This window comes from Phenylobacterium sp., from assembly GCF_036963605.1.
Taxonomy (GTDB): Bacteria; Pseudomonadota; Alphaproteobacteria; order Caulobacterales; family Caulobacteraceae; genus Phenylobacterium.
Map to the genome: position 1 here is coordinate 1 of NZ_JBALUY010000015.1, position 47,023 is coordinate 47,023.

A 47,023-nucleotide genomic window follows, 5' to 3' on the forward strand; every position below is an offset into this window, starting at 1 on the left:
GCTGGACATCGAGCCGGAGGACGCCCTGCGCGCCACCAACGCCAAGTTCGCCCGCCGCTTCCAGTTCATCGAAGCCGCCTTGGCCGAGCGCGGCCGGACGGCCGAGGAGTCCGATCTGGCCGAGATGGACGCCCTGTGGGACGCCGCCAAGGTGGCCGAGCGAGCCTAGGCTTCGTCGTCGCCGAGCGAAACGGCGCCGAGGTCTATCCGGGGAAACAACTGCTCGAACTGCCCCAGGGCCTTGGGGGTCAGCCGAACCGCCATTCGCACGGCGCCATCATCTTCGGTGTGGCGATCGATCACCCGGCCATTCTGATAGAGCCAGGCGATGGCGGCGCCTTCGCCGGCCGGCAGATGAGCCTCGACCGCGGGGGACTCGTCGACCAGGCCGGCCACCGCCAGCAGCAGGGGCTCAACCCCCTCCCCCGTCACCGCCGAGACCAGCAGGGCCGGCGGGTGGGCGCGCCGCGCATCGCCCTCGATTATCGGCCGGTCTTCGGCGTCGGTCAGGTCGATCTTGTTCCAGACCTCCAGCACCCGGCGCTCGTCCATATCGACGCCGAGACGTTCGAGCACCTCACGGACGTCGGCCGCCTCGGCCGCGCTCTCGGGGCTGGCGATGTCCCGGACATGCAGGATGACATCGGCTTCCTTGACCTCCTCCAGGGTGGCCCGGAAGGCCTCCACCAGTTCGTGGGGCAGGTCGGAGATGAAGCCCACGGTGTCCGATAGGATCGCCGGCCGGCCATCGGGCAGGTTCAGCATCCGAAGGGTCGGGTCGAGGGTGGCGAACAGCATGTCCTCGGCCATGACCTCGGAATTGGTCAGGCGATTGAACAGGGTCGACTTGCCAGCATTGGTGTAGCCGACCAGGGCCACCACCGGATAGGGCCGGCGCTTGCGGGCCGAGCGCTGCAGGGTGCGGGTGCGGCGAACCTCCACCAGTTCCTTCTTCAGCCGGCCGATCTTCTCGGCCAGCAGGCGGCGGTCGGTCTCGATCTGGGTTTCGCCGGGACCGCCCATGACGCCGAAGCCGCCGCGCTGGCGCTCCAGGTGGGTCCAGGTTCGGACCAGGCGCGAGCGCTCATAGGAGAGCCGGGCCAGTTCCACCTGCAGTCGCCCTTCCCGCGTGCGGGCACGCCGGGCGAAAATCTCAAGGATCAGGCCGGTGCGGTCGATGACCTTCACCTTCCATGCCTTTTCCAGGTTGCGCTGCTGCACCGGGGTCAGGGCGTCGTCGACGACCGCCACGTCGATCTCTAGCTCTTCGCAGAGCTCACCGATCTCAGCCACCTTGCCCTTGCCGAAGAGGGTGGCGGGCATGCGCTTGCGCACAGGCGCCACCATCCCGCGGCGGATCTCGAGGTCGAGGGCAAGCGCCAGGCCCGCAGCCTCGTCGAGGCGCGCCTGGGAGGACCGGGCGCCGCCGCGGCCTTCACGTTCGGGATGGATGATGAGCGCGCCCTGGACGGGCGTCTCATGGTCGATGGATGGGGAACTCAATCGGTCTCGTCTTCCGCCGGCTCATACAGCTGGACGGGCTGGGCCGGCATAATGGTGGAGATGGCGTGTTTGTAGACCAGCTGAGACTGGCCGTCGCGGCGCAGGAGCACGCAGAAATTGTCGAACCAGCTGACCACGCCCTGCAGCTTGACGCCGTTGACGAGGAAGATGGTCAGGGGGGTCTTGGCCTTGCGGACGCTGTTGAGGAAGGTGTCCTGCAGGTTCTGCTTTTTTTCGCTCATGGCTTTTCGCCCTTTTCTCCGATTGAGGGGCCACGCGCCCCCACACACATAAGGCAAGCTAGTCCAACCCAGAGCCGCCGTGCAATCACGGTCGGCCCCTTCAGAGGGCGGTCTGCTTCGCCCGTTCGATATAGAGGCTCCGCAGGCGCTTCGCCACCGGCCCCGGCTCCCCATCGCCGATCGGCTGGCCGTCGATCTTCACCACAGGCAGGACGAGAGAGCCGGCGCCGGTGATGAAGGCCTCCTTGGCGTCGGCCATCTCCTGGGGCGTGAACGGGCGCTCTTCGACCTTCAGCTGCGCCTGGGCGATCACGTCGAGCAGGGTGTGGCGGGTGACGCCGCGCAGGATGTTGGCGCCGGTGTCGCGGGTGCGCAGCACGCCGGCCTGATCGAGAATCCAGGCGTTGGCCGAGGCGCCCTCGGTGATGAGCCCCGCCTCGTCGACGAACAGGGCTTCGGCCGCCCCCTGCTCCCTGGCCGCCTGGCGGGCCAGGACATTGGGCAACAGGCCGACGGTCTTGATGTCGCAACGGCCCCAGCGGTTCTCCGGGGTGGTGATCACCGAGACCCCCAGCGCCGCCTTGGCCTCGCTCGCCGCCCGGTCCAGGGACTTGGCGGTGATCACCACGGCCGGGCGCAGAGAATGGTCGGGAAAGGCGTGGTCGCGGGGCGCGACGCCGCGGCTGATCTGCAGATAGATCAAGCCTTCGCGCACCTTGTTCCGGCGCAGGACCTCGCGCAGCACGATCGTCAGGGCCGCGCGCGACATGGGCTCAGGAATCCGCAGTTCGCCCAGGCTGCGCTTCAGCCGCGCGAAGTGGCCCTCGGCGTCGGCGAGCTTGCCGTCGAACACCGACCAGACCTCATAGACGGCGTCGGCCAGCTGATAGCCCCGGTCCTCGATATGGACCGCGGCTTCGGAATGGGGGCCATAGCGACCGTTCACATAGGCGATACGCCCCATGACTATTCGACGCCCTCCTCGAGCGCGCGGGCCCCGGAAAGACCCAGGGACTTGAGTTTGCGGTGAAGGGCCGAGCGCTCCATGCCGATGAAGGCCGCCGTGCGCGAGATATTGCCGGAGAACCGCATCATCTGGGCGCTGAGATACTCCCGCTCGAAGGTCTCGCGGGCCTCGCGCAGCGGCAGGGCGATGATCTTGTCGGCCCCCATCAGGCCTCCGCCATCGCCGGGCGGGGCGTCCGAGGGCACCATCTCGGCGGTGATCGGCTCGGCCGGATCGCCGGAGCTGAGGATCAGCATCCGCTCCACCACATTGCGCAGCTGCCGCAGATTGCCGGGCCACGGGCGGACCTGCAGGGACGCGATGGCGTCCTCGGCCAGGATGCGCCGAGGCATGCCGCTGGCTTCGCAGATCCGCTCGATGAAGTTCTCCACCAGTTCGGGGATGTCCTCGCGACGCTCCGAGACGCCCGGCACGGCCACGGGCACCACGTTCAGGCGATGGAACAGGTCTTCGCGGAAGCGGCCTTCGGCGATCTCTTCACGCAGGTTCCTCGAGGTGGACGAGATCACCCGCACATCGACCTGCACGTCGGCGTCGCCGTTCACCCGCCGGAACCGCTGTTCGACCAGCACCCGCAGGATGCGGCTCTGGGTTTCCCGGGGCATGTCGGCAACCTCGTCGAGATAGAGGGTGCCGGCATGGGCGCGCTCGAACACGCCGATCTTGCCGGGATGCCCCCCCTCGCCCTCAACGCCGAACAGCTCCACGTCCATGCGCTCAGGCGTCATGCCCGCCGCACTGATGGCCACGAACTCGCCCTTGGCCCGCGGACTGCCGGAATGGATCAGCCGCGCCACGGTCTCCTTGCCCGAACCCGGAGGACCGGCGATCAGCACGCGGCTGTTGGCGGCGGCCAGCTTGGCGATCATCTGGCGCAGGTGCTGGGCTGGCATGGACTTGCCGATCAGCCCTTCGGGCATGATGGCCTGGGTCCGAAGACGGCGGTTTTCCCGGCGCAGATTGGCCGCCTCAAGGGCGCGTTCCACCACCAGCAGCAGCCGGTCGGACTTGAACGGCTTCTCCAGGAAGTCGTAGGCGCCGCGCTTGATGGCGCTGACGGCGGTCTCGATATTGCCGTGGCCCGAGATCATCACCACGGGCAGGTCGGGATCGAGGGACTTGATCAGGTCGAGCAGCTCCAGCCCGTCCATGCCGCCGCCCTGCATCCAGATGTCCAGGATCAACAGTGAGGGCCGCCTCGCCCGCACCGCCGCCAGGGCGGACTCGGAGTCCGAGGCGGTGCGCACCTCATAGCCCTCGTCAGCCAGGATTCCTGCGACCAGATCGCGGATGTCGGCCTCGTCGTCCACCACCAGAACGTCAGCCGCCATGGGACTCTCCTTCGAGCATCATTTCGGAGGCCGGGCGCGCGCCAGACGCGCGCCCTCCGGCCGGGAGTTGCAGAATGGCCCTCGCGCCGCGTCCCCGCGTCGCATCGGCCAGGACCAGCTCGCCGCCGTGGTCCTCCAGGATGCGCTTGACGATGGCCAGGCCCAGGCCCGTGCCCTTTTCGCGCGTCGTCACATAGGGCTCGGTCAACCGATCGCGGTCCTTTTCGGGCAGGCCCACGCCATTGTCCTCGACCTCGATGGTGACGAGATCGTCGGCCAGGCCCATGCGCACCCGGATGCGTCCGGCCGGCTTGGGCGTCGACTCCAGACGAGCGTGCACAGCCTCGGCGGCGTTCTTCAGGATGTTGGTCAGGGCCTGGGCCAGCATGCGGCCGTCGGCCATGGCCGAGGCTTCCGGCAGCGGCTCCTTGAGCTCGATCTCGATGTCCGGATTGGCCACGCGCTGCGAGAACACCTGGGCGCGCACCAGCTCGGCCAGATCCTGCGGCGAGAACCGCGGGGCGGGCATGCGGGCAAAGGCGGAGAACTCATCGACCATCCGACCGATGTCGCCCACCTGGCGCACAATGGTGTCGGTGCAGCGGTCGAAGGTCTCCAGGTCATCGATCGGCACGTTCTTGCGGAACTTGCGCCGGATCCGTTCGGCCGACAGCTGGATCGGCGTCAGCGGGTTCTTGATCTCATGGGCGATGCGGCGGGCGACGTCCTTCCAGGCGGCGTTGCGCTGGGCGGCCACCAGGCGGGTGATGTCGTCGAAGGTCAGGACGAGCCCGCTGTCGCCCCGGCTGGCCCGGACCCGCAGGCGGTGATTTTCGCGATCACGCTGGATGTCCACCTCGACCTCGGCTTCGCCGGACACGGCAGCCTGGGCCGCCACCGGGCCGAGTTCGGGCGCCAGATCGGCCAGGGTCTGCCCCTCGCCAATCTCTTCCGGCAGCTCCAGCAGATGGGCGGCCTGGCGGTTCACCGCCGAGATGCGACCGCCCTCGTCCAGGCCGATCACCCCGGCGCTGACCTCAGACAGCACGGTCTCGATGAACTCACGCCGACGCTCCGCCTCATCGCCCGCCCGCTTCAACGCTTCCTGTTGCGCCTGAAGATCATGGGTCATACTGTTGAAAGCACGAGATAACACCGCGATCTCTTCCGGATCGTTATCCGCATCGACCCGGGCGTCGAGATCGCCGCCGGCCACCCGGCCCGCGGCCTGGACCAGCCGCGCTACGGGGCCGGAGATGGCGTTGGCCGCCGACATGCCCAGCCACACCGCCCCCACCAGGACCAGGAGCGCGGTCTCCACATAGGAGAGCGCGAAGACGGCCTGAATCCGCGCCCGGCTCTGGGCCGCCTCGCGGTAGGAGATCAGAGAACCTTCGGCCTCGATCAGGTGGTTGATGATCCCCGACTCCACGGGACGGGTGACGTAGAGATAGGCGTCCGGATAGGAGTTCAGCCGGTAGAGGGCGCGCATCAGGTCGGCGGAATCGAAGGCGGGAACCGAGATATCGCCCTCATCGGCCGCCTGGAAGCTCGACTCCGGTGGCACCATGTAGGGCGGCGCATCCGGCGCTTCCGTCCGCGCCAGCACCCGCCCCTCGCGGTCGATGAGGTAGGCGGCGGGAAATCCATGATAGGCCGACTGCAGCGCCAGGAAGTGACTGAAGGTCACCGGCGTGGCGCCCAGGGCCGGGGCCGCGCGGTTGAGGTCCACCGACATCAGCGACACGTGCTCGCCGATATAGCGCTTCTGGTCTTCCACATAGGAGCGCGCCACCGTGGCCGAGTTCTCGACCACCGTCTGGACCCGCTCGCTGAACCAGTTGTCGACCCCGCGGTTGACCAACACCCCGTAGAACAGGGCCACGACCACGGCCGGGGCGACGGCGGCCAGTGCGAACAGGGTGACGAAGCGCAGATGCAGGCGCGCGCCGGCGTCCACCGAGCGGGCGTCCAGCAAGGCCAGCAGGCGAAAGCCGACCAGGGCGGCCAGAACCAGGATCAGCACCAGGTTCAGGCTGAGGACCGTCAGGATAGTCGTGGAGGCCGGCCGCAGGGGCCCCGCCTCCGGCGGCGAGGCGGCCAGCAGAATGGCCACGGCGGTCAGGATCGCAGCCAGGATATAGCCGCCGCCCAGGGCATAGCGGGACTGCAGCGCCCGCCAGAGTCTGGCGGGCGCACTGGACGCTCCCGATGTCAGAGTCGACGACGCCATGCGAGTGAGCCTAGGCGCAACTGTGTCTAGAACTCAACACTCATGTTGCCAGATTACGCCAGGTTGTCCGCAGGTCCTCGCTCGCCGCCCATCAACGCCGACCACGGGTCAGATCGACGCCCAAATCCTGGATCTTCTTGCGCAGGGTGTTGCGGTTGAGGCCGAGGATTTCGGCGGCCCTCACCTGATTGCCCCGAGTGGCCGCCAGGGTGAGTTGGATCAGCGGGCGCTCGACCTCCTCCAGCACCCGGTCATAGAGACCGGCTGGGGGCACGCCGTCAGGCTGCTCGGCGAAATAGCCCCCCAGGTGGCGCTCTACGAGCTGGGCCAGAGTCAGGGGCCCCTCCTGCCCCGGCTGGCTGGGCTGCTGGTCCACCAGCTCCTTTTCCACGATGCGCGCTGTGATCAGTTCCTCGGCGTAGAGGGCGCAGATTCGACGGACCAGATTCTCCAGCTCCCGGACATTGCCCGGCCAGGCATGAAGCTTCAGCCGCTCCAGTGCGGCCTGGTCGATGGTCTTGGACGGCAGCCCCTCGCGATTGGCGCGCAGCAGGAACGAGCGCGCGAGATCAGGAATATCCTCGGTGCGGTCGCGCAGCGGCGGCAGCCGGATCGGCGCCACATTCAGGCGGAAATAGAGATCCTCCCGGAACAGGCCCTGCTGGATCAGGCCGCGAAGGTCGCGATTGGTGGCGGCGATGAGGCGGGCATTGGGACGGCGGCCGGTCTTGGGGTTCAGGGCCGGCTCGGAACCGTCGATCACACGCAGCAGACGCGTCTGGGCGTCCAGGGGCATGTCGCCGATCTCGTCCAGGAACAGGGTCCCGCCGTCAGCCTCCACCAGCTTGCCGCTGTCGCTCTCGGTGTCGACGCGGCCGAACAGCTCGGCCTCGACACGCTCTCGCGGGGTCGCCGCCAGGTTGATCACCACGAACTTGCCGTCCTTGCGACGGCCCATGTCGTGCAGGGCGCGGGCCACCAGCTCCTTGCCCGTCCCGGACTCGCCGAGGATCAGCACGGTCAGGTCGGCGCCGACTAGGCGGGCGATGGTGCGATAGACCTCCTGCATCGGCGTCGAGCGGCCGATCAGCGGCAGGCGCTCGTCGCGCATGGCCCGGGCCTGGGCGCGGGAGGCTTCGGCGTCGGCGGGGCGCGACAGGGCCCGGCGGGCCACCGCGGTCATGTCGTCCAGGTCGAAGGGCTTGGGCACATAGTCGAAGGCGCCGATCTCGGCGGCGTTGACGGCGGTCAAGAGCGTGTTCTGCGCGCTCATCACGATGACCGGCAGCTTGGGGCGCTCCTTGCGGATGCGCGGCAGCACGTCGAACACGTTTTCATCGGGCATCATCACATCGGTGATGACCAGGTCGCCCTCGCCTTCCGACACCCACTTCAGCAGGGTCGAGGCGTTGCCGGTGGCGCGCACCTGATAGCCCAGGCGGGTGAAGGACTGGGACAGGACAAGTCGGATGGAGGAATCGTCATCCGCAATGAGGATCTTCTTACCTGCGGCGCTCATGCCGAGACGTCCTTTTCGGTCACAATGGGAAGCAACACGCGGAAAACTGTCCGCCCAGGTTCAGACTCGAAGTCGATCAGGCCGCCATGGCCGGCCACCAGCTTGGAGACTAGCGCGAGGCCAAGACCCGCACCGTTCGGCTTGGTGGTGATGAAGGGTTGAAAGAGGCTCTCGCGCAGGTGCGAGGGCACGCCGGGCCCATTGTCCTGGATCCGCACCTCCAGGGGGGTGCCGCGCAGCTGGCGGTCCTTGGCGGAGCGAACCCGCACCCCATGACGGTAGGCGGTGGTGATCAGCACCTCCCCGCGGCCGTCGCCGCGGGCATGGGCGGCTTCCGAGGCGTTCTTCACCAGGTTCAGGAAGACCTGGATGAGCTGATCCTCGTCCCCCGGGGTCGAGGGCAGGGAGGGGTCATACTGCTCTCGCAGCAACAGGCCGTCGGCCACGCCGTTGACCGCGAGGGCGCGCACGCGGTCGAGCACCTCATGAATGTTGACCGGATTGCGGGACGGCGGCGCATCGTCGGCGAACACCTCCATACGGTCCACCAGGCGCTTCACGCGATCGGTCTCATCGACGATCAGCTGGGCCAGGGGCACGTCCTCGGCCTTGGCGCCGGCCTTCAGCAGCTGGGCGGCGCCGCGGATGCCGGCCAGGGGATTCTTGATCTCGTGGGCCAGCATGCGGCCCAGGCCCATGATCGAGCGCAGCCCCGCCACATCGCCGGCGAACTCCGAAAAGACCCCGCCCTTGACCTGCAGGGTCAGCAGGACCGAGCCGTCGCCGAGCGGCGCAGCCGCGCCGTCGGCCTCGAACGGCGGAAGGCCAAAGAGGTTCATGCCGATGCCCCGCTCGCGCACCGCTCCGCCCTCCTCGAGGGCGCGATTGAGCAGTTCGACCAGGGGCGAGCCCGGCGGCAGGGCGGCGCGGAAACGGCCGCGCGCCAGCAGGCCCAGGCCCTGTCCAAACAGGGCTTCTGCGGCCTCGTTGACGGCGATGAGCGCGCCGTCGCGATCAATGACCATGGCCGGTTCCGGGCTCAGGTCGAAGGCGGCGGATTTGAGCGCCGAAAGCTCTGCGCTGCTGGATGTCGTCTTGGTCCGGCTCGTCATGCGGCCAACCTCGCCTCTGGGCCGCGCCAGAGCGCAGCCAGTTCAGATTTCACCTCCGACGGATCCTCCAGACGACAGAGTCGCGAACGGGCGGCCCGCCTGGCCTCGGCCTGCATGGGCCAAGGCGCGTTATCGATGTAGGCGGCCAGATGCTTGCGGAAGATCCGCAGGCCCAGGCGTCCGCCATAGAAGTCCAAGGCGTCCTCGAAATGGGCGAGGACGATGCCAAGCCTCGTGGAGGCGTCAGGCCCCTCGAAGGCCTGTCCAGCCAGGGCGGCCTCGATCTCGGCGGCGATCCAAGGCCGGCCGTAGACGCCGCGTCCCACCATGACGCCGTCGGCGCCGGAGAGCGCCAGGGCCTGGCGGGCGGTCTCGCCATCGATGATGTCGCCATTGACGATGACCGGCACGTCCACGGCGGCCTTGACCCTGGCGACGGCGGCCCAGTCTGCCGCGCCCTTGTAGAACTGGCTGCGGGTGCGGCCATGGACTGTGACCGCTCGGGCGCCGACACCGACGCATCGCGCGGCGAGCTCCGGGGCGTTGAGAGTGGCGGCGTCCCAGCCCAGGCGCATCTTGACGGTGACGGGCACGTCAACCGCCTGGGCCACCGAAGCCACAATGGACTCCGCCAAATCCGGCTCGCGCATCAGGGCCGAACCGCAGGCGACGCCGGTCACTTCGCGGGCCGGGCATCCGAAATTGATGTCGATGATCTCTGCCCCGGCCTTGGCTGCCAGGCGGGCGCCCTGCGCCATGGTCGCCGGGTCTCGCCCGACCAGTTGAACCACCATCAGGGGGAGGCCTTCGCCGACGGCGGCGCGGCGGACCACGTCGGGCCGGCCACGGGCGAATTCGTCCGACGCGACCATCTCCGTGGCCACGTAAGGCGCGCCCAGGCGGCTGGCCGCACGACGAAATGGAAGATCGGACACGCCGGTCATGGGGGCGATCCAGACGCGCCCACCAACCTCTATTTCCCCGACCTTGAGCTTATTGCTCATTTTATGATCACCCTTACCGCTGCCTTTTTAGGCAATTTGTGCGGCGCCGTAAAGCCTGGACAACAGGCCTTGGCGCCCTAAACACGCCGCATGAGCTTTTCGGCCATAGTCGTCGCCGCGGGAAGCGGGACTCGCGCGGGCGCAGGGACACCCAAGGCCTGGCGTAATCTGGGCGGCCGGGCCATCGCCCGCTGGTCGGTGGAGGCCCTGCTGGCCGCCGGCGCCGACGAGATCGCCGTAGCCGTCGCCCCCGATATGATCGATACCGCCAAGGCGGCGCTATGCGATCTACCCAACATCACCCTGGTCGAGGGCGGGGCGACCCGGTCAGCCTCGGTAAGGGCCGCCATCGCGGCCCTGACGCCGCCTCGGCGGGATCAGCCCGTCCTCGTTCACGACGCGGCCCGGCCCTTCCTTACCCAGGACCATGTGTCGCAGGCGCTCCACGCCCTCGCCCAAGCCGATGGAGCGCTCCTCGCCCTGCCCCTGGCCGACACCCTCAAGCGGCAGGCCGGCCCCGTCCTTGAAACCCCGTCCCGCGAAGGGCTGTGGCGCGCCCAGACCCCCCAGGCCTTCCCCCACGACCAGCTCGCCGCCGCCTATGCCGCCTGGCCGGCCGACCAGGAGCCTACGGACGACGCTCAGGTGGTGACCGCCGCCGGCGGCTCGGTGGCGATCTGCCCAGGCGACCCGCTGCTGTTCAAGCTGACCTATCCGGAGGACTTCGCCATGGCCGAACGACTCGCCGCCGGCGCCCGCCTGGTTCGCACCGGCCAGGGGTTCGACGCCCACCGCTGGGGGCCAGGCGATGCGGTTTGGCTCTGTGGCGTGCGGATCGATCACGATCAGACCCTGGTCGGTCATTCCGACGCCGACGCCGGCCTCCACGCTCTGACCGACGCCCTGCTGGGCGCCATCGGCGCCGGCGATATCGGCGAGCATTTCCCCCCCACCGATCCCCAGTGGCGGGGCGCGTCCTCCGACCAATTCCTGGCCCACGCCGCCCAACTGGTGCGGAGCCGTGGCGGCGAGATCGTCAATGTGGACGTCACCCTGATCTGCGAACGGCCTAAGATCCGGCCGCACCGCGACGCCATGCGCGCCCGTCTGGCCGAGATCCTTGGCCTCCGTGAAGACCGGATCAGCGTGAAGGCCACCACCACTGAAGGCATGGGGTTCACCGGCCGCCAGGAAGGTCTGGCCGCCCAGGCCATGGCGACGGTAGAGACCCCACGCTAGCCGGGCGTCAGGGAAGCCAGGCCCAGATTTCCTTCATCCGCGCATACACCGCCCCGGGCAGGTTGGTGTAGGCGTCGGTCCAGGGCGCGGCCAGGGTGGGATCGATGGGGTCCCAGCGGACGTCATTCTCATAGGGCGCGAGGGCGTCTTCCGACCGGGCGACGATCACCACATCCTCGGCCGACTCCCAGAGCGGCGGGCTGCCATAGGCCGGCGCGTGCCTCTGCAGCAGGCCGACCCCGCCGGCCGCCTCGACCACCGCCATGGCCGGCGAGATCAGGTCCAGGTTCCGGTTGGAGAGGTGCATGATCAACACGCCGTCGGGCTTCAGCCGCGCCAGATACATCCGCACGGCCTCCACGGTCAGCAGGTGGGCGGGCACAGCGTCCGATGAGAAGGCGTCGAGCAGAAGCAGGTCGAACCGGCCCTCCGGCTGGTCCTGCAGGGTCAAGCGGGCGTCGCCGATCACATAGTCGATCGGCCCCTTGGCGCAGTCCGTCGTATAGCTGAAATAGGCCGGATCGGTGGCGATGGCGACCATCATCGGATCGATCTCGAAGAAGGTCATCCGGTCTTCGGCCCGCACATAGGCCGCCACCGTTCCGGTCCCCAGGCCGACGGCGCCGATGTTCAGGCTGGCCTTTTCGGCGCGCCTGGCGGCGAAGACCTGACCGATGGGCGTCTCAGGCGCATAGTAGACGATGGGACGGCAGCGATGTTCGGGCGACGTGGCTTGGGCCCCGTGCAGGGTCGTGCCATGGGCCAGCATCCGGACCTCGCCGCCCAGGGCTTCCACCGGCATGACCGACTGGCGCGCCACGCCGAAGAAGCTGCGCCATTGCTGGCGCACATCGACCCGGTCGCCGACCATCTGGGCGCAGATCAGCAGCATGACGATGACCGCCAGGAACAGCACCATGCTCCGCCGGATGAGGAAGGCGGCGACCACCACGACCCCCAGCAGGATGCGGACGACAGACTCGCTCCCCGCGTAGAGGCCGGCCAGCACCGGGGCGACGATGACCGCAACGACGGCGATGGCGAAGAGGCCCCAGCGCCAGGGCTTGTCCGTCGCCATTTCCCAGGGTCGCGCCAGGACGCCCAGGGCCAGGACCAGGGGATATTCCCAGACATTGGTGAAGATCACCGGGGCCAGGAAGGCGTTGAACGCCCCACCCAGAACGCCGCCGATGGAGAGGCAGAGATAGAATTCCGTGAGCCGCGCCGGCGGCGGGCGTCGCGCCACCAGGGCCTGATGGCAGACCAGGGCGGTGAAGAAGAAGGCCGCCAGATGGATGGCCAGCAGGAGCACCAGGTTGGTGGTGTGAAACGGCAGGACGACGGCGCAGGCCGCCAGGGCTGCGGCATGGACCACAAGAGCGACGTCCCGGGAAATGAGCGGCCGGTCCTGGAAGGCGATGACGAAGGTCAGCAGATAGAGGGCGAGCGGCACGACCCAGATGAAAGGCGCGGAGGCCACATCGGTGGTGATGTGGGTGGTGACCCCGAGCATCAGGCTGGACGGAATAGCGGCCAGGCCGATCCAGATCAGGCGGGTTCGCCAAATCGGGTCCGCAGCCGTCGCCAGCCCCTCGACCAAGCCCGCCGATGCTGGCGCTGACTGGCTCGGCATGCGCGCGACCATCAGGCCCAGGCACGCCATCAGGACGGCGAAGCCCCCATAGCCCAGGCTCCAGATGAAGGTCTGCGCCTGGACGGCCAGGGCCGGCTCCACCGCGATGGGATAGGCCAGCAGAGCGATCAGGCTGCCGAGATTGCTCGCGGCATAGAGGACGTAGGGCCCCCGCCCCTCACCCTCGCGATAGATGCGCGCATGCCAGGCCTGGGCCAGGGGCGCGGTGGCCGACAGCACCGCAAAGGGCGCGCCGACCATCAGCGCGAGCGCGCCGAGCAGCCAGAGCGCCGGATGGTCCGAGGTGGGCGGGCCCAGCACCTCATGGACCCGCAGCGGCAGGACCAGGGCGGCCAGCAGCAAGGCGCCCCCATGGATCAACACCTGGCGGCGGACAGAGGCGACCTTCTGCAACAGGTGGGCATAGGCGTAGCCGAGCAGCAGGGCGGTCTGGAAGAAGGCCATGCTGGTGTTCCACACCGCCGGTGTTCCGCCCATGAGCGGCAGGAGCAGCTTGGCGGCCATGGGCTGAACCATGAAAACCAGGGTCGCGCTGGCAAAGACAGTCACGCCGAACAAGGCCGGCGCAACAGCGGGGACGGCCCGGGGCTGAGGCGCAGACAGGCTCATCGCGCCGATTCGGCTTGTAAGATCATGGTCGCCGATGGTGTGGTCTGGGCCGCCCGGCGCCTAGCGCCTTACTGAACTTGCGTCGGAGAGCCCATGTTTTCCTTGGAAATCGAGACCTTGGCCCGCCTGCTCATCGACGAGGCGCGACAGAAGTCCCTGCGAATCGTCACCGCCGAGAGCTGCACCGGCGGGCTGGTCAGCGCCGCGATCTGCGCCATTCCCGGCGCTTCGGATGTGCTGGACCGAGGCTTCGTCACCTATTCCAACCGCGCTAAACAGGAAATGCTGGGGGTGCCGGGCGACCTCATCGCCGACCTGGGCGCGGTGTCCGAGCCCGTGGCGCGGATGATGGCTGAAGGCGCCCTGGAGAATTCCAACGCCCACCTGGCCGTCGCCATCACCGGCATCGCCGGGCCGGACGGCGGCACGCGGATGAAGCCGGTGGGGACGGTCCATATCGCCACGGCCCGGACCAACCACGGCCTCACCCACCGGGCCGAGTTGTTCGAGTTCGAAACCCGGTTCGAAATCCAGCAGGCCGCCGCCCAGGCCGCCCTGGAGATGCTGCGCGAACGCCTGATCTGAGCTCAGGCTGGCGGAGCGGCCGAGGCGGCCGGCGGGCCATACAGCACCTCGGCGCGAGCTTCGAAGCAGCCGATCAGCCGGTCCACCGCCTGGTGGAAGTTGGCGCTCAGCAGGGTCGCCAGCAGGCGGGACTTGAACTCGAAGTCGATGTCGAACTCGATCTTCGTCCCCGCGGCGTCGTCGTGGAACCGCCAGCGGTTTTCCAGCCGCTTGAACGGACCGGAGATCAGGCCGACCTGGATGGTGCGGCTATTGGCGTCGCGGCGCACCCGGGTGGAGAACCTCTCCTTCAGAAACGAAAACCCCACGGCGGCCTCGGCGTCGAGCATGTCGACGCCCGCCCCGGCCGGACGCTGGTTCCAGGTCCGCATGCCAGTGATCCAGGGCACGAACTCCGGATAACGCTCGACATCACCCACCAGGGCGAACAGCTGGTCGGGCCCATAGGGCAGGACTTTGGTGACGCGGTGACGCAAGGAACGGTCTAGGCCCGAACCGACGCCTGGGCGGCCAGACGGGCTTCCTGAGCGTGGCGGGCGGCCTGCAGCTTGGCGAAGTCTTCGCCCGCATGGTGCGATGAGCGGGTGAGCGGACTGGCCGAGACCATCAGGAAGCCCTTGGCCCGGGCGATCTCCTCATAGCCGGCGAACTCTTCGGGCGTCACATAACGGTCGATGGCCGCATGCTTGCGGGTCGGCTGCAGGTATTGGCCGATGGTCAGGAAATCGACGCCGGCCGAGCGCATGTCGTCCATCACCTGCATGACCTCCTCCTTGCTCTCGCCGAGGCCGACCATCAGGCCGGACTTGGTGAACTGGGCCGGATCGCGTTCCTTGACGCGCTCCAGCAGCCGCAGGGAGTTGTAGTAGCGGGCGCCGGGGCGGATCGAGAGATAGAGCCGCGGCACGGTTTCCAGGTTGTGGTTGAAGACGTCGGGACGGGCGTCGATGATCGTCTCCACCGCGCTCAAGGGCTTGCGCAGGAAGTCCGGCGTCAGGATCTCCACCGTCGCGCCCGGGGCCGCGGCGCGGATCGCGCGCACCACCTCGGCGAAGTGCCAGGCGCCGCCATCGGCCAGGTCGTCGCGGTCCACCGAGGTGATGACCACGTGCTTCAGACCCATCTTGGCGACGGCGTCGCCGACGCGTTCGGGCTCGGTGGGATCCAGCGCGCCGGGCTTGCCGGTGGTGACATTGCAGAAGGCGCAGGCCCGGGTGCAGATCTCGCCCATGATCATCATGGTGGCGTGGCTCTGCGACCAGCACTCGCCGATATTAGGGCAGGCCGCCTCTTCGCAGACGGTGACCAGGCCGTGGGCCTTCACCACCTCGCGGGTGGCGGCGTAGCCGGCCGAACCCGGCGCGCGCACCCGCAGCCATTCCGGCTTGCGCAACAGCGGCGTGTCGGGGCGCGCCTGCTTTTCGGGGTGGCGGGGGCGCGGGCGGGCCAGATGGTCGATGACGACGGTCATAGGGCTTAGATCGTCCCTCGCAGGCTTCGGATCAAGCCGTGAATGCGCGCACTTGCGTCGCAGGGGGCGCATGGGCTGAAACTGCGCGATGCGCCACGCCCTCTTCCTCATCGCCGCCCTGGTTCTGGCGGCCTGCGATCCGGGCCAAGGCCGTGAAGCCTTCACCGACAGCCGGCCCCCGCCCAGCCTCTCCCCGCGGTTCCTGGCGCCGGAAGGCTGGGCCTGGGGGGTCGTCCAGGCCGAGGGCCAACCCCAGCTGCGCTATGGGGTCTCCTCGCCAGTGGGGATCGGAACCCGCGCCCATGTGCTGATCGTCCCGGCCTATGGCGAGTCGGCAGAGGTCTGGTTCGAGACCGCCCGGCAGCTGAACGCCCAGGGCTACGCCACGTGGGTGCTGGAACGGGCGGGCCAGGGTGGATCTGGCCGCTATCTGAGTCCCCACGACCTCGGCCACACACAGGGCTTCGAGGCCGGCGCAGAAGCCGTGCGGAGCCTCATCGCCGGCGTCATTCGCCCCGCGGACGATACGCCGGTGGTCCTGCTAGCCGCGGGCGACGCCGCTCTCACCGTCTCCATGGCCGTGCAAGCCGGGGCGCCGGCCAACGCGGTAATCCTCAGTGCGCCGGACTTCCGGTCCCAACCTGCGCCACGGCGATGGGAGTCATTGGCCAGCCGCATGGGCCTATCGCGCCTGCCGGCGCCGGGCTGGAAGGCGTGGAGCCGCGAAACCCCGGACGACCACGCCACCGGCGTCGCCTCAGATCTCTGGCGAGGCAAGGTGCGCCAAGCCTGGCAGACGGCCAACCCTGACCTGCGGCTAACCGGCGCCAGCCTCGGCTGGGCCGCCGCCCAATCCCGGGCGCTGGCCGAGGTTCTGGCCGGGCCAAGCCTGCTCCCCCCGCTGCTGATCATCAGCCCTGGCAGGGGCGCTGACGCCGCCCGGGCCTTCTGTGACTCCCAGCCCAATTGCCAATATGGGGTGATGACGGATCCGGGCGCCGCGCTCCACCTGGGTGAGGATTCGCACAGAACAGCTTGGTTTAAAAAGATAAGCGACCTGATCGCCCAGACCGCGCGCCAGGCGCGGGCCGTGCCGCTCCCGCAGGAGGCGTGAAGCTCCGGGCGGGCCAAGCGCGTACAGCCACATAGCTTCCCAAGCTCGTCGGGCGCCTCTACGGTCCGCCTCAACAAGATGGGCGCCGGCATGAATTGGCGTCCACCAGTCGGAGGACCTCGCCCTTGACCCGTGACTTCGATCCGCGCGACGCCCAGGTCTCGATCTTCGACGCTCTCATCGAGGCCCGCGCCCGCTTCGGCGCGAAGACGCCGATCCTCGAGGACCAGGAGCGCAATCCCCTCACCTATACCGACCTGATCCGCGCGGCCTTCGCCCTGGGCCGCAGGATCGCCGGCTTCACCGCCAAGGGCGAGCGGGTCGGCGTGATGCTACCGTCGAGCGCCGGCGGGGTGGTCACCTTCTTCGCCCTGCACGCCATCGGCCGCACGCCGACCATGCTCAACTTCACCGCCGGCATCCGCAACCTGAAGGCCGCCTGCGAGCTGGCCGGGGTCAAGACGGTGCTGACCTCCCATCGCTTCGTCGAGCAGGGCAAGCTGCACGATCTGATCGACGCCCTCGAACCGATCACCCGGGTCGTCTATCTCGAAGATGTTCGTGAAAAGGTCGGCGCGGCCGACAAGCTGTTCGCCGCCGCCGGTGGCTTCCTGCCCAGGCAACTCAGCGCTTCGAGCAAGCCGTCCGATCCCGGTGTGATCCTGTTCACCTCCGGCAGTTTCGGCGCGCCGCGGGGCGTGGTGCTGACCCAGGCCAACCTTGTGGCCAATGCTCGCCAGATCGCCGCCCATATCGACCTCGATCCGACCTGGGTGATGTTCAATCCCCTGCCGATCTTCCACTGTTTCGGCCTGACCGGCGGGGTGCTGCTGCCGATCCTGAGCGGTATGAAGGCGTTCCAGTACCCCTCGCCCCTGCACACCAAGCAGATCCCGCCGCTGATCCGCGACTCTGGCGCCGCGATCCTTCTGGCGACGGACACCTTTGTGAACCAGTACGCCCGGGCCGCTGAACCCGGCGAGCTGTCGGGTCTGAAGTTCGTGGTCTGCGGGGCCGAGAAGGTGCGCGACGAGACCCACAACCTGATCGCCGAGCGCTTTGGACCTATCCCGCTGCTTGAGGGCTATGGCGCCACGGAGGCCTCGCCGGTCATTGCGGTGAACAAGCCCACGGACAACCGCCGCGGCACGGTCGGCGGCCTCCTGCCCGGCGTCGAGACGCGGCTGGAGCCGGTGAAGGGGATCCCGGGCGGCGGTCAGCTGTTCGTGCGTGGTCCCAACATCATGGCCGGCTATCTGGCGGCTGACGGGACGATCGAGCCGCCGGTGGACGGCTGGCACGACACCGGCGACGTGGTGAGCATCACCGACGACAACTGGATCAAGATCCTCGGTAGGGTGAAGCGGTTCGCCAAGGTGGGGGGCGAGATGGTCTCCCTGACCGCCGCAGAGGACCTCGCCGTCACCGTCTGGCCCGAATGCCGGCATGCGGTGATCGCCATGCCCGATGCGCGCAAGGGCGAGCGTCTGATCCTGCTGACGGACAAGCGCGACGCGAAGCCCGAGCCGCTGATCGCTCACGCCAAGGCCATTGGGGCTTCTGAACTGACCGTGCCGCGCAAGATCATCCGCATCCAGGAAATCCCCGTCCTGGGCACCGGCAAGACCGACTATGTCGCCATCCAGCGCATGGCCGAGGCGGAGCTGCGCCGCACGGGCTGAGCCGAACCGGCTAAGCTAACTCTAAGCCTTGAGCGCGTTTTGACCCGATAACCGGTTCCCACTTATCGGAACGCGCTCAGATGTGCAGGACCTTGCCATAGGCGTCGAGGGCCGATTCATGCATCGCCTCGCTCAGCGTCGGGTGAGCAAAGACGGTGGCCTGCATTTCGGCCTCCGTGGCTTCCAGCGTCATGGCCAGGGCGAAGCCCTGGATCATCTCGGTGACCTCCGAGCCGATCATGTGGGCGCCCACCAAGGCGCCGGTCTGATCGTCGAACAGGGTCTTCACAAAGCCTTCGGTCTCGCCGGCCGCGATGGCCTTGCCGTTCACCTTGAACGGGAAGCGGCCGACCTTCACCTTGCGGCCTTCGGCCTTGGCGGCGGCCTCGGTCAGGCCGACGGAGGCGATCTGCGGGTTTGAATAGGTGCAGCCGGGGATGGGCGCATTGAGGTTGTTGTCTGGCTCACCGGCGATGTGCTCGACGCAGTGAACCCCCTCATGGCTCGCCTTGTGGGCCAGCCACGGCGGGCCGGCCACGTCGCCGATGGCGTAGAGCCCAGGCACGCCGGTGGCGCCGTGCTTGTCGGTGACCACATGGGTCTTTTCGATCTTCACGCCCAGGGCCTCGAGCCCCAGGTCCTCGACATTGCCGACGATACCCACGGCCACGATGGCGCGTTCGGCCTCCAGGGTCTCGGCCTTGCCGCCGGTCTCGATCTCGACGGCGACACCGGTCTTGGACTTGGAGAGCTTCTTGACGGTGGCGCCGATGCGGAATTTGAGCCCCCGCCGCTCAAAGGCCTTGCGGGCGGCGGTGGAGACCTCTTCGTCCTCCACCGGCAGGATGCGCGCCAAGGCCTCGACCACCATCACCTCGGCGCCCAGAGCGCGGTAGAAGCTGGCGAACTCGATGCCGATGGCGCCCGACCCGATGACGATCAGCGACTTGGGCGCGGCCTTCGGGACCATGGCCTCGCGGTAGGACCAGACCCGGTCGCCGTCCGGCTCCAGGCCGATCTGCGGCAGGGTGCGGGCCCGCGCGCCGGTGGCGAGGATCACGTGCCTGGCCTGCACGGTGCGCTCGCCGCCCGTCTTCTGGGCGATAACGACCTTGGGCGCGGGCGAGCCCTTTTCGAGGCGCGCGGTTCCCTCGATGACCTCGATCTTGTGCTTGCGCATCAGGAAACCGACGCCGGAATTCAGCTGTCCGGCCACCTTGCGCGAGCGCTCGATGACCTTGGCGAAGTCGAAGCGGGGCTTGTCGGCGGCCAGGCCATAGTCGGCCAGATGGTGCAGCTGTTCGTAGACCTCGCCGGACTTCAGCAGAGCCTTAGTGGGGATACACCCCCAGTTCAGGCAGACCCCGCCCAGGGCCTCACGCTCGACGATGGCGGTCTTCAGACCCAGCTGGCTGGCGCGGATGGCGGCCACATAGCCGCCCGGGCCTGCGCCCACGATGATGACGTCGAAATCCATGTGCCTTGGCCCCTTAGACCATCATCGCCAGGGGCTCTTCGATCAGAGCCTTGAACGCTTCCAGCCAGCGGGCGCCGGTCGCCCCGTCCACCACCCGGTGGTCGCAGGTCATGGTCACAGACATCACCGTGGCGATGGCCAGCTGGTCGCCGCGGACCACCGGCTGTTTCGTCCCCGCCCCCACCGACAGGATCGCCCCTTGCGGCTCGTTGATGATCGAGCCGAAGGACTTGATGCCGAACATGCCGAGATTGGAGACGCTGAAGGTGCCGCCCTGGAACTCCTCGGGCTTCAGCTTCCGCGTCCGGGCCCGCTCGGCCAGATCCTTGGTCTCCTGGGCGATCTGCGCCAGGCCCTTGGTCTCGCACTTGCGGATGATCGGGGTGATCAGCCCGCCCTCGACGGCGACCGCCATGGCGATGTCGGCATGGTGATGCAGGGCGATGCCCTCGGGGGAATAGGAGGCGTTGGCCTCGGGCACCCGCTTCAGGGCCACGGCGCAGGCCTTGAGGATGATGTCGTTGACGCTGACCTTCACCCCGTCCTTTTCCAGCATCTTGTTGATGCGGCCGCGGGCCTCAAGCAGGCGGTCGATCTCCAGGTCGATGGTCAGGGGGAAGTGCGGCACGTCGCGGAAGGAGTCGGTCATCCGCCGCGCCACGGTCTTGCGCATGCCGTCCAGCGGGATCAGGTCGTAGCTGCCCTCTGGGATGCCCATCTGCTGCAGGGACTGGACCGGACGGGTTTCGCCCCGACGCTCGCTCGGCGCGGCAGCGGCTGCCGCAGCGGGCTTCGCGCCCGGCTTGGCGTCCTTGACGTCGCGCTCGATGATCCGGCCGTGGGGGCCCGAGCCCGTGATGGTCGCCAGATCCAGGCCCTTCTGCTCGGCGATCCGACGGGCCAGGGGCGAGGCGAAGGTGCGCTCCCCGTCCCGGGTCTTGGCCGGCGACGCCTTGGGTGGCGCGGGCTCGGCGGCCTTGGCGGCGGGCTCGGACTTGGCTTCTGCCTTGGCCGGCGCGGCTTCAGGGGCTGCCTTTTCCGCAGGTTTGGGCTCGGGCGCCTTGGTCTCGGTTCCGCCGGACAGGCGGGCGATGGGCGCATTGACCTTCACGCCCTCGGTGCCGGCTTCGACGAGGATTTCCTCGACGACGCCCTCATCGACGGCCTCGACCTCCATGGTCGCCTTGTCGGTCTCGATCTCGGCGATCACGTCGCCGGCCGAAACCGTATCGCCCTTCTTGACCAGCCACTTGGCGAGGGTGCCCTCCTCCATGGTGGGCGACAGCGCCGGCATCAGGATGTCGGTCATGCGGATTCCTTGGAGAGGTGCGCGAGGCCCGCGGCATGGGCCTCCCAGTTCTGGCCATCGAAGGGTTCGATGTCGAAGTCCAGGTCGTCGGCCGGGTCGAGGCAGCGGACATTCACCGACCAGCCATCGGGGTTTGACCTGGGACGATAGAAGCTCTTCACGCCGCAGACCTTGCAGAAGGTGTGCTGGGCGACCCCGGTGTTGAACAGATAGGTGGTGATCTGGTCCTCACCCTGGATCAGGCGAAAGCGGCTGGCCGGCACGATGGCGTGGATGAACCCCGTCATCGCGCAGATCGAGCAGTTGCAGGCCTGGGCGGTCACCCGGCCGGGCAAGGCGGCTTCGAACCGCACCGCCCGGCAATGGCAGCCGCCACTGCGCCAGATCAGGTCCGCCGGCCCGCTCATGACCTATAGCTGACCGCCTTGGCCGCCTTGACGATCTTGTCCACCGACGGCAGCGACAGGGCTTCCAGATTGGCCGCATAGGGCAGAGGCACGTCCTCCTGGCAGACCCGCGCGGGCGGGGCGTCCAGATAGTCGAAGGCGTGCTCGATCACCCGGGCGATGATCTCGGCGCCGACCCCCATAGGGCCCCAGCCCTCCTCGACCGTCACCAGCCGGTGGGTTTTGCGGACGCTTTCGACCACCGTCTCATGGTCCAGGGGACGCAGGGTGCGGAGGTCGACGACCTCGGCCTCGATCCCTTCCCCCGCCAGTTCCTCGGCCGCCTTCAGCGCCAGGCCGACCATCCGCGAATAGGCGGTGATGGTGACGTCGGCGCCGGTCCTGCGGACCTTGGCCTTGCCGATCGGCAGGACATAGTCGTCCACCTCAGGGACGTCGAACTCCTGGCCGTAGAGCATCTCATGCTCAAGGAAGACGACGGGGTTGGGGTCGCGGATCGCGGCCTTCAGCAACCCCTTGGCGTCGGCGGCGTCATAGGGGGCGATCACCTTCAGCCCCGGAATATGGGCGTACCAGGCGGCATAGTCCTGGCTGTGCTGGGCGGCGACCCGGGAGGCCGCGCCATTGGGGCCGCGGAAGACCATGGGCGTCGTGATCTGACCGCCCGACATATAGTGGGTCTTGGCCGCGGAGTTCACGATGTGGTCGATCGCCTGCATGGCGAAGTTCCAGGTCATGAACTCCACAATGGGCTTCAGGCCGGCCATGGCCGCGCCGACGCCGAGGCCGGCGAAGCCATATTCGGTGATCGGGGTGTCGATCACCCGACGCTCGCCGAACTCCTCCAGCAGGCCGCGACTGACCTTGTAGGCGCCCTGATACTGGGCGACCTCCTCCCCCATCAGGAAGACAGCCTCGTCCCGGCGCATCTCCTCGGCCATGGCGTCGCGCAGGGCGTCGCGGACCGTGGTCTTTACGAGCTTGGCGTCGGCGGGGATTTCCGGATCGGCGGGCGGATCGGCCGGGCGTATGGCGGCAGGCCCGTCGCCGGTCGGCTGTTCGGCCTTGGCGTCTGCGGGCGGCTTCTTTTCCGGATCGCCGGACGCCTCAGCCTCTTCGGCCTCGGACGCCTTGGGCTCCGCCTCAGCCTTGGCCGGGGCCTCGCCACCCGCCAGGCGTGCGATGGGCGCATTGACCTTCACGCCCTCGGCCCCGGCCTCCACCAGCAGTTCCTCGACCACGCCCTCATCGACAGCCTCGACCTCCATGGTCGCCTTGTCGGTCTCGATCTCGGCGATCACGTCGCCGGCCGAGACGGTGTCGCCGACCTTCACGTGCCATTTGGCGAGCGTGCCCTCCTCCATGGTCGGAGACAGGGCCGGCATCAGGATGTCGGTCACTGGGCGGCCTCCACATAGACCTCGGTATAGAGCTCGGCCGGTTCGGGCTCGGGCGAGGTGCGGGCGAACTCGGCGGCCTCGGCGACGATCTTCTTCACGTCGGCGTCGATGGCCTTGAGGGCGGCCTCGTCGGCCAGGCCCTCCTTCTCCAGCATCTCCCGCAGATGCTCGATGGGGTCGCGGGTCTTGCGGACCTCGTCCACCTCTTCCCGGGTGCGATACTTGGCCGGATCGCTCATGGAATGGCCACGATAGCGATAGGTCTTCATCTCCAGGATGAAGGGGCCTTCGCCGCTGCGGGCGTGGGCGGCGGCGCGCTTGGCCGCGTCGCGCACGGCCAGAACGTCCATGCCGTCAACCTCTTCGCCGGGAATCCGGAAGGAGGCCCCGCGCTTGTGCATGTGGGTCTCAGAGGACGACCGCTCCAGGGACGTGCCCATGGCGTACTGGTTGTTCTCGATCACATAGACGACCGGCAGCTTCCACAGGGCGGCCATGTTGAAGCTCTCATAGACCTGGCCCTGGTTGGCGGCGCCGTCGCCGAAATAGGTGAAGGTGACCTTGCCATTGTCCCGATAGCGGTTGGCCAGCGCCAGCCCGGTGCCCAGCGGGGCTGAGGCGCCGACAATCCCGTGGCCGCCATAGAACTCCGCCTCGCGGGAGAACATGTGCATCGAGCCGCCCTTGCCCTTGGAAGAACCGCCGGCCCGGCCGGTCAGCTCGGCCATGACCTCGTTGGGGTCCATGCCGCAGGCCAGCATGTGTCCATGGTCGCGGTAGGCGGTGATGACCTGGTCGCCCTCTTCCTGGATCGACTGGACCCCGACGGCGATGGCCTCCTGGCCGATATAGAGGTGGCAGAACCCGCCGATCAGGCCCATGCCATAGAGCTGGCCGGCCCGCTCCTCGAAGCGGCGGATCAGCAGCATGTTGCGGTAGAAGCCCAGCAGGGCGTCCTTGCCGAGATCGTTTGCGGTGTCGGCCGGCTGGTCGCCGGCCTTGGCGGCCGATTTGGCGCGCGCCATATGTTTCTCCCGGGTCGATTCTGCGTCAGCCACTCTAACCCAGGGCCGGCCGGCAGGTCAGCCGCCCGTGGGGTTATCGCCCTGAATGCGGATCACATAATCCCTGGGATCGCTATAACCTAGGAGGGAGCGGGCCCGTTCTTCGAGAAGATCTGCCGAAAGCGAGCTGTCGCGCAGGAGTTTGGCGCGCACCTCGAGATCCTGCCTCTGGGCCGTCAGGCGCGCCAACTCCGCCGACTTGGCCGCCAGGGTCTGGTCCCGCTGGGCGGAGGTCAGCAGGCCCTGCTCGCCGGTCAGGGCGTGGTACGCGAAATAGACGATCAGGAGCGCCAAGGCGGCGGTCGAGATGTAGGAGCGAAGACCTGTGAGCACGGCGATTCTGCAATTGAGACGGCTCAGACTCGTCAATTGTGCTTAATTTTGCGTTGCAGCTCAGCTGTTTGCCGATGAAGATGGCCAGCATGGATCACAAGCACCCGCCCAATTGATCTAGGCGCTCCACCGGTCGTCTGAGACATGTCGCGGCCTGGCTCCTGCCGCCGCTGGCCCGCGCGCCCTATTCTCTCCTCACAGCGCTGCTGCTGGTCGGTTTCGCCGACGAGTGGTTCACCTTCCTCCCCGCCGGCGTCCTTGAGGCGCTGCGCGAGGATGTCGGCCTAAGCTACGGCCAGGGCGGACTGGTCCTGGCGGCTCTCAGCCTGGGCGGAACCGTAGGCATCGCCTTCCAGGCCGCCGCCGACTATGTCAGCCGCCGCTGGCTCGCTGCCTTCGGCGCCCTGGCCTACGGCGGCGCCATGATCGCCTTCGGCCTCAGCGATTCCTTCATCATGCTGTTCGTCGCGGCCTTCGTCTGGGGGGCGGCCAGCGACGCCTTCATCCATGGATGCGAGGTGGCGTTGGTGGATCTCGCGGGCGACGACCTGCCGCGGGTGATGGGCCGGGTGAACGCCTGGTCGGCCGCGGGCGATCTCCTGGCGCCGGTGACGCTGGCCGTGGCCGCGGGCGCAGGGTTCGGCTGGCGGGGCGTCTTCCTGGCCGGCGGCGGACTGATGCTGGCCTATGGCCTGTGGCTGGGATCGCAGCGGTTTCCCCCGCCGCACAAGCGACCGGATGAGGCCGAGCCGGCGCTCGACCTGCTGGCGGTGATCACCGACGGCCGGGTGCTGCTGATGGCGGTGATCATGGGGCTGTTCGCCCTGCTGGACGAGCCGCTGCTCGCCTTCATGATCGCCTATCTCGACCAGGTCGCCGGTTACGGACCGGGTCTGGCGGTCATCCTCTCAGCCGGAGCCCTGGTTGGCGGATTGCTTGGCTACAGCCTGGCCGGCCGCTTGATCCCCGCCACTGCGCCTGGGCGGGTGTTGGGTCCTACGGCTTTGGCCACGGCGCTGAGCCTGCCCGTCATGGCCTATGGACCTCAGGCCTGGCTGATCGTGAGCGGAGGCCTGGTCTTCGGGTTCAGCGGGGCTGTCTTCTACACCGCCCTGCAGAGCCTCGTGCTCACCCTGCGGCCCGGTCAGGCGGGATCGACCGGCGCGGTGGTCTCGGCCATCGGTCTGGCTGGCGTCGGCTTCCCGGCCCTGGTCGGGCTGGCGGCGGACGCCTGGGGCCTGGCGGCGGGGCTGGGTCTCTACGCCGCCATCCCCGCCGCCATGCTGGCCCTGACGCTGCGCCTGGGCCGGAACCGCAGTTAGATCTGCTTGATCGCCTTGCGGCTCATATAGAGGGCCTGGTCGCCCAGCTCCTGTTCGATCCGCAGCAGCTGGTTGTACTTGGCGGTCCGGTCAGAGCGGGCCAGTGAGCCGGTCTTGATCTGCCCGCAATTGGTGGCCACAGCCAGGTCGGCGATGGTGGAGTCCTCGGTCTCGCCCGAGCGGTGGCTCATCACCGCGGTGTAGCCGGCGCGGTGGGCCATATCGACCGCGTCGAGCGTCTCCGACAGGGTGCCGATCTGGTTGACCTTCACCAGGATGGAATTGGCCAGGCCCCGGCCGATGCCGTCCGACAGGCGCGCCGGATTGGTGACGAACAGATCGTCGCCCACCAGTTGGACCTTGGCGCCCAGCTTGTCGGTCAGCAGCTTCCAGCCGTCGAAGTCATCCTCGGCGCAGCCGTCCTCGATCGACACGATGGGGAACTTGGCCACCAGGGCGGCCAGATAGTCGACCATCCCGGCCGGATCGAAGCTCTGGCCCTCCCCGTCCAGGACGTACTTGCCGTCCTTGAAGAACTCGGTGGAGGCCACGTCGAGAGCCAGGTGGAAATGGTCGCCGCAGCGATAGCCCGCCGCCTCGCCGGCCTTAACGATAAAGGCCAGAGCCTCTTCGGCGCTGCCGATATTGGGGGCGAAACCGCCCTCGTCGCCGACATTGGTGTTGTGACCGGCGTCCTTCAGGGCCTTCTTCAGGCCGTGGAAGATCTCGGCGCCCATGCGCAGGCCCTCGGCGAAGGAGTCGGCGCCGGTGGGCAGGATCATGAATTCCTGGATGTCGATGGGATTGTCGGCGTGGGCGCCGCCATTGATGATGTTCATCATCGGCACCGGCAGGACCCGGGCCGAGACCCCGCCCACATACTTGTAGAGCGCCAGATTGGCGCTGCCGGCAGCCGCCTTGGCCGCCGCCAGGCTGACGCCCAGAATGGCGTTGGCGCCCAGGCGCGACTTGTTGGCCGTGCCGTCCAGCTCGATCAGCAGGTCGTCCAGCCGGCGCTGGTCCTCGGCGTCAAAGCCCGACAGGGCGTCATAGATCTCGCCATTGACCGCCTCGACGGCCTGCAGGACGCCCTTGCCCAGATAGCGGCCCTTCTCGCCGTCTCGCTTCTCCACCGCCTCATGGGCGCCGGTGGAGGCGCCCGAGGGCACGGCGGCCCGGCCCATGGAGCCGTCTTCCAGCACCACATCGACCTCGATCGTGGGATTGCCGCGGCTGTCGAGGATTTCGCGGGCGGTAATGTCGACGATCTCGGTCATGGCGGTCCTCGTTATGGCAGGCGCAGGCGGGGAGTCTGAAAAGCCCGGGAGGCTTAGCCACCTTCGGCGCGGCGGGCAATCGGCCACGCAAAAGGCCCCGCCCGGTCCGGGCGAGGCCTTGATGTCTTGCGACGGATGACGGGCTCTAAAAGCCTTAGTCTTCCTTCGGCGTCATGACCTGGCGGCCCTTGTACATGCCGGTCTTCAGGTCGACATGGTGCGGGCGCTTCAGTTCGCCGGTTTCCTTGTCTTCGACGAAGGAGTTCTTGCCCAGCGCATCATGGGAGCGCCGCATGTTGCGCCGCGAGGGCGATACTTTTCGCTTAGGAACGGCCATAGGGAGTCTCGCAGGCGTATAAAATTGAGACGGCGGCCGCGGGGGCCGCCGACGTGAGCGCGGGTGTATGACGCAATCCGCCCGAGGTTTCAAGCGCCGTCGACCGTAAGAACGACCTGTAGCGCTCCAACTCGGCCATCAGACCAACCGGCTCCGTTCCTTGGCCGCGCCGATGAAGCTGGCGAACAGGGGGTGGGGCTCGAAGGGGCGGCTTTTCAGTTCGGGGTGGAACTGGACGCCGACGAACCAGGGGTGGTCGTTACGCTCGCAGATTTCCGGCAGGACCCCGTCCGGCGACAGGCCGGTCATGCGCAGACCGGTGCTCTCGATGGCCTCGCGATAGCCGATATTGACCTCATAGCGGTGGCGATGGCGCTCGCTGATCGCCGCGCCGCCATAGATGTCGAACACCTTGGAGCCCGGCGTCAGGAGCGCGTCATAGGCCCCCAGGCGCATGGTGCCGCCCAGGTCGTCGCCCTCGACCCGAGTCTCGCGGGCGTTGCCGCGCACCCATTCGGTCATCAGGCCGACGACGGGTTCGGAGGTGGGGCCAAACTCGGTGGAGGAGGCGTCCTTCAGGCCGGCCAGGTTCCGCGCGGCCTCGATCATCGCCATCTGCATGCCGAAGCAGATGCCGAAATAGGGAATCTCGTGTTCGCGGGCGAATCGCACCGCCTGGATCATGCCTTCGGAGCCGCGCTGGCCGAAGGCGCCGGGGACCAGCACCCCGTGGACCCCTGTCAGGCGCTCGGAGATCAGGTCTTCCTCGCCACCCTCGAAGGCCTCGCCCTCGACCCAGTCGAACCTGACGCGGACATTGTTGGCCACACCACCGTGGACCAGGGCCTCGACCAGCGATTTATAGGCGTCGGTCAGGCCGGTATACTTGCCGACGATGGCGATGTTCACCTCGCCGTCCGGGTGGGTCAGGGTGTGTCCGATGGTCTCCCACCGCGAGAGGTCGGGCGCAGGGGCGTCGGTGATGCCGAAGACGTCCAGCACCTCGGTGTCCAGGCCCTGGCGGTGATAGTCCAGCGGCACCGTGTAGATGCTGCTGGAGTCCTGGGCCTCGATCACCGCGCTCTCGCGGACATTGCAGAACAGCGCGATCTTGCGCCGCTCCCCGGCCGGGATCTCGGTCTCGCAGCGGCAGAGCAGGATGTCGGGCTGGATGCCAATGGACCGCAGCTCTTTCACCGAGTGCTGGGTCGGCTTGGTCTTCATCTCGCCGGCCGTCTTGATATAGGGCAGCAGCGTCAGGTGGACGTAGCAGACATTGCCCCGGGGCAACTGCTGGCCGAGCTGGCGGATGGCCTCGAAGAAGGGCAGGCCCTCGATGTCGCCGACGGTGCCGCCGATCTCCACCAGCACGAAATCGACGCCGTCGCCGGGATCGGACAGGACGAAGCGTTTGATCTCGTCGGTGACGTGGGGAATCACCTGCACCGTCGCGCCCAGATAGTCGCCGCGGCGCTCCCGCTCCAGGATGGTCTTGTAGATCTGACCGGTGGTGACGTTGTCGCCGCGGGTGGCGTTGACCCCGGTGAACCGCTCGTAGTGACCCAGGTCCAGGTCGGTCTCGGCGCCGTCCTCGGTGACGAAGACTTCGCCGTGCTGATAGGGGCTCATCGTGCCCGGATCGACGTTCAGATAGGGGTCGAGCTTGCGCAGGCGAACCTTATAGCCGCGGGCCTGCAGGAGCGCGCCAAGAGCGGCGGAGGCGAGACCTTTTCCCAAGGAGGAGACCACGCCGCCGGTGATGAAAATGTACCGGGTCATGGGCGATCAACCTACCATCGATTCGGGGCGCAGCACCGCATCTGCGGGTGCGCCAAAACGTCTTGGGTGGCCGCTAGGGCGGCCGGTGACTGGAAGCTCACGGCCCAGACGCCGCGACGGGACGCCAGGGGCCAGTCGGTTCGAGGGCCTTAGGGCGCCGGAGCGGCCGGAGCGCCCTCCCCTTCGCCGGTTTCGGCGTCGAGGAAGGGGTTGCGGATCTGAGCGGCGGGCGCGTCGAGCGACCCATCCGCGGCCGGTGCGGTCTCGGCCGGGACCGAAGGAATCGGCGCGACGGGCGGCTGGTTCAACTGGGTGGGGTCGAGGGACTCGATGTTCAGCCGATCCACCGCCGAGCCACCGCTGAGCCGGCCCGACACCAGGGTGATGGTCAGGCTGAGCGCGAAGAAGACGCCGCCGAGAATCCAGGTGAAGCGCGACAGGAAATCGCCAGCCCCCCGGGCGCTCATGAAGTTGCCCGATCCGCCGCCGCCCATGCCCAGCGCGCCGCCTTCGGAGCGCTGGAGAAGAACGAGGCCGATCAGGACCAGACAGACGATGATCTGAATGACGAGCAGAATGCCGAGCAGCATGGACAAGTCCAAAACGTCGGGCGCGCGCCCTCAAGGAAGGGGTTGCGCCGAAAAACCAAGCGCGCGCTCTATCATCCCCCGTCCGCCAAGGCCATAGGGCCGAGCTAGCGTTCTTGGGACGCAGGCGTCGCCATTCGTCGCCGCACGCGGGCGGGCTTGGCCCCTAGCTAGGCCTTCGGGGCGCCGGCGACAATGGCCAGGAAGTCCGCCGCCTTCAGCGAGGCGCCGCCTACCAGGGCTCCGCCGACCTCAGGCAGACCAAGGATTTCAGCCGCATTGCCGGGCTTCACCGAGCCGCCATAGAGAATGGCCGGCGCATCGCCCGCGGCCCCGAACATCTCGCGCAGGGTGGCCCGGATCGCCTGGTGGATCTCGACAATATCGTCCGAACTCGGCGTAAGCCCCGTGCCGATCGCCCAGACCGGCTCATAGGCCACGGTGAAGGCCCTGCCCGCGAGGTTGGCCGGCAGGGAGCCCCGCACCTGCCGCGTCACCACCTCCAGGGCGCGACCGGCCTCGCGCTCATCCAGGGTTTCGCCGACGCAGATGATCGGCTCCAGCCCGCCACGCAGGGCGGCGGCGACCTTGGCGGCGACATCGCCGTCGCTCTCGCCATGGGCGGCGCGCCGCTCGGAGTGTCCGAGGATCACCAGGCTCGCCCCGGCGTCGGCCAGCATCTCAGCCGACACGTCGCCGGTGAAGGCGCCCGAGGCCTCGGCATGGCAATCCTGCCCACCGATGGCGACCCGGCCGCCGGCCAGGGCGCGGCTCATGCGCTCCACCAGGGTGGCGGGGGGGCAGAGCGCCACCCGCACGCCCGAGGCCGGCGCACCGGCCGCCACAGCCTGGGCTTCAGCCAGGGCGCCCGCCGTCCCATTCATCTTCCAGTTGCCGGCGATCAGGGGGGTGGGTGCGTTCATAGGGCCTCTCCGTGGGGTCGATCTGGCGGTTAAGCCAAGCGATCGACTCTGTCACGTGCTTGCGGGGGGGAAGCCGCCTCCACTATACCCGCTCCTCCGGACTTCGCGCCCGAGGAAGGGTCCTCCATGCTTACCGCTTTCCGCGCCTTCGCCAAATCCTGGGTGGCGGCCCTCCTGATCGGCCTGCTGATCATCAGCTTCGCTGTGTTCGGCATGTCCGACATCCTGCAGGGCCAGTTCTCCACCACCGTGGTGAAGGCGGGCGGCCGCACCATCGACGACACGGAATTTCGCCGGCGATATGACGAGTGGCGTCAGCAGACCGAGCAGCAGGTCGGCCAGCCGATCACTCCGCAGATGGCTGACGAAAACGGCATCATCCCGCGCCTGCTCGAACAGATCGCCACCCGCGAGGCCCTGGCGGCCCTGCTGCACAAGATGGGCATACGCCCTGGCGACAGTCTGGTAGCCGACCAGTTGCGGGAAATTCCCGCCTTCTTCGATCCGATCAGCGGCCGGTTCGACAGCAACCTGATGGCGCAGCGTCTCTCCCAGGCTGATCTGACTCCCGACGGCTTCCTGGCGCAGCTGGAAGACGAGATCGCCCAGCAGCACTTCGCCTCGGGCCTGGTGAGCGGCCTGCGCGCGCCCCGGGCCTACAGCGCCCTGGAGGCCATGGTCGACCGCGAGCAGCGCGACCTGGGCTATTTCCAGGTGGGCGTGAACAATGTCGAGGCGCCGGAGCTGCCCAATGACGAACAGCTCCAGGCCTTCATGCAGGAAAACGCCGACCAGCTGACCCAGCCGGAATACCGTGTGCTGTCGCTGGTCCGCTTCGCCCCGCGCCCCCAGGACCTGGAAGTCGAGGTCACTGACGCACAGCTTCAGGAGCGGTTCGAGTTCCGTCGCGACACCCTGTCCCAGCCGGAGACCCGCACCCTGGTGCAGATTCCGGCCAAGGATCAGGCTGCCGCGACGCGCATAGCCCAGCGCCTGCGTGAAGGCGAGGACCCGACCGCCGTGGCCCGGGATCTGGGCGTCGATCCCATCGTCTATGAGGGTCGGCCGCGCACCGCCATCGCCGACCGCAAGGTGGCGGAAGCCGCCTTCGCCCTGGCCGCCGGAGACGTCAGCGGGCCTATCGAGGGCGATCTCGGCTTCGCCGTGGTCAAGGTCACGTCGGTGACCCCTGGCCGCCAGCCGACCCTTGAGGATGTGCGCCCCATGCTGGAGGCTGAAATCCGCGAGGATGCGGCCGCCGAGAAGGTCTATGAGCGTACTCAGGCCTATGAAGAGGCCCATATCGGCGGCGCGTCCCTGGCGGAGGCGGCCAAGGTCGCTGAAGCCACCGTCGTCACCCTGCCGGCCATCAGTGAACAGGGCCGAACGCAGGAGGGTCAGCCGGTCGAAGGCCTGACCCCGAAGGTCTTGGAGACGGCTTTCGCGCTGGATGACGGCGGCGAGAGCGATCTGGCTGAACTGGCCGAGGGCCAGTATTTCGCCGTCAAGGTCGAGCGCGTCATCCCCGCCGCCCTGCCCCCCCTGGACGAGGTCCGTCCCATGCTGGTGCGCGCCTGGATGCAGCGGGAGATGGTGCGTCGGCTCGAAGCCAAGGCCGATGAACTCGCCGAACTCGTGCGTGGCGGCCAGACCCTCGAAGCCGCCGCCGGAACCATCGGCGCGCGGGTGACCCGCGCCACCAGCCTGAGCCGCGCCACCGCCCAGCAGACCGAACAGCTTTCCCAGGACATGCTGGTCAAGGCCTTCTCCGCCGAGCCCGATGAGGTGTTCACCGCCCGCGCCGTGGAGTTCGCCGTCGCCGTGGCCAAGCTCGAAGCCATCCGTCCGGGCGATACGGCCGAGATCGCCGCCGCGGTCGAGGATGGCCGCGGCCAGGCCAGCATGGCCCTGTTCCGCGACCTCGCCGAGGCCGCCAGCCTGGCGGCCCGCGAAAAGGTTCGGGCGCGTATCGACGAGAACCGCGCCCGGGCCGTGCTGGGACTTCAGCCCCGTAATGACGAGGCGGACGCGGCCGGGGCCCCAGAGGCCAAGGCCCCCGCCAAGGCGCCGGAGCCCAAGACGTGATCATCGAGCCTGCGCTTTCCGACTTCGCCGCCCGCTATGGCGCGGGCGCGGCGCAGGTGGTCTGGACCCGCCTGATCGACGACCTGGAGACGCCGGTCTCGGCCTATCTGAAGATCGGCCACGGCCAGCCCTACGCCTTCCTCTTCGAATCCGTCGAGGGGGGCGCCTGGCGCGGCCGCTATTCCGTGATCACCCTGAAGCCGGACCTGGTCTGGCGCTGCCGGGGCGAGCTGGCCGAGATCGCCGAGGGCGACGATATCGCCGCGGGCCGCTTTACGCCGCAGGCCGCGGGAAGCCTCGACTCCCTGCGCGACCTGGTGGCCGCCTGCCGCCTGGACATTCCCGCCGGCCTGCCGCCGATGGTGGCCGGGGTGTTCGGCGCCCTGGGCTACGACATGGTCCGGCTGGTGGAGCGGCTGCCCAACGTCAATCCAGACCCCCTGGACCTGCCCGACGGCGTCATGACGCGCCCGTCCGTGGTGGCGATCTTCGATTCCATCGGCCAGGAGATCATCCTGGCCACCACTGTGCGGCCCGATGGGCGGTCCGCCGAGGCGGCTTATGCGGCGGCCCAGGCGCGGCTCGCCGCCGTGGTCGCCGATCTGGCGGGGCCGACGCCAGCCCTGAAACGGGACGGCGCGCCCCAGACCGACGCCTTCACCACCCCGATCAGCCGCGAGGCCTATCGGGAGATCGTCGGCAAGGCCAAGGCCTATATCCGCGCCGGGGACATCTTCCAGGTGGTGCCCAGCCACCGGTTCCGCGCGCCCTTCGCCCTGGATCCGCTGGCGCTCTATCGCTCCCTGCGCCGGACCAATCCCTCGCCCTTCCTGTTCTATCTGAACTTCGGCGACTTCCAGATGGCCGGCTCCAGCCCGGAAATCCTGGTCCGCCTGCGGGACGGCAAGATCACCATCCGCCCGCTCGCCGGCACCCGCCCCCGGGGCGCAACGCCCGAAGAGGATCTGGCCCTCGAACAGGAGCTGATCGCCGATCCCAAGGAACGGGCCGAGCACCTGATGCTGCTGGATCTCGGCCGCAACGATGTGGGCCGAGTGGCCATGCTGCGCCAGTCTGGGCGCAACACCGCCGAGGCCCGCCCCAAAGGTCCCAGCGTGCGGGTGACCGACAGCTTCTTCGTCGAGCGCTACAGCCACGTCATGCACCTGGTCTCCAATGTGGAGGGCGACGCTCCCGAGGGCGTCGATCCGGTGGACGTGCTGATGGCCGCCCTGCCGGCCGGAACCCTGTCAGGGGCGCCCAAGGTGCGCGCCATGCAGATCATCGATGAGTTGGAGATCGAGAAGCGCGGCATCGCCTATGCCGGTGCGGTCGGCTATTTCGGCGCCGACGGCTCAGTGGACACCTGCATCGTTCTGCGCACCGCCTGCTTCAAGGACGGCCAGATGTACATCCAGTCGGGCGGCGGCGTGGTGGCTGATTCCGATCCCGACGCCGAGTACGACGAAACGCTGCACAAGGCCCGCGCCCTTCGCAGCGCCGCAGAGGACGCCTGGCGTTTCGTCTAAGGCGCCTCGCTGAGGGGCGTTTCGCCGAGCGGCGCGTCGTCCAGTGCGGCGCCCGATTCGCCCGCCAGGTGCTGGGTGATGACGGGCGGAGCCGTGATCATGGCGCCTGCCAGGGCCAGGGCCGCCACCGCAGCGAAAGCCGCCGCCGCCAGCACGGGCCACACCCGCTCGCTCGCCGCCGGCGTCGCCAGCAGGCTCCGCGCTTCGGCCAAGGCGTCATGGTCCAGGGCGGAATCAGCAGCCGTCATGTTTGCAGCATCGGCCGGCCTAACCACATATGCAACGCGGCGCTTTGCGCACCTCAGAGCTTTGGCCTAGAGAACCCCTCATGATCCTGGTCGTCGATAACTACGACAGCTTCACCTACAACCTCGTCCACTATCTGAACGAGCTTGGGGCCGAAACGCTGGTCCATCGCAATGACGCGCTGAGCGCCGAAGAGGTGATCGCGCTGAAGCCTGAGGGCGTGCTGCTGTCCCCCGGTCCCTGCACTCCCAATGAGGCCGGACTCTGCCTCGACCTGCTGGCCAAGGCGCCGGCCGACCTGCCGATCTTCGGCGTCTGTCTGGGCCATCAGGCGATCGGCCAGGCCTTCGGCGGCGAGGTGATCCGGGCGGCGACCCTCATGCATGGCAAGACCAGCCCCATGCACCACACCGGCAAGGGTGTCTTCGCCGGCCTGCCCGACCCCTTCACCGCCACCCGCTATCACAGCCTGTCGGTGCGCCGGGAGACCATGCCCGACGTCCTGGAGATCACCGCCTGGACCGAGGATGGCGAGGTCATGGGCGTGCAGCATGTGAGCCGCCCGGTCTTCGGGGTTCAGTTCCACCCGGAGTCCATCGCCACCGAGGGCGGTCACGCCCTGCTGTCCAACTTCCTCGATCTGGCCGGCGCGCGGCGTCTGACCGAGGCGTGAGCCCGCCCCATGTCTGACGCCTTCAAGCCCTTGCTGGCCCGCTTGGCCGACGGCGCGACCCTTTCGGAAGCCGACGCCCAGGTCTTCTTCTCCGCCTGTCTGCGGGGCGAGCCGACGCCGGCCCAGGTGGCCGCGGCGCTGACCGCCATGCGGATGCGTGGCGAGACGGTGGGCGAAATCACAGCCAGCGCCCGGGCCATGCGCGAGGCCGCCGTCACCCTGGATCACCCCTACCAAGTGATCGATGTCTGCGGCACCGGCGGCGACGGGCTCCACACCCTCAACATCTCCACCGCCGTGGCCTTGGTGGCGGCCGGCGGCGGCCTGAAGGTGGCCAAGCACGGCAACCGCGCCCTGTCGTCCCGGTCCGGCGCCGCCGATGTGCTGGCTGCGCTCGGGGTCAATATCAACGCTGGCCGCGAGCAGCAGCTGCGCGCCCTGGACGAGGCCGGCCTCTGCTTCCTTTTCGCCCAGGCCCACCACGGGGCCATGAAGCACGTCTCCCCGATCCGCGCCGAGCTCGGCTTCCGCACCCTGTTCAACCTGCTGGGTCCCCTGGCCAATCCGGCCGGCGCCCGGCGCCAGGTGCTAGGCGTGTTTTCCGAGCGCTGGGTCGAGCCTCTGGCCCGGGTGCTGGGCGGCCTGGGCGCCGAGCGGGCCTGGGTGGTCCATGGCGGCGGCATGGACGAGATGACCACCACCGGCGAGACCCAGGTGGCGGAGTATCGGGACGGCCAGGTGCGGCTCTTCACCATTACGCCGGAGGCCGTCGGCCTGCCCCGCGCCGCCCTGTCCGATCTGACCGGCGGTGCGCCGGAGGTCAACGCTGCGGCGCTGCGCGCCCTGCTCCAGGGCGAGACCGGCGCCTATCGGGACATTGTCGCGCTCAATACGGCCGCCGCCTTCCTGGTGGCTGAGAAGGTCGAAACCCTGAGCGAAGGGGTCGCTCTGGCCGGACAGGTGATCGACGACGGTCGGGCGCTGACCGCCCTCGACCGGCTGTGCGAGATCACCAACTCATGAGCGACATCCTCGACCAGATCGCCGCCTACAAGCGGACCGAGGTCGCCGAGCGCAAGGCCGCCCGCAGCGTGACCGAGGTGGAGGCGGCCGCCAAGGTCGTCAGCGCGCCCCGGGGCTTTCACGCCGCACTGGCTGCGGCGCATGCGCCGGGCCGTCTGGCTTTGATCGCCGAAATCAAGAAGGCCTCGCCATCCAAGGGCCTGATCCGCGCCGACTTCGACCCCCCGGCCCTGGCCAGGGCCTATGAGGCCGGCGGCGCAGCCTGCCTGTCGGTGCTCACCGACGGTCCCAGCTTCCAGGGCGACGACGCCTATCTGACAGCCGCGCGGAACGCCGTGAGCCTGCCGGCGATCCGCAAAGACTTCCTGGTCGATCCCTGGCAGGTGGCCGAGTCCCGCGCCCTGGGCGCCGACGCCATCCTGATCATCATGGCCATGGTCGACGATGCTCTCGCCAGCGAACTCCTGGCCGAGGCGAACACCTGGGGGATGGACGCCCTGGTCGAGGTCCATGACGAGGCCGAGATGGCCAGGGCCGGCGCCCTGGGGGCCCGGCTGGTCGGCGTCAACAACCGCAATCTCCGCACCTTCGAGACGGACCTGTCCATCACCGAACGGCTGGCCGCCCTGGCGCCGCGAGAGGCCCTGCTAGTCACCGAAAGCGGCATCGTCGGGCCCACCGATGTCCGAAGGCTGGAGGCCGCCGGCGCGCGAGCCATGCTGGTCGGCGAAAGCCTGATGCGTCAGGTTGATGTGTCCCTGGCCGCCCAGACCTTACTCGGCTGACGCCCAGGACCGAGTCGGCCTGCGGCCGCCTGCCAAGGTTCGAGATCCCACGCCATTTCAACGGCCTTGTGGGTAACTTGACATTAAGGAAGAACGCCTAGAGAACATTCGTAACGTTTGCGATTTGTTCTTTAGGTTGGGAAAGTCCAATGCTGACCCGTAAGCAGCACGAACTGCTCATGTTCATCCATGAGCGGATCAAGGAGACCGGCGTCTCGCCGTCCTTCGACGAGATGAAGGAAGCCCTCGACCTGGCCTCCAAGTCTGGCATCCATCGGCTGATCACGGCGCTTGAGGAACGCGGATTCCTGCGTCGCCTCCCCCATCGCGCCCGGGCGCTTGAGGTCGTGAAGCTGCCGCAGCAGGCCACGGCGACGGCCCCGCCCAAGGGCCGGCAGGCCTTCCGGCCCCAGCTCGTCGAACCGGGGGACGGGCCGCAGGCGCCCACCGCAGCCAACGACACCCGCGAACTGTCGGTGCTCGGCAAGATCGCAGCCGGCACGCCGATCGAGGCGATCCAGCAGGAACGCGACCGGATCCACGTGCCAGAATCCATGCTGGGCGCCGGCGAGCACTTCGTCCTCGAAGTCCAGGGCGATTCGATGATCAACGCCGGCATCCTCGACGGCGACTATGTGGTGATCCGGCGGGCCGACTCGGCCAATTCCGGCGACATCGTCGTCGCCCTGGTCATGGGCGAAGAGGCCACCCTGAAGCGCCTGCGCCGCAAGGGCGCCTCGGTGGCCCTGGAGGCCGCCAACCCGGCCTATGAGACCCGCATCTTCGGCCCCGATCAGGTGGCTGTGCAGGGGCGGCTCGTCGGCCTTATCCGCCGCTATCACTAGACCCCCAGGTCCAGGGCCTGTGTCCACGCAGGTCCTGAGTCCAGAGGGCGAGCCATACGCCGTCCTTCCGGCTCAGCTCCAGGGCGCCCCCGCGAGCGAAGTCCGTCCCGCTCAGGACGATCACGCCAGGGCACAGATTCGGTGGCATCTCCGGGCGCACGACGACCACCTCGGCTGAGGCGCACAGTCTCGCCAGGGTTTCGGCGTCCGGCGTCTTGCGGCTCCAATAGGTGGCGACAGACGCCGGCGCGTTCAGGCCCGGGCGGCAGGTCCACCGATCGCAGACATAGAGTTCATCCCGCGGTGCTTCATCCACGCTCGGCGTAAGGCCGCGCCTCTGCGCCCAACGCTCGGCCGCGAATCGCTTGACGTCTGGCCGCATCAGGACGGCCGCCTCGCCCTGCCGCACCGCCACCTGAGCGCCGTCGGCGGCCACCCAGAGTGTCGGCGGTTCGCCCCGCGGGGCGAGACTCACCGCCAGCGCAAAGGGCAGGCCGAGCCATCTGACAGGCCCACGCCACAGACACATCCAGAGGATGCCGAGAAAGGCGCTGGGCAGGGTCCACGCCGGGGCGCTGGCGACCAGCAGGCTTGCGCCGGGCGCCTCGGCGGCGATCTGGGCCACGTCGGTGATCAACCCGATGCCCCAGCCCGACACCATCAGGGGGATATCCCCCAGCCCCAGCGGCGCGAGCGCCGCGCCGATGGCGAGGCTCGGCATCATCAGGAAGGACGAGATCGGCGAGGCCGCCAGGTTCGCCAAGAGGCCGAAGGTGGCCATCCGGTTGAAGTGCTGTAGGGCGAAGGGACCGGTCGCCATGCCGGCCACGAAGCTGGCGGCCAGGCTGGCGCTCAGCCAGGTCAGGCAGGTCTGGAGAAGACGGATCGGCCATGGCGCGCTGATCTCGCGGATCGGGCGCGGCCAGGCCTCGGCCAGGGCGACCAGGGCCGCCGTGGCGGCGAAGGACATCTGGAAGCCGGGTTCCGTCACTGCTTCGGGATGGATCAGCATGACGATCAGGGCCGCCAGGGCCAGGCCGTGCAGGCTGATCGCCCGCCGATCGAAAATCACGGCGGCGAAGGCCACGGACGCCGTGATCGCCGCCCGCTCGGCCGGCGCTGGGGCACCTGACACCACCAGATAGCAGGCCACTGCGCTCAGTCCGGCCAAGGCCGCGACCTTCTTGCTGGACACCCGCAAGGCCAGCCAGGGCCAGGCCGCCACACCGGCCCGCACGCCGGCGAAAACGAAACCGCCGACAATGGCCATGTGCAGACCGGAGATCGAAATCAGATGAGCCAGCCCCGAGGCCCGCATGTGCTCGATCTGCTCGAGCGGAATAAAGGCCTGGTTGCCCATGACCATGGCGGCAGCCAGCCCGCCGGTCTCCGCGCCCATTGAGGCGACGATCTTCTGGGCCAGCGCCCAGCGGGCGGCGTTGATACGCATATCCAGCACAAGCCGCCCCGGCGGCGTCGGGAGGTCCGCAGCCTCCGGCGGGGTGAGTGCGAAGCCGACGCCGCCGATGCTCTCGAAAAAGGCGTCCCGCGCGAAGTCATAGCCCCCTGGACTGGCGGGCGGTGGCGGCGGGTTCACCAGAGCCAGCATGCGCACGGCCTGGCCCGGCGCCGGCGGCGTGACGTCGCGCAGGGTGATCCGGACGCGGCTCGGCGTCTCGACCGGCGTCAGGCCCTCGATCCGTGTCGGCGCCACGAGGATACGGCTGCCGCCCTGGCCGGGGCTGGCGACGTCCACAACCCAGCCCTCGATCTGGGCGGGCTGGTCCATGGCCGGCGCGATGGGGCCCGCCACAGCCTCGGTGCGGAACTTGGCGGCCGAGAACCCCGCCAGGCCAAAGGCTGTGAGGATCAGCATCAGGGAGGCGCCGCGGGAAATGTTCAGCCGGCGCGCAGAGATCAGGAGCGCCATCGCCAGGGCCGCCGCGCCCCAGGCGACCAGGCCCAGCGGCTCCCGGTCCAGGGCGAAATAGGCCGCGCAACCCAGGCCGAAGGCCACCGGCGTCCACAGGCTCCAACGATCGGCCTGCTCAAGGACGGCGGCCTGCAACGCTGCGGCCGGCGCCCGCGGACTAGGAGCCCTGGGGAAGCGCATGCTAAGACCCCGGCCCCATCGCCCGGCGATCCCGCCGGCCTGCGACACCTCAAGACCCCCGACCTCGATGCCCGACCGTCCCGTCGTCACCCGGATCGCCCCCTCGCCCACTGGCTCGATGCATATTGGCACGGCCCGCACGGCGCTTTTCAACTGGCTTTATGCCAGGCGCACGGGCGGAAAGTTCCTTTTGCGCGTCGAGGACACCGATCGTGAGCGCTCCACCGAGGCCGCCGTGGGGGTCATCTTCGAGGGCCTGAAGTGGCTGGGCCTTGAGGCCGACGAGGCGCCCGTGTTCCAGGCCGCCCGGGCCGACCTTCATCGGGCCGCCGTGGACGACCTTCTGGCCCGCGGCGAAGCCTATCGCGACTACATGACGCCTGAAGAGCTGGACGCCGAGCGTGAAACCGCCCGGGCCGAAGGCCGGGTGGTTCGCTCGCCCTGGCGCGACATCGCCCCCAATGACGCCCCTGACCGCCCCTTCGTCGTGCGGCTCAAGAGCCCGCTCACCGGCGACACCGTGGTGGCCGACAAGGTGAAGGGGGACATTCGGTTCCAGAACAAGGATCTGGACGATCTGATCCTGCTGCGCACCGACGGCTCGCCGACCTATAATCTGGCCGTCGTGGTCGATGACCACGACATGGGCGTGACCCACGTGATTCGCGGCGACGATCACCTGAACAACGCCGCTCGCCAGACGCTGATCTACAAGGCGCTGGGCTGGGAGGTTCCGGTCTGGGCCCACCTGCCGCTGATCCACGGCCCCGACGGCGCCAAGCTCTCCAAACGCCACGGCGCCCAGGCCGTCAGCGAGTTCGATTCCATGGGCTATCTGCCCGAGGCCATGCGCAACTATCTGGCCCGCCTGGGCTGGGGGCATGGGGACGACGAGATCTTCAGCGACCAGCAGGCCATCAGCTGGTTCGACATCGCAGACGTGGTCAGCGCGCCGGCCCGCCTGGACTGGGCCAAGCTCAATCATATCAACAACCATTACATCCGCCAGGCCGAGATCAGCCGCCTGGCGGACCGCGTGACAGCCATCCACGAAAGCCGCGATTTGAAGGTCCCGGCCGACCTTCGTCCCGTACTCGAACGCGCCATTCCCTTGGTGCGCGACGGCGCCAAGACCTTGCTGGACCTGGCCGATTCGACGGTCTTCGTCCTGGCGCAGCGGCCCTTGGCCATGCCCGAAAAGGCGGCCGTGCTGCTCACCGAAGAAACCCGCGCACGACTAGGCCGGCTGCGGGACCGGTTGGCCACGGCCGACGCCTGGGATGTTCCGGCCCTCGAGGTCGAGATTCGCGCCTTCGCCGAATCCGAAGGCGTCGGCATCGGTAAGTTCGGCCAGGCCCTGCGCATCTGCTTGGCCGGCGCCGCCTCTGCGCCGGACCTCGCCGGCGCGCTCACGGCGCTTGGACGCGAGGAAAGCCTGGGTCGGCTTGACGATGCGCTTTCGCCCGCTGCGTAAACCGCTATAAGGCCAAGCGAACAGACGTTTTAATTCCTAGTCATTTGAAAGGGGATGGCATGGTCGATACGGCGAAGATCAGCATTGGCGCCAAATCTGTCGAGCTACCCATCTTGAAGGGTACGACGGGTCCGGACGTGGTGGACGTGCGCAAGCTGTACGCCGAGGCCGATGTCTTTACCTACGATCCGGGTTTCACGTCGACGGCGAGCTGCGAAAGCAAGATCACCTACATCGACGGCGACGCGGGCATTCTGCTGCATCGGGGTTACCCGATCGACCAGCTGGCCGAGAAGTCCAGCTTCCTGGAAGTCTGCTACCTGCTCCTGCACGGCGAACTGCCGACGGCGGAACAGTTCACCGAGTTCGACCACAACATCACCTACCACACGATGTTGCACGAGCAGTTCGACCGGTTCTTCGCCGGCTTCCGTCGCGACGCCCACCCGATGGCCATCATGGTCGGCGCGGTCGGCGCCCTGTCGGCCTTCTATCACGACAGCACCAACACCGATGATCCGCAGCAGCGGATGATCTCGGCCCATCGCATGATCGCCAAGATGCCGACCATCGCGGCGCGGGCCTTCAAATACTCCAAGGGCCAGCCGTTCGTGCATCCGCGCAACGACTTGTCCTATGCGGAGAACTTCCTGCGCATGTGCTTCTCGGTGCCGGCCGAGGACTGGAAGCCGAATCCGGTCCTGACGCGCGCCATGGACCGCATCTTCATCCTGCACGCCGATCACGAGCAGAACGCCTCCACCTCGACCGTCCGCCTGGCCGGTTCGTCGGGCGCCAATCCGTTCGCCTGCATCGCCGCCGGCATCGCCTGCCTGTGGGGTCCCAGCCATGGGGGCGCCAACGAAGAGGCGCTCAACATGCTGGCCGAGATCGGTTCGGTGGAGAACATCCCCGAATACGTTCAGGGCGTGAAGGATCGCCGCTACCGGCTGATGGGCTTCGGTCACCGGGTCTATAAGAACTACGACCCGCGCGCCAAGGTCATGCAGGCCACCTGCCATGAAGTGCTGGCCGAGATGGGCCACACCGACGATCCGTTGCTGAAGGTGGCCATGGAGCTCGAAAAGATCGCGCTCAACGATCCCTACTTCGTGGAGCGCAAGCTCTATCCGAACGTGGACTTCTATTCGGGCATCACCCTGCGGGCCCTAGGCTTCCCGCCGGAGATGTTCACCGTGCTGTTCGCGCTCGCGCGGACCGTCGGCTGGATCGCCCAGTGGAAGGAAATGGTCGAGGATCCGTCGCAGAAGATCGGGCGTCCGCGCCAGATCTATACAGGCGCGGCTCAGCGCGACTACACCTCGGTCGACCAGCGCGGCTAAGCCGCCCCCCGACCGAGCACTTTCAGAACGGCCCGCGCGGCGGCCTCCGAGGGATCGGGGCCGCCGCGCCCCATTTGGGCCAGGGCCTTGTCCTGGGCCTCGACCTGGGCGCGGCGCAGGTCCGGGTCGTCCAGCCGCCGGGCGATCTCGCGGGCGATTTTCGGGCCGTTGCAGTCAGCCTGGATCAGTTCAGGCGCCACGAAGTCCTGCGCGGCGATGTTGAACAGCGTCACATAGTCGGTGCGGATCAGACGCTTGAGAATGGCGTAGGTCACCGGGCCAAGCCGATAACCCACCACCATGGGGGCGCCGGCCAGGGCGAGCTCGGTGGTCACGGTGCCCGAACAGGCGAGCGCCACGGTGGCCGCCTTCATGGCCGAGTACCGATCAGCCTCCCCCTCCACCACGTGCGCCCGATAGGGCCAGCCGGCGACCCGCGCCTTGACCGCATCGGCCACGGTGGCGGCGGCCGGCACAATCACCTGCAGGCCAGGCCTGGCGCTCTTCAGCAGGGCGACAGCTTCCTCGAAGGGCGGCAGCACGCGCGCGATCTCGCTGGGCCGGCTGCCGGGCAGAACAACCAGCACCGGCTCGTCGGGTCCGATCGCCAGGCGGCGACGCAAGGCCACGGGATCGGCGCCCGACAGGTCGAGGCTGAGCGTGCTGTTGCCGACAAAGGTGGTCGGCAGGCCCGCCTTCTCGAAATAGGGCGCATCAAAGGTATGGATCGACAGCAGGTGGTCGACATGCCGCGCCAGCACCGCGGCCCTGCCGGGGCGCGAGGCCCAGACCTGCGGCGCCACATACTTGATGACCGGCATGTCCGGCAGCTGCGCCTTGAGACGCTGCGCCACCCGCAGGGTGAAACCCCAGGAATCGATCAGGATGGCCACGTCGGGCTTTTCCCGCACCGCCAGGGCGGCCATCTCGTCGGCGCGGCGCACGACCTTGGGATAGGCCAGCAGGCCCTCCAGGAGGCCCAGGATCGACAGCTCGGACATGTCGAAGGCGCTGGCCAGGCCTTCAGCCGCCATCCCCTGCCCGCCCAGCCCCACGAAGCGGACGTTCTCAGGCCCAAGCTGCGCCTTCAGGGCCGCCATCAGGCCTGCGCCCCGGTCATCGCCGGAGGCCTCGGCGGCGACCAGCATGATGCACAGCGGCTGGCTCATTGACGGTCAGGCTCCACGCCGAAGACGAACAGGCCCAGTTCATCGGCCAGGGCGATCACCTCAGCCCGGTCGAGCACCAGCAGGCGGCCCGCCTCTCCCACCACGCCGGCCAGCCCCGCCCGTGCGGCCCGCTGGATGGTGCCAAGGCCGATGGTGGGCAGATCGACCCGGGTCTCCTGGATCGGCTTTGGCGCCTTGGCCAGGACCCCGCGCGGTGCGTCCGACGCCCCCCGAATCGCCGCCGGCAGGTCGGCGACCCGGCGGAGCATGGCGTCGGTGCCCTCCTGGGCCTCGACGGCGAGGACCAGGCCGTCGCAGACCACCGCGCCCTGGCCGATGTCCAGGCGGCCCAGTTCACGGGCCACATGCAGCCCTCGGGCGATATCGCCGGCGTGGGCTGGTCCCGGGCGCACCTTGCCCAGGGCGCCGGCCGGCAGCCGCAGGTCCCCCATCGCCTCGTCGGCGCCCTCGATGGTGAAGCCTTCCTTCTCGAATTCCTGCAGCAGGGCGCGGAGCAGGCCGTCATCCCCGTGACGCGCCGCGGCGACCAGCCCCGGCAGGGCCTTCAGGCCGCGCACGTCGGGTCTCAGGGCGGCGAAGTCCGGCCGGCTGACATTGCCCGCGAAGCAGATGGACGCGCAGCCGGCGGTCTTGAGCGCGCGAATGCACTTGCCGAGTTCCGCCAAACCGATATCGGCCCCGGGAAAGCCCGCCAGTTCCGACCCTGCAAACCCCTTGAGGCGCACCACGAAGAGCGGCCGGCCCGCCCGCTGGCAGGCTGCAGCGATCTCGACCGGGAGCCCGCCGCCGCCGGCGATCAGGCCGAGCTTGGACAAGGCCCTAGACCTCCCGCTCCGGCAGGCAGAGCGGCCGATTGGCCTCGGCGCGGATGAAGTCGATGATCTCCATGACCGGCGCGCTATGGCCGAAGGTGGCCATGGCGTCCTCGATCCGCTCCTGGAAAGTGCCTTCTTCGGCGAACAGCAGCCGGTAGGCCGAACGCAACTCGGCGATCATCTCACGAGAGAAGTTGCGGCGCTTGAGCCCCACGAGGTTCAGGCCCTCGAGGTGGGCGTGGTTGCCCCAGACCAGGCCATAGGGAATGACGTCCTTGGTCACCGCCGCCAAGCCGCCGATGAACGAATAGCGCCCGACCCGGCAGTGCTGGTGCACCGCGGCCAGGCCGCTGACCATGACGAAGTCGCCGACATCCACATGACCGCCCAGGGTGGCCGAGTGCGCCAGGACGACATTGTCGCCCACGGCGCAGTCGTGCCCCACATGGCTGGTGGCCATGTACATGCCGTCATTGCCGACCCGGGTCACGCCGCCGCCATCGGGGGTGCCTATGTGCATGGTGACGTGCTCCCACAGGCGATTGCGGTCACCGATGATCAGCTCAGTAGGTTCACCCTTGTAGCCCGTATGGTGCGGCGGCCCGCCCAGATTGGAAAAGTTGCGAACGCTGCAGTCGGCGCCGATGGTCGTGTGGCCCTCGATGATCACGTGCGACAAAAGCTCGGTGCGCGGCCCGATCTTCACATGCTCGCCGATGATCGAATAGGGACCGACCTTCACGCCTTCGGCCAGCTCGGCGCCCGGGGCGACGATGGCGGTGGGATGGATATCCACGCTCATTGGGTGGCCACCACCATGGCGGCGAACTCGGCCTCAGCGGCGATCTTGTCGCCCACCATGGCGTGGCCCTTGAACTTGAAGAGATCGCCGCGATGGCGAACGACCTCGACCGGCATGCGCAGGACGTCGCCTGGCCTGACCGGATTGCGGAAGCGGCAGTTGTCCAACGAGATGAACAGGATGGTCTTGCCCGCCACATCGACGTCCAGAGACTTGGACATCAGAACCGCGCCGGTCTGAGCCAGGGCCTCGACGATCAGCACGCCGGGCATCACCGGATACTCTGGAAAATGGCCGGCGAAGAACGGCTCGTTGAAGGTCACGCACTTGATGCCGACAATGGACTCGCTCGGCTTGTACTCCTCGGCGCGATCCACCAGCAGGAAGGGATAGCGGTGCGGAATCCGCCGAAGGACTTCGGAAATGTCGATCTCGGTCGGGTTTTCGTTCACCGGCGCTTTGCGGCTCATGCGCCTGCTCCTTCTCCGCGGCGCTGGGCCATCTTCGACAGCCAGGCGGTCTCGCGCATCCATGTCCTTACCGGCCGCGCCGGCACGCCGCCCCAGGTTTCGCCTGGAGGAATATCTTTCATGACCCCGGCGCCAGCCGCGACGCGGGCGCCCTGGCCGATGTCCAGATGGTCGGCCACCCCGGCCTTGCCGCCGAACTGAGCGCCATCGCCGATCGTCACGCTGCCCGAGATGCCGGTATGGGCGGCCATGACGCAGTTGCGCCCGACGCGGACGTTGTGGGCGATCTGCACCAGGTTGTCGATCTTCGTATTCTCGCCGATCACCGTGTCCTCGAAGGCCCCGCGATCAATGCAGGTTCCAGCCCCGACCGTCACCCCATCCTGGATGATCACCCGGCCAAGCTGGGGGATGTCGATCAGCCCCGTAGGCCCAGGCGTGGCGCCGAAGCCCGCCTCGCCGATCACTGCGCCGGCATAGATCCGCACCCGGTCGCCGATCAGGGCGAAGCCGATCACCGCGCGGGGACCAACCTCGCAGTCACGGCCGATGGCGACGCCCGGGCCGATGACCGCGCCGGACCCGATCACGGTCCCGGCGCCGATCTGCGCGCCATCGCCGACGACCGCGCCCGGAGCGATCCGTGCTCCGGACTCAATCCTGGCGCTGGCAGAGACAAAGGCCTCGGACGCGTTGATCCGTGGGCGGTGGAGGGCCTGGGCCGCCAGCGCGTAGGCCGCCTGGGGCGATGGGGTCAGCAGGACCGCGCAGCCATCGGGCGCGGCCTCGGCCTGGCTGGGATGCAGGAAGCAGGCGCCGGCCCGGCTGGCCAGAAGATCCGCCTTGCGCCGTCGATCGGAGAGGAAGGTGATGCTGTCGGCGTCGGCCCGGTCGAGGATCGCCACGGATCGCACCTGGCGAGCGCCCTCGTCCGGCGCGCGAAGCTCTGCCCCCACGAGGCGGGCGAGATCGGAAAGCGTTTTGGGACCGAGGTCCTCGAAGAAGCGCGGGTCAGGCATGGGATTCCAGGCGCGACCCGCGCCCTCTGGCGAGTCGTTCGATTATCTAGTCTGGGCGCCGGACGCCTGCT

General features: G+C 68.3%; 42 protein-coding genes and 1 pseudogene. 14 read left to right on the forward strand and 29 right to left on the reverse strand.

Translation table 11 applies throughout. The features are described 5' to 3' along the window. Window positions 1–169, forward strand: a pseudogene (locus V7702_RS04525) (nucleoside triphosphate pyrophosphohydrolase); the annotation flags it as partial. On the opposite strand, the gene hflX reads toward V7702_RS04525, so the two are convergent. From hflX to dusB, 8 genes are all read right to left on the reverse strand, one after another. Beyond that, complete coding sequence (gene hflX, locus V7702_RS04530; protein ID WP_335648951.1) at window positions 166–1,503, reverse strand: GTPase HflX; 1,338 nt, start codon at window positions 1,501–1,503, stop codon at window positions 166–168. The pseudogene V7702_RS04525 and the gene hflX sit on opposite strands and share 4 nt — an antisense overlap. Further along, on the reverse strand, window positions 1,500–1,745 hold the full coding sequence (hfq, locus tag V7702_RS04535; RefSeq protein WP_293318910.1) for an RNA chaperone Hfq: 246 nt from the start codon (window positions 1,743–1,745) through the stop codon (window positions 1,500–1,502). Before hfq ends, hflX begins: the two co-directional genes overlap by 4 nt. A 100-nt stretch (window positions 1,746–1,845) precedes the next feature. Further along, on the reverse strand, window positions 1,846–2,709 hold the full coding sequence (locus V7702_RS04540) for a D-amino-acid transaminase (RefSeq protein ID WP_335648952.1): 864 nt from the start codon (window positions 2,707–2,709) through the stop codon (window positions 1,846–1,848). A gap of 2 nt (window positions 2,710–2,711) precedes the next feature. Next, complete coding sequence (ntrX, locus tag V7702_RS04545) at window positions 2,712–4,103, reverse strand: nitrogen assimilation response regulator NtrX (protein ID WP_335648953.1); 1,392 nt, start codon at window positions 4,101–4,103, stop codon at window positions 2,712–2,714. Further along, on the reverse strand, window positions 4,093–6,336 hold the full coding sequence (locus V7702_RS04550; RefSeq protein ID WP_335648954.1) for a sensor histidine kinase NtrY-like: 2,244 nt from the start codon (window positions 6,334–6,336) through the stop codon (window positions 4,093–4,095). The genes ntrX and V7702_RS04550 overlap by 11 nt, the downstream gene beginning before the upstream one ends. A gap of 91 nt (window positions 6,337–6,427) precedes the next feature. Continuing rightward, window positions 6,428–7,855, reverse strand: a complete 1,428-nt coding sequence (locus tag V7702_RS04555; protein WP_335648955.1) for a sigma 54-interacting transcriptional regulator — start codon at window positions 7,853–7,855, stop codon at window positions 6,428–6,430. Further along, complete coding sequence (locus V7702_RS04560; protein WP_335648956.1) at window positions 7,852–8,967, reverse strand: two-component system sensor histidine kinase NtrB; 1,116 nt, start codon at window positions 8,965–8,967, stop codon at window positions 7,852–7,854. The genes V7702_RS04555 and V7702_RS04560 overlap by 4 nt, the downstream gene beginning before the upstream one ends. Continuing rightward, entirely contained in the window at window positions 8,964–9,971 is a 1,008-nt protein-coding gene (dusB, locus tag V7702_RS04565; RefSeq protein WP_335648957.1) for a tRNA dihydrouridine synthase DusB, read from the reverse strand. Before dusB ends, V7702_RS04560 begins: the two co-directional genes overlap by 4 nt. Window positions 9,972–10,061: 90 nt before the next feature. Between dusB and V7702_RS04570 the strand changes: the two genes are divergently transcribed. Next, complete coding sequence (locus V7702_RS04570) at window positions 10,062–11,210, forward strand: bifunctional 2-C-methyl-D-erythritol 4-phosphate cytidylyltransferase/2-C-methyl-D-erythritol 2,4-cyclodiphosphate synthase (RefSeq protein ID WP_335648958.1); 1,149 nt, start codon at window positions 10,062–10,064, stop codon at window positions 11,208–11,210. Window positions 11,211–11,217: 7 nt separating this feature from the next. Here V7702_RS04570 and V7702_RS04575 read toward each other — a convergent pair whose 3' ends face one another. Then, on the reverse strand, window positions 11,218–13,368 hold the full coding sequence (locus V7702_RS04575) for a spermidine synthase (protein ID WP_335648959.1): 2,151 nt from the start codon (window positions 13,366–13,368) through the stop codon (window positions 11,218–11,220). 198 nt (window positions 13,369–13,566) lie between these two features. Here V7702_RS04575 and V7702_RS04580 point away from each other — a divergent pair, with 198 nt between their 5' ends. Continuing rightward, the gene (locus V7702_RS04580; RefSeq protein ID WP_335648960.1) at window positions 13,567–14,058 is read left to right on the forward strand and encodes a CinA family protein; all 492 of its coding nucleotides are present in this window, start codon (window positions 13,567–13,569) and stop codon (window positions 14,056–14,058) included. A 2-nt stretch (window positions 14,059–14,060) separates the two neighbouring features. On the opposite strand, the gene V7702_RS04585 is transcribed toward V7702_RS04580, so the two are convergent. Together V7702_RS04585 and lipA are read right to left on the reverse strand one after the other, a co-directional pair. Then, complete coding sequence (locus tag V7702_RS04585) at window positions 14,061–14,534, reverse strand: type II toxin-antitoxin system RatA family toxin (RefSeq protein ID WP_335648961.1); 474 nt, start codon at window positions 14,532–14,534, stop codon at window positions 14,061–14,063. A gap of 8 nt (window positions 14,535–14,542) precedes the next feature. Then, window positions 14,543–15,529, reverse strand: coding sequence for a lipoyl synthase (gene lipA, locus V7702_RS04590; RefSeq protein WP_335648962.1), 987 nt, complete (start codon window positions 15,527–15,529; stop codon window positions 14,543–14,545). Between the two features lie 88 nt (window positions 15,530–15,617). Here lipA and V7702_RS04595 point away from each other — a divergent pair, with 88 nt between their 5' ends. Both V7702_RS04595 and V7702_RS04600 read left to right on the forward strand, forming a co-directional pair. Beyond that, window positions 15,618–16,643: an alpha/beta hydrolase gene (locus V7702_RS04595; protein ID WP_335648963.1), complete on the forward strand. Its 1,026-nt coding sequence runs from the start codon at window positions 15,618–15,620 to the stop codon at window positions 16,641–16,643. A 125-nt stretch (window positions 16,644–16,768) separates the two neighbouring features. Beyond that, window positions 16,769–18,325 (forward strand): AMP-binding protein, encoded by a 1,557-nt coding sequence (locus V7702_RS04600; protein WP_335648964.1) that lies wholly within the window; start codon window positions 16,769–16,771, stop codon window positions 18,323–18,325. Between the two features lie 76 nt (window positions 18,326–18,401). Here V7702_RS04600 and lpdA read toward each other — a convergent pair whose 3' ends face one another. The 6 genes from lpdA to V7702_RS04630 are packed head-to-tail and all read right to left on the reverse strand — an operon-like array spanning window position 18,402 to window position 24,315. Continuing rightward, on the reverse strand, window positions 18,402–19,802 hold the full coding sequence (lpdA, locus tag V7702_RS04605) for a dihydrolipoyl dehydrogenase (RefSeq protein WP_335648965.1): 1,401 nt from the start codon (window positions 19,800–19,802) through the stop codon (window positions 18,402–18,404). 13 nt (window positions 19,803–19,815) lie between these two features. Continuing rightward, window positions 19,816–21,111, reverse strand: coding sequence for a pyruvate dehydrogenase complex dihydrolipoamide acetyltransferase (locus V7702_RS04610; protein WP_335648966.1), 1,296 nt, complete (start codon window positions 21,109–21,111; stop codon window positions 19,816–19,818). Next, window positions 21,108–21,518 (reverse strand): GFA family protein, encoded by a 411-nt coding sequence (locus V7702_RS04615; RefSeq protein WP_335648967.1) that lies wholly within the window; start codon window positions 21,516–21,518, stop codon window positions 21,108–21,110. Before V7702_RS04615 ends, V7702_RS04610 begins: the two co-directional genes overlap by 4 nt. Then, on the reverse strand, window positions 21,515–22,918 hold the full coding sequence (locus V7702_RS04620) for a pyruvate dehydrogenase complex E1 component subunit beta (RefSeq protein ID WP_335648968.1): 1,404 nt from the start codon (window positions 22,916–22,918) through the stop codon (window positions 21,515–21,517). Before V7702_RS04620 ends, V7702_RS04615 begins: the two co-directional genes overlap by 4 nt. Next, a complete protein-coding gene (pdhA, locus tag V7702_RS04625) occupies window positions 22,915–23,943 on the reverse strand; it encodes a pyruvate dehydrogenase (acetyl-transferring) E1 component subunit alpha (protein WP_335648969.1) in 1,029 nt (342 codons plus the stop codon). Before pdhA ends, V7702_RS04620 begins: the two co-directional genes overlap by 4 nt. 57 nt (window positions 23,944–24,000) lie before the next feature. After that, the gene (locus V7702_RS04630) at window positions 24,001–24,315 is read right to left on the reverse strand and encodes an FtsB family cell division protein (protein WP_335648970.1); all 315 of its coding nucleotides are present in this window, start codon (window positions 24,313–24,315) and stop codon (window positions 24,001–24,003) included. 209 nt (window positions 24,316–24,524) lie between these two features. On the opposite strand from V7702_RS04630, the gene V7702_RS04635 reads away from it, so the two are divergent. Continuing rightward, window positions 24,525–25,637 carry an MFS transporter gene (locus V7702_RS04635; RefSeq protein WP_335648988.1) on the forward strand — a complete coding sequence of 371 codons (1,113 nt, stop codon included), beginning with the start codon at window positions 24,525–24,527 and terminating at the stop codon, window positions 25,635–25,637. Here V7702_RS04635 and eno read toward each other — a convergent pair. The 5 genes from eno to tpiA all read right to left on the reverse strand — a co-directional run bounded on the left by eno (window position 25,634) and on the right by tpiA (window position 30,540). Further along, complete coding sequence (gene eno / locus V7702_RS04640; protein ID WP_335648971.1) at window positions 25,634–26,914, reverse strand: phosphopyruvate hydratase; 1,281 nt, start codon at window positions 26,912–26,914, stop codon at window positions 25,634–25,636. The two genes, V7702_RS04635 and eno, sit on opposite strands and share 4 nt — an antisense overlap. A gap of 154 nt (window positions 26,915–27,068) precedes the next feature. Next, a complete protein-coding gene (gene rpmF / locus V7702_RS04645; RefSeq protein WP_300579361.1) occupies window positions 27,069–27,251 on the reverse strand; it encodes a 50S ribosomal protein L32 in 183 nt (60 codons plus the stop codon). Window positions 27,252–27,389: 138 nt separating this feature from the next. Next, window positions 27,390–29,030, reverse strand: coding sequence for a CTP synthase (locus V7702_RS04650; RefSeq protein ID WP_335648972.1), 1,641 nt, complete (start codon window positions 29,028–29,030; stop codon window positions 27,390–27,392). Between the two features lie 149 nt (window positions 29,031–29,179). Beyond that, window positions 29,180–29,620, reverse strand: a complete 441-nt coding sequence (secG, locus tag V7702_RS04655) for a preprotein translocase subunit SecG (protein WP_335648973.1) — start codon at window positions 29,618–29,620, stop codon at window positions 29,180–29,182. A 167-nt stretch (window positions 29,621–29,787) separates the two neighbouring features. Next, a complete protein-coding gene (tpiA, locus tag V7702_RS04660; RefSeq protein WP_335648974.1) occupies window positions 29,788–30,540 on the reverse strand; it encodes a triose-phosphate isomerase in 753 nt (250 codons plus the stop codon). Window positions 30,541–30,666: 126 nt separating this feature from the next. Between tpiA and V7702_RS04665 the strand changes: the two genes are divergently transcribed. Next, window positions 30,667–32,625, forward strand: coding sequence for a peptidylprolyl isomerase (locus V7702_RS04665; RefSeq protein ID WP_335648975.1), 1,959 nt, complete (start codon window positions 30,667–30,669; stop codon window positions 32,623–32,625). After that, a complete protein-coding gene (trpE, locus tag V7702_RS04670) occupies window positions 32,622–34,154 on the forward strand; it encodes an anthranilate synthase component I (protein WP_335648976.1) in 1,533 nt (510 codons plus the stop codon). Before V7702_RS04665 ends, trpE begins: the two co-directional genes overlap by 4 nt. Here trpE and V7702_RS04675 read toward each other — a convergent pair. Continuing rightward, window positions 34,151–34,402: a hypothetical protein gene (locus tag V7702_RS04675; protein WP_335648977.1), complete on the reverse strand. Its 252-nt coding sequence runs from the start codon at window positions 34,400–34,402 to the stop codon at window positions 34,151–34,153. The two genes, trpE and V7702_RS04675, sit on opposite strands and share 4 nt — an antisense overlap. Before the next feature lie 80 nt (window positions 34,403–34,482). Between V7702_RS04675 and V7702_RS04680 the strand changes: the two genes are divergently transcribed. The 4 genes from V7702_RS04680 to lexA all read left to right on the forward strand — a co-directional run bounded on the left by V7702_RS04680 (window position 34,483) and on the right by lexA (window position 37,726). Beyond that, window positions 34,483–35,073 (forward strand): anthranilate synthase component II, encoded by a 591-nt coding sequence (locus tag V7702_RS04680; RefSeq protein WP_335648978.1) that lies wholly within the window; start codon window positions 34,483–34,485, stop codon window positions 35,071–35,073. 9 nt (window positions 35,074–35,082) lie between these two features. Further along, entirely contained in the window at window positions 35,083–36,096 is a 1,014-nt protein-coding gene (trpD, locus tag V7702_RS04685; RefSeq protein WP_335648979.1) for an anthranilate phosphoribosyltransferase, read from the forward strand. Next, complete coding sequence (trpC, locus tag V7702_RS04690) at window positions 36,093–36,881, forward strand: indole-3-glycerol phosphate synthase TrpC (protein ID WP_335648980.1); 789 nt, start codon at window positions 36,093–36,095, stop codon at window positions 36,879–36,881. The genes trpD and trpC overlap by 4 nt, the downstream gene beginning before the upstream one ends. 149 nt (window positions 36,882–37,030) lie before the next feature. Next, complete coding sequence (gene lexA / locus V7702_RS04695) at window positions 37,031–37,726, forward strand: transcriptional repressor LexA (RefSeq protein WP_335648981.1); 696 nt, start codon at window positions 37,031–37,033, stop codon at window positions 37,724–37,726. Here lexA and V7702_RS04700 read toward each other — a convergent pair. Further along, a complete protein-coding gene (locus V7702_RS04700; protein WP_335648982.1) occupies window positions 37,707–39,794 on the reverse strand; it encodes a ComEC/Rec2 family competence protein in 2,088 nt (695 codons plus the stop codon). The genes lexA and V7702_RS04700 overlap by 20 nt on opposite strands. A gap of 112 nt (window positions 39,795–39,906) precedes the next feature. Here V7702_RS04700 and gltX point away from each other — a divergent pair, with 112 nt between their 5' ends. Both gltX and gltA read left to right on the forward strand, forming a co-directional pair. Then, on the forward strand, window positions 39,907–41,313 hold the full coding sequence (gene gltX, locus V7702_RS04705) for a glutamate--tRNA ligase (protein WP_335648983.1): 1,407 nt from the start codon (window positions 39,907–39,909) through the stop codon (window positions 41,311–41,313). Between the two features lie 59 nt (window positions 41,314–41,372). Next, complete coding sequence (gene gltA, locus V7702_RS04710) at window positions 41,373–42,656, forward strand: citrate synthase (protein ID WP_335648984.1); 1,284 nt, start codon at window positions 41,373–41,375, stop codon at window positions 42,654–42,656. Here the strand turns inward: gltA and lpxB are convergent. Genes lpxB through lpxD form a run of 5 tightly spaced genes read right to left on the reverse strand, consistent with a single transcriptional unit; the run spans window position 42,653 to window position 46,952 of the window. Continuing rightward, window positions 42,653–43,825, reverse strand: a complete 1,173-nt coding sequence (gene lpxB, locus V7702_RS04715; protein WP_335648985.1) for a lipid-A-disaccharide synthase — start codon at window positions 43,823–43,825, stop codon at window positions 42,653–42,655. The genes gltA and lpxB overlap by 4 nt on opposite strands. Then, window positions 43,822–44,661, reverse strand: a complete 840-nt coding sequence (gene lpxI / locus V7702_RS04720) for a UDP-2,3-diacylglucosamine diphosphatase (protein WP_335648986.1) — start codon at window positions 44,659–44,661, stop codon at window positions 43,822–43,824. The genes lpxB and lpxI overlap by 4 nt, the downstream gene beginning before the upstream one ends. Window positions 44,662–44,665: 4 nt before the next feature. Further along, complete coding sequence (gene lpxA, locus V7702_RS04725) at window positions 44,666–45,457, reverse strand: acyl-ACP--UDP-N-acetylglucosamine O-acyltransferase (protein WP_335648989.1); 792 nt, start codon at window positions 45,455–45,457, stop codon at window positions 44,666–44,668. A 2-nt stretch (window positions 45,458–45,459) separates the two neighbouring features. Continuing rightward, window positions 45,460–45,933: a 3-hydroxyacyl-ACP dehydratase FabZ gene (gene fabZ, locus V7702_RS04730; protein ID WP_305288045.1), complete on the reverse strand. Its 474-nt coding sequence runs from the start codon at window positions 45,931–45,933 to the stop codon at window positions 45,460–45,462. Then, window positions 45,930–46,952: a UDP-3-O-(3-hydroxymyristoyl)glucosamine N-acyltransferase gene (lpxD, locus tag V7702_RS04735; RefSeq protein WP_335648987.1), complete on the reverse strand. Its 1,023-nt coding sequence runs from the start codon at window positions 46,950–46,952 to the stop codon at window positions 45,930–45,932. The genes fabZ and lpxD overlap by 4 nt, the downstream gene beginning before the upstream one ends. Window positions 46,953–47,023: the final 71 nt, after the last annotated feature.

What these genes read in the sequence shown, in the direction of transcription:
- hfq (WP_293318910.1), bottom strand. Translation starts at nt 1,745, where the DNA reads ATGAGCGAAAAAAAGCAGAACCTGCAGGACACCTTCCTCAACAGCGTC.
- V7702_RS04540 (WP_335648952.1), bottom strand. Translation starts at nt 2,709, where the DNA reads ATGGGGCGTATCGCCTATGTGAACGGTCGCTATGGCCCCCATTCCGAA.
- ntrX (WP_335648953.1), bottom strand. Translation starts at nt 4,103, where the DNA reads ATGGCGGCTGACGTTCTGGTGGTGGACGACGAGGCCGACATCCGCGAT.
- V7702_RS04550 (WP_335648954.1), bottom strand. Translation starts at nt 6,336, where the DNA reads ATGGCGTCGTCGACTCTGACATCGGGAGCGTCCAGTGCGCCCGCCAGA.
- V7702_RS04555 (WP_335648955.1), bottom strand. Translation starts at nt 7,855, where the DNA reads ATGAGCGCCGCAGGTAAGAAGATCCTCATTGCGGATGACGATTCCTCC.
- V7702_RS04560 (WP_335648956.1), bottom strand. Translation starts at nt 8,967, where the DNA reads ATGACGAGCCGGACCAAGACGACATCCAGCAGCGCAGAGCTTTCGGCG.
- dusB (WP_335648957.1), bottom strand. Translation starts at nt 9,971, where the DNA reads ATGAGCAATAAGCTCAAGGTCGGGGAAATAGAGGTTGGTGGGCGCGTC.
- V7702_RS04570 (WP_335648958.1), top strand. Translation starts at nt 10,062, where the DNA reads ATGAGCTTTTCGGCCATAGTCGTCGCCGCGGGAAGCGGGACTCGCGCG.
- V7702_RS04575 (WP_335648959.1), bottom strand. Translation starts at nt 13,368, where the DNA reads ATGGCCGCCAAGCTGCTCCTGCCGCTCATGGGCGGAACACCGGCGGTG.
- V7702_RS04580 (WP_335648960.1), top strand. Translation starts at nt 13,567, where the DNA reads ATGTTTTCCTTGGAAATCGAGACCTTGGCCCGCCTGCTCATCGACGAG.
- lipA (WP_335648962.1), bottom strand. Translation starts at nt 15,529, where the DNA reads ATGACCGTCGTCATCGACCATCTGGCCCGCCCGCGCCCCCGCCACCCC.
- V7702_RS04595 (WP_335648963.1), top strand. Translation starts at nt 15,618, where the DNA reads ATGCGCCACGCCCTCTTCCTCATCGCCGCCCTGGTTCTGGCGGCCTGC.
- lpdA (WP_335648965.1), bottom strand. Translation starts at nt 19,802, where the DNA reads ATGGATTTCGACGTCATCATCGTGGGCGCAGGCCCGGGCGGCTATGTG.
- V7702_RS04610 (WP_335648966.1), bottom strand. Translation starts at nt 21,111, where the DNA reads ATGACCGACATCCTGATGCCGGCGCTGTCGCCCACCATGGAGGAGGGC.
- V7702_RS04615 (WP_335648967.1), bottom strand. Translation starts at nt 21,518, where the DNA reads ATGAGCGGGCCGGCGGACCTGATCTGGCGCAGTGGCGGCTGCCATTGC.
- pdhA (WP_335648969.1), bottom strand. Translation starts at nt 23,943, where the DNA reads ATGGCGCGCGCCAAATCGGCCGCCAAGGCCGGCGACCAGCCGGCCGAC.
- eno (WP_335648971.1), bottom strand. Translation starts at nt 26,914, where the DNA reads ATGACCGAGATCGTCGACATTACCGCCCGCGAAATCCTCGACAGCCGC.
- rpmF (WP_300579361.1), bottom strand. Translation starts at nt 27,251, where the DNA reads ATGGCCGTTCCTAAGCGAAAAGTATCGCCCTCGCGGCGCAACATGCGG.
- V7702_RS04650 (WP_335648972.1), bottom strand. Translation starts at nt 29,030, where the DNA reads ATGACCCGGTACATTTTCATCACCGGCGGCGTGGTCTCCTCCTTGGGA.
- secG (WP_335648973.1), bottom strand. Translation starts at nt 29,620, where the DNA reads ATGCTGCTCGGCATTCTGCTCGTCATTCAGATCATCGTCTGTCTGGTC.
- tpiA (WP_335648974.1), bottom strand. Translation starts at nt 30,540, where the DNA reads ATGAACGCACCCACCCCCCTGATCGCCGGCAACTGGAAGATGAATGGG.
- V7702_RS04665 (WP_335648975.1), top strand. Translation starts at nt 30,667, where the DNA reads ATGCTTACCGCTTTCCGCGCCTTCGCCAAATCCTGGGTGGCGGCCCTC.
- V7702_RS04675 (WP_335648977.1), bottom strand. Translation starts at nt 34,402, where the DNA reads ATGACGGCTGCTGATTCCGCCCTGGACCATGACGCCTTGGCCGAAGCG.
- V7702_RS04680 (WP_335648978.1), top strand. Translation starts at nt 34,483, where the DNA reads ATGATCCTGGTCGTCGATAACTACGACAGCTTCACCTACAACCTCGTC.
- trpD (WP_335648979.1), top strand. Translation starts at nt 35,083, where the DNA reads ATGTCTGACGCCTTCAAGCCCTTGCTGGCCCGCTTGGCCGACGGCGCG.
- trpC (WP_335648980.1), top strand. Translation starts at nt 36,093, where the DNA reads ATGAGCGACATCCTCGACCAGATCGCCGCCTACAAGCGGACCGAGGTC.
- lexA (WP_335648981.1), top strand. Translation starts at nt 37,031, where the DNA reads ATGCTGACCCGTAAGCAGCACGAACTGCTCATGTTCATCCATGAGCGG.
- gltX (WP_335648983.1), top strand. Translation starts at nt 39,907, where the DNA reads ATGCCCGACCGTCCCGTCGTCACCCGGATCGCCCCCTCGCCCACTGGC.
- gltA (WP_335648984.1), top strand. Translation starts at nt 41,373, where the DNA reads ATGGTCGATACGGCGAAGATCAGCATTGGCGCCAAATCTGTCGAGCTA.
- lpxB (WP_335648985.1), bottom strand. Translation starts at nt 43,825, where the DNA reads ATGAGCCAGCCGCTGTGCATCATGCTGGTCGCCGCCGAGGCCTCCGGC.
- fabZ (WP_305288045.1), bottom strand. Translation starts at nt 45,933, where the DNA reads ATGAGCCGCAAAGCGCCGGTGAACGAAAACCCGACCGAGATCGACATT.
- lpxD (WP_335648987.1), bottom strand. Translation starts at nt 46,952, where the DNA reads ATGCCTGACCCGCGCTTCTTCGAGGACCTCGGTCCCAAAACGCTTTCC.